A 57,671-nucleotide genomic window follows, 5' to 3' on the forward strand; every position below is an offset into this window, starting at 1 on the left:
CACTCGACCTCCAGGAAGCCTCACTCCAGGCGCAGATCGATACCAACATCCTCCAGATCGATACCGATCGCTTCAATCTCGCCGGCAACCTCTTCGGCGATCAATCCCTACAACTAGCCAGCCTCGGGCAGATCTTCGAAACGCAGATCGTCCAGTCCAACAACGTCCTCGCCGGCACAGTCACCGCCTATCGCGACCGCCTCAAGACCAGCCAGGACGAACTCGATGCCCTCCAGGCACAGCTCGACGCACTCGAAACCCAGCAGGCCAACATCGAGCAGCAACTAAACGCAGCACGTACCGCATCTGGCGGAACCACACGCATCGCCATCGATGCCGGACAGCTCTTCAGCGAAGTCAACCTAGAGACCTTCAACCTCGAACTCACCGATGGAACCGACTTCGATCAGGAAGAAACCCAGACCAAAGGCGATCCCATCGTCCGTGAAGCCAACTCCGGCTACCAGGTCTACCGTAACACCGTCACCAACGAGCTCTACTACCGCGCCGCCGACGACGTCGAAGCCGGCGACACCGACGACCGCTCGAACGACCGCTTCTACCTCTGGCAGGACACCGTCTTCGTCAACCCCGAACTCGAAGAGACCTTCTACATCGATCGCCAAACCGACGACGCCTACAGATGGCAGAACAATGTCATCAACGACTTCTACGCCTATAACTTCGCCTACTCGATCTCACAACTAACAGGCACCACCACCGAGACACGCACCGAAACGCGCCCAGACGACGGAACCACCTACCAGACCCAGATCACCAACCCGATCTTCGACGTCACCGACCAGTACGGTCGCCTGCTCCTCGATACCGACGACCCCATCGCCTTCCTCCAAGGCCAGCCAGACGGACAGACCGCCGCACAGCAGATGTTCACAACCATCGGTGACACCCCCGCAACAGCCGAGGTCGTCTCACTCGCCGAAGCACTAAGCCAACTCAACACCGGCAACGCCAACGTCTACGTCTTGCTCGAAGGCGAAACAACACCCGAACTCGCCCAAGGCGACATCGTCGTCCGACTCCTCGAGTTCAACCCGGTCTTCCGGGAAGTCCCCGCCAACGCAATCAGCTACGTCGACCCAACCACCTACACCGATCAGGTCGTCGAAGTGCTCCCCGATGAATACAACGAGTACGAACACAACGGCCAGGTCCTCAAGCCCGTACTCATCGAGCAGACCGGCGTCCTTGGCATCGTCGCCGAAGGCTACGCAGCCAGCGACTTCATCGACTTCTCAGGCTTCCGCATCGACGGCCTCAACGACAACCTACGCCTCATCGCCCCCGATGTCCGCCTAACCAGCCTGGAGACCATCAGCTCCACCGGCGAGATGATCGCTTCCAACGAGATCACACTCACCTCCGAACTTGGCATCGAACTGCTAGGCGGCTCCGTCTTCGGACAAAACGTCAACCTCTTCGCCAACTTCGGCCAGATCGTCGGCACCTCAGGTATCGTCCAAGCCCAGAGCATCCTGGCCAACGCCTACGGCGGTATCAACATCATCACCGACGCCCAAGCCATCACCGCCAACGACTTCGGCTCCGGCGACATCACCATTTTCGACATCGGCAACGCCAACAAACAGGTCGATGTCGCCACCCAAGCCGGCGGCACCGTCAACCTCACCACCCAAGGCGATCTCTTACTCAGCGACATCGAAGGCCTCACGGTCGATGCAACAAGCCTCCTCGGCGACGTCCTCGTTTCCGGCATCAACACGGCCAATACCGTCACGATCAACGCGGCCCGTGATATCGCCGAAGCCATCACAGGCAGCAACATCAATACCCAGACCATCCAGGCCTTCGCCGGACTCAACCTCACCGCAGAAACCTCCAACTGGCTCGGCGAGCTCGTCACACAAACCAACAGCAACCTGCTCGTCACGCAGGAGATGCTCGACAACAACGAGATCACCGAATTCATCACCGACGGCATGATTTTCATCGATAGCCCACTCACAACCACCGCCGACCTCGTCTTCAGCGGGCTCGACGTGATCTTCGGCAACAACGCCTCCCTCGCCACGACCGGCCAACTCGATATCAACGCAGAGCAGTCCATCCAGCTGCCCGCAGCCCTATCCAACCCCATCTTCCCCAACGCCGATCAAACCAACGCCTCAGCAGTAAACGGCCAGCCCGCCATAAGCGCCTTCGAGCTGCTACTCAACGCCCCGTCCATCATCAACAGCGACAACACCCTGCTGACCGCCGACCTCCTGACTCTCCAGACCTTCAACGGCGTCAACCTCAACACCAAAGCCCGACAGATCAACGCATCGATCAACGGCACCGGCAGCCTCGATATCAACAACGTCGGCTCCGTAGAACTAAAGAACGTTCTACTCGCCAATGGCGGCCTCAACGTTAAGGCAACCGGTAATATCGTCGCCCGCAACCTCGAACTACAAAGCAACCGCTACGACGCAGGCGTCAACCTCGACAGCACGGGCACCCTACTCCTCGATCAGCTCGTCGTCGGCGTCTGGAGCCCGCTCAACCTCTCCGGAAACCTCGCATCACAAAACCTCAAGCCGCAACTCGATATCGTCGTCGGTAACAACCCACAAGGCCTCACACCAAACACCAACTTCGATCTCGACATCACCGCCATCGACACCACGCGCACATTCACCGGTGACGCTGGCAATCTCATCCTCGAAGTCGACTTCGGCGACGGCACCGTTGAGCAGTTCAACCTCGCTCAGAACCCGCAAAGCCTCGACAGCCTGAGCCCCGATAGATCCATCACCCCAACCACACCCAACGACCAATTCGCTAAGTCGATCGCGACAGGCGACGTCAATGGCGACGGCTTCGACGACCTCATCGTCGGCTTCAGCCTCACGCCAGGCGTCACCGACGCATCCGCCGGCTTCTCCATCTACTTAGGCAGCGCTGAAGGCCTCGCAACACGCCCATCACAGACCTTCCTCAGCTTCAACGGCGACGCCGGCTTCGCATCATCCATTGCCGTACTCGATGTCGATGGCGACAACATCGACGATGTCGTCGTCACCGAACCCGGAGCATCCGGCCTCGTCTTCGATCAGACCGTCAACCCAGACGGAACCGTCACCATCACCTCACGCTCGGTCTTCGGGGCCATCCACATCTACACCGGCTCTGGTAATGGCTTGGTCAACTTCGAAGACCAGCAGATCGTTGAAAACATCATCGAAGTCCAAGACGCCGGCGACAGCAATGCCGATGGCTTCGATGACCTCATCACCATCACACAAGAAATCACCCAAGGCAGGTTCGGCACGCAAGCCCTACCGCCAGTTGTCTCACTCCAACTCGGCACCGCAAACGGTCTCTCGAGTGAATCAACCTGGTCAATCGATATCGCCGACCTAGGCGACTTCACCAACGTCAATGTCGATGCCGGCAACGACTTCAACGCAGACAGCTACGCAGACATCGCCATCAGTCTCGCAACGAACGCGCCCAACGAAAGCTATATCTACCTTGGCGGGCCCACCGGTCCATCCACACAACCCATCATTGTCACCAACCAGGAAACCGCCGGCTTCGAAACCGGCGTCAACGCAGCCTTTGCTGGAGACATGAACGCCGACGGCATCGATGACCTCGCCGTCGCTAGCTACTCCGAACGTGGCGGCCGCATCGATATCTTCCTGGGAACCAACAACGGGTCGATCAACGAGCAGCCCGCCTTCTCGTTCGACGCCCCGGAGACCGTCACGAACTTCGGCTTCGACATCCAACGCGCTGGCGATGTCAATGCCGACGGCTTTGCAGACCTGCTCGTACAGTCCAATACCTCTGACGGCAGAACACGCACCTACCTCGCACTAGGCGGCAACAAGCCAAGCAGTCAGAAACTGATCGAAGTCCTTGCCGCTCCCACCAGCATCCCCGAGCTCGCAAGCCTGCCGCTATCAGCCAACGCAGACTTCAACAACGACGGTCAAACCGATTTCGCCATCGCATCCGCCACGCCAAGCAGCAACAACTTCGGCCAGGCACAGGTCTTCTTCGGCGACACCATCACTCGAACAGCCCAAGCACTCGGTAGCGCTCGAATCACATACGCTTACCAGACACCCGGCAACTACACCGTCTCCCTAAGCCTGATCGATGGCGATCAACGCGTCGCTGCACGCACACAACCACTCGCCGTCGTCAGCCCAACCGAGGCCCCAACCGCCACACTCGTCCAGCCAACCAACGGCGCTTTACAAACAACCGACCCAGGCTTCGTGGATGTCCGCTGGGACGCCATCGAAGGCATCAACCCGGCATCGATCGGCATCGACGACATAACCATCACCGGAGCCACCATCGATCGAGTGCAGGCACTCGGCAACAACGTCTACCGCTACCACTACGCCGATGACAGCGACCAACTCAGCCCCGGCAACATCCGTGTCTTCCAAACCGCCAACGCCGTAACCAGCAACACCGGAACCGGCGCGCAGGCAGCCACCATCGGTTCATTCGATCTGGGAGGCCTCACCGTCTCCATCTCCGGATGCACCGGCACCGAACAAGGCAGCACCGCCAGCTTCATCGCGAACATCACCGACACAACAGCGGCAGGCGGGTACACCTACGCCTGGGACTTCGGCGACGGAAACGGCACAACGGGCCAGCCCAACACCAGCCACACCTTCAACAACCTCGGCCAATTCACGGTGACACTGACCATCACCAATGCACTCGGCCTAACCGCCACGGCAACGCGCGATGTCACCGTAACCAACGCCCCACCCGTCATCACCGCTCTCGCCGGCAACACCACCGGACAGGAAGGCCAGCCGTTCACCTTCTCCGCCGCCGCCGAAGACACCCAACAAACACCGCTGACCTACGCCTGGAACTTTGGCGACAACACCATCATTGAAGGCCAGAATCTCACGTCCCCAACACACACCTTTGCAACCAACGGCAACTACACCGTCACGCTGACCGTCACCGATGACCAAGGCGAATCCACTACACAGACCCTTCAGGTCACCGTCAGCAACGTCGTGCCAACCATCACCGACCTCGATGTCCCAACCTCAGCCACGCAAGGTATTCCGCAGTCCTTCTCTGCAGCAGCCAACGATCCGGGTGACAACGCTCTAACCTTCACCTGGGACTTCGGCGACGGCACCATCATCACCGATACCGCCTTGACGGATGTGCAACATACCTACAAGGAAGCAGGCCAATTCAACGTCACACTCACCGTGACAGACGCTAACAACGCAACCAGCACGCAAACGGCTTCCATCACAGTCAACAACGTCGCTCCTAAGATCCTCAGCCTCACGGGTGACACCTCGGGCTCATCGCAGCAGACACTCGCCTTCGCCGCCTCCGCGACCGACCCCGGCGACACCCCGCTCACCTACAACTGGAATTTCGGCGACGGCACAAGCCAGTCGGGCACCGATCTAACGAACGTATCCCACGCCTTCGACATCGCAGGTGTCTACGCCGTCTCCGTCAGTGTCATCGATGCCGACGGCGCTACCACCACACGAACCCTGATGGTCGCGGTCTCAGCAGGCCAGGCGCCCGCCGTCAACAACGTGATCATCAACAACGGCGATCCACAGCGATCATCCATCGAGCAGATCACCGTCGCCTTCTCACAACCGGTCAACCTCGGCCTCAACGCCATCCGCCTGCTCGATGACAACGCGAACGCCGTCGATGTCACAATCACGCTGTCCCCAGACCGCACGACCGCAATGCTAACCCCCGACGAAGCGCTCGCCGATGGCGAGTACCTCTTCGTGATCAACCCGGCCACCGTCACCAACGACGAAGGCGCCCGGCTCGACGATGGAATCAGCCAGACCATCAACAAACGCACCGGCGACTTCAACGGATCCGGCTCGCTCACAGCTGAAGACCTCGCCATCCTCGAAACACGCATCGGAGCGACCGATCCCGCCTACGACCTCAACAACGACGGCGCGGTCTCTAGCCTCGATGTCCGAACCTGGGTCGAAGAGATCTACGGCACCCGCCTTGGCGACTTCAACCTCGACTTCCGCATCGATCTCATCGACCTCAGCGTCCTCGCCCTCTCCTTCGGAGACCCAGGCTCCTACGCCTCTGGCGACGCCACCAGCGACGGCCAGATTAATCTCGCCGACCTCAGCTTCCTCGCCACCAACTTCGGCTTCGACGGGGTGCCCGTACCACCACCAGCCCTGCCCTCAGGGAATCAAAGCCAAGGCGTCTCCAGGACGGCCACCACAACCAGCCTCCGCATCAACGTCAGAGAGGGTGCATCACAGCAATCCGATACCTCACTCGCTCAGCGGCAACGCACCCCACAGCAAAGCCAACAACCCCAGACACAGACGTGCCAGCAACAAGCGCGCCTGCAACAACGCGCTCAATGGAACTGGCTCAACAGCCAGGACAATAGCGACGACGATGTCTTCCCCGCTCAACACAATCAGGACCCCGAAGAAGCACAAGCAGAGGTCGTCTTCGGTCTATTCGAGTAGGCCGAGAACATACCAGGCACCTACCACCCCACACGCGTGATCCCTTGCAAGAGCAGCAGGTGACCTGCCCCCGGTCTCACGCGGCCGTTCTTGGCGTAGTAGGTCTGGGCGAAACGCAGGTAGGCCAGCACGAGTTCGCAGATGGCCAGCTCCTGAGCTGCCGCCTTGCGGGTCGGACTCGGCGTGTGGCGGTGGCCGGCCAACCATCCGGCGACCACCGGTCGTAAGCCCGGCGGCTCGCGTCGCTGCCGTACAGGCCCAGAAAATAGTCCTTGCCGTTGATCCGAACAACCGCCTGGCTGCTGGGTTTGTGCAGGCGATAGCTCGGGACACGAAGGGTCGGAAAGTCAGATTGAACAGAATTCGTAGATGCTGATCGGGTCCCGTTCGGTCTCCATAGCCAAAGTGGTAACTACTACTTTTTTTAAGGCTTGCAGAGCCGCTCCACTCGACGAGAGCAAGTTCGCTAACTAGCGATCGGTACGTGATTTGTCTTCCAAAGCGGGTGACCGGACTCGAACCGGCGACATTCAGCTTGGGAAGCTGACGTTCTACCACTGAACTACACCCGCAGACAAATTCACAGCTTATCACGCCCCCTCCAACTACTCCAGAACCCACAGGCCCTCGCCGTGGACACGCACGCCCTCGTCCAGCACGATCCTCGGCGTCCCGTAGATACGGCTGCCCTGCAGGAACCGCTCGTGACCACCCGCGTAACGATCCACCTGTGTAAAGAAGATCTGCTGTCGCTCCGGATGCAGATACGCCCGCGTGTGCTGTGAGCCGTCCGAATAGAAGGTCAAAGCTGCACCGTCCTTCTCGTGATGCAGACCGCTCCTGCGCACATGCGTCTTCGTCGATCGGAAGTCACGCGTTCCAAACTCGTTCGCTTCCAGGTGCCAGGGCAACCGTGCATAGGGACCGCTATGACCCGGCAGCCGAACATGCTCCGCCGTCGCTTCACCCGTATGACGAGCGATATGATCCTCCGGGTACCAGGTCCAATACCCTTCACGCACCCACCGCAACCGATTCATACGTGGAGACAGAGCGAAACTGATCCCGACCTCACGCATCTCCTGACTGTCGGGGGGCGTGTGCCAGGGACGGGTTGCAGGTCCATTCTTCACGAGCCAATTGAAGTCATAGCCAACGCGCAGCTGACCGTCACGCGTGAAGGTGTAGGTGTACCCACCCTCCGCCTCGTCATACCGGCCACGGACCCGTACGACTAGCCCCTCATCACCAACCTCATAGGTAACCTCTTCCAGCGTCCAGTTCGTGGCCAGGGTTGAACCACGCGTGTGCTGCCGTGTCGCGGTCAGATATGGACCCGACTCAAGCACGTCGATCCCGTCGACCGAACCCGAGATGAAAAGACCCGTCGCGAGATCGATCTGCCAGAAACGATCGCCACTCCTCACCACCAACCGGCCATCGACTTCACGATGCTCCAAGACCGCAAACGCTGCAGGCGCCTCGATCTCCAAAGGACCACGGACCGCGTACCGATCAACCAGCCGGCCCTCCGCCGAGATCACGTCCAACAACAACTCATCACCAGGCTGCATCGCCCGATGAAGCGCAAGCTCAACCGTCCCTACCTCGAACGGTGCGATCTCAGGCACAGGCACTTCCATCGGCTGTCCATTCAGCGTCGCCTTCCACGTGTAGCCGGTGGTCGGCATAAACCGCGAGAAATTCTTCAGCGTGAACGACGCTGTCTCACGATCCTCCGACAGGCCAGCTGACTGAAGCCGCAAGGGCGAGTTCGCCTTCTTGACATTCCAGAACTCCGGCTTGGCCCTGCGGTACCGATCCAGAATACCCCAGTCCCGCTGAAGCCCGCCCCAGTGGTTCTTCATGCGGATCGTGAACGAAACGCCATAGAACAGGTGGCCGCCAAGCACCTTGTCGAAGGCATGCATGTAATCAATGTGCGCCTCGTAATCGTGGATCCACTGATCCAGCACCGCGGGGTCGGTGTTGAAATCACCCTTCGCGTACTCGTGCACGTGCGCCCACTCGCCATAGAAAATCGGCCGCTTGTCGGGCATGCCCTTGTTCACAAAGTTCGGGTAGTGATAGTTGTCCACGTTCGTCTGCGGGAGATTCTTACCCATCTCCTCACTCTCGTGAGCCTCGGCCCAGACGATCCGGGTCGGATCAAGCTCCTGCACCATGAACCCGCCATCCACAAATGGCTTCATCGTGAAAAGCGATTCGTTCGCCAGGTTCCAGGCAACGACCGAGGTGTGATTCCGAAACACCTCAACCAGCTGCGCCAGCATCTGCATGTACTCATCGTAGAAAACCTGCGTCTCACCGAGTTCCTTCGACCACGGCATCCAGGTCATGCCGACCGCATTGATGGTGTTCTCCACCGCGGTCATCAAGCCGATCTCATCGCAGATCTCGATGAGGTCCGGATACGGCGCCGCTCGGACCATGACGAAGTTCGCATACTTCATCAGCTCCATGTCCTTGCGCAGCTCCTCCCGAGTCACCGCATGCAGATTCTTGTAACTCGGAACATGGTGGTACCCAACCGAGAGGATCTTCAGCACCTCACCATTCAGCAGCACATGATCATCGGTGATCTCGATCTCTCGAAACCCAACCCGATTCCGCGTGCTCGAAGGGACCGGGCCATCGCCAACCAGCTCGGTCGTAAGCGTGTAGAGACTGGGCGTCTCGGGCGTCCACTTGGCCGGCGACGCGATCGTCTGATTAAGCACGACCTCCGCCGTCGCGCCCGCATCCAGCGCAGGAACACCCACCGTCGTCTGCGTCAGAGTCACGTCCTCGTCTTCCGGATCCTCAAGCGACACAACAATCTCACCCGCCTCACGCCGCACATCACTCCGATTCGTCACCACCCAGCGAAGCTGCAACTCCGCGTCCTGGTAAGCCTCATCCAGATCCGTATTGATGTGGAAGGAAGACACATAAACAGACGGGACCGCAATCAACTCCGGCTCGAAGGCGATCCCCAGAAAACCGCGATGCGAAAGCCGAACGGTCTCGTTCGACGAGATGTGCACCGCGATCGTGTTCACCTCACCAGCACGTGCGGCCTCGGTGATGTCAAACTCGAACGGGATCCACGGCCCCACGAACCTGCCGACAAAGGTGCCGTTGACGTACACCATCGCCACGCCCTCAACCGAACGGAAACGCAGCTTGATCCGCTGGCCAGCCCATTCGGAAGGCAGGCGAATGTCTCGCGAGAAACCCGTCGTCTCAAGCTCTCCGCGAACCAGGTCGGGATAGGTCGATTCGATCTCGCTCGGAACAGGTATCTGCAGCTGATCAGCAATGTTCTCATCGAGTCGCTCGTAGAAATCGCCCGGAGCGTTCGGGAAGAACTGCCACGTTCCCTTCAGCGAGATACGCGAAGTCACATCACTCACTGGCGTAAACACGCCCTTCGGAGGAGCATCCGCCACCGCAGCAGGCGCCAGAGACAACCCGAGCAGCAGGCCAGCAAGAACGCAACATAAACGCCGGAAAATCACTGAAAGCATGGACAAACTCCAGGTCTGTGAACCATCAGGTGGATATCGAGGTCCGTTCGGGAGGCTCAGGGAGATGCGATCCTACGCCATCCTGCGTCGGACGCGCCGAAAGCAAACGCACGGCCATCCCATCCGAGACAGAAACGTTTCTCGCATAAGCAGGATCGAGCCGGTCAATCTCACGCTGAAGCTGCTCGCTGTCCTGAAACAGCAACGCCTCATCAGCCTTGAGACGAAGATCCTTAGGCTCGTATCGCCGCATCTCACCACGCGAAACCGCCAGAGCATCGCCCGCAAGCGTGTGGCGATCCACGAGCCCCTGCCTAAGCGTCGACACACGCACCGAAGACGCGGGGTCGTCGATCGCATTCCTGCTCTCTCGAGGATCACTCTCAAAGTTCAGGTAATAGGCCTTGTCATCAGGCGCAGAGTATATGTACTTGTCATCCCGCGAAGCCGCCATGTAGAGGCCGTACTCCCCCTGCTGGAACTGCGAGTAGACCACCTCACGATCCGACTTGCCCGCCGCCAGCTGGATCAGACTCTCACCCTCATCCGTGTCACGCGAATCCTTGATCCCCGCTACATCCATGAACGTCGGAAACAGATCAAGCAGACTCGCCGGATCATCCACCGTGTGATCGGCAGGCAGACCACCGGGCCAACGGACAATCAATGGGATCCGCGCCGCCGAATCAAGCATGCTCCGCTTCCCGTAGCAACCGTAATCCCCCAGCAGCTCGCCATGATCGGCGCAGAAAATCACCAGCGTATTATCCAGGTCGTCACCCAACCCCTTCAGCAATCGGCCCAGTTGGTAATCAATAAAACTGATACACCCGTAGTACGCCGCTCGACGCAATCTGGCGAGGTAATGGTCCTCACCCCCGTCCGTGTACTTGTAACGATTCTGCACCAGGTTCCAGTAAGTCCAGAGCTCGCGGCTCTCCTCAGGCACAAACGGCAACGACATCTCGGGCACCCGATACAGACGGCTCCACGGCTCCGGGCTCTCAAAAGGCGGATGCGGCTTGATGAAACTCGTCATCAGCATGAACGGCCGATCACGATCCCGACGCTCCAGAAACTCCAGACTCCGATCAACCACCCAGTGACTGTGGTGATGCTTGGCCGGAAGCTGGGAAGGCTGCGGGATATAGTAAAACTCACTCCGTATCCCATGCGGCTCCATCACATGCCAATAACCCGCCGAGGCAAGGTACTGACGGTAATCGTCCTGATCCCCCGCCTGCTCCTCTTCCTCCGAGACATCACGGCCCTCGAAACCCCAGGACCGCAGCGGATCGGGCGTGAAATGCATCTTCCCCGCCGCATGCGTCTGATACCCGGCATCCGAAAGATGCTCCGCAAAACTCGACGCATCCGACGTCAAAGGCAGATTGTCCACACAACCCGTCACATGAGGCGGCAAACCCGTCATCGCCGCACAACGCGCAGGCACACAGACCGGCGAAGGCGTGTACGCCCGCCTGAATGTCGTCCCCTCCTGAGCCAGCCGGTCCAGCACAGGCGTCCGAATCATCGCATTGCCTAACGCACCCACCGTGTCATGACGCTGCTGGTCCGTCATCAACAGCAGAATGTTCGGTCGGTCACGTAAGGACATCGAAGAGACTCACAACAGGGAACAAGAAACAAGGACTCACCAGCCAAAGCCCCATAGCAATAGCACCGCCCCGCTCCGAAGAAAAGCACAATCCACAAAGCCGTTGCAAACTGTCCCTAGTCATCACAAAGTGGCATGATAAAGCCAGCCTACAACTCGGTTGAACGAGCCCGGTACTCGCTGGGCGTCATCCCGGTCGCCTGACGAAACACCCGATAGAACGTCCGATGCGTAAAACCAAGCGTCCGAATCACCGACTTGATCGGCGTCCGTGTGTGACGCAGCAAACGACCCGCCTCCCGAACCTTCATCTCCAGCATGTACTGATGAGGCGGCATCCCGTACTCCTGCGTGAAGATACGCGTCAGATGCTCACGCGATAACCCATGGATCTCCGACAGTTCATCCACCGAAAAATTCCGCTCCAGCTGATCCACGATCGTCCGCTCAACCGACTGCGCCACCTTCAACCGCGTCGTCGTCACCGTGTCCCGCTCCGCATGACGTACCAGCGTCGCCAGAACCTCGTTGATCAGATGCATCCCCTCCGAAGCACTCATCTCCAGCGAGTGATTCGGCTGATCGCACAACGCCAGCAACCGCCGCATCACAGGACTTTCTAGAGGAAAATCACTCACATACCCATACCGACCGACAAACCCCCGCACCGTCGAAATCGCCGCATCCCCACGAAAGATCAAACCCAGGAACGACCACTCGCCCCGATAGGTCGGGTCATACCCGTCGTTCGCTTCCATCTCTCCAACAGCACGGATCGTCGCCTGCCCCGCGCTCAGCCGACGCTGCCTCTGATCCCGATACCGGATCAGCCCGCCGTCCGACAGCGAGATCTTGATCACCGCATATCCCGGCATCGGCCGGTGCTTCTCCGATCGGTAGTCCTCCCGAAACGCCACCCCCCTGCCTACGTAATAAGGCGTCGGCAGCGACGGAATCTGACCCGAAATCCGAAACCACGCATACCCCTCCATCCGAAAAGGCGCATCAGGCGAAAACTCATCGCTCCGACCCGACAGCGACACGCGGCTCGGTTGTTCCGGCAATTGAGACATTGAATAGTTCCCAGTCACACCCCACAAGCCGACCCCCAAAACGTATCACAAGTTGGCGGCTTGCCAAACACAGCCCACCACCGACCAACCCAACCCACCCTCGCATCGCCACAGAGACACCACTGCCGCACCCCTCCAACACCCCCGCAAACAGCGCCCAGATTCACCCGAAACCGCACCCTGACGCATAATCCTCACGAATCCCCCATGGTTTCATCACAGAATGGCATACTTCTTGACAAAATGCCCATAGAAGCAGGCCTGGACCCGCTGCATAATCACGTCAACGAGTCAGGAATCGTCTTAAACAACGCATCGACATTCTCCCGCAATCAGCAAGCTTCAGACTTAAAACAGCCCAACCGGGCTCCAGTCACCCCAGGAACCCAGAACACGACGCATCGACAAACCCGTGAAGCAGTAGCCCATATCAGATTTCGGCACTTCACGATCACTCACCCCAGGAAGAGGAGATTCAGACTCATGAAAGCAACCAACCCCGCAACCCAGGCACTCGCAGCGGCCGCCATCGCTCTCGTCGCCGCACCCGCCACCCACGGCCAGGTCGTCCTCTCGGACAGCTTCGACCGCACGACGGGCATCCTTGATACCGCCGCAAACGGGGGCTTCTCCGACTGGGGCACCCCCGACAACGCAGCCGGCGGCTCGGCCTCGGGCAACTACCTGCTCGTGAGCGACCCCAACAACGACACCATGGAAGTCACCGATGGCGACGACGCCATCCTGAACTTCGGCCGCGTCATCCTCGACTACAACCTAGCCACCAACGCTGACATCCTTGGCATGGGCGCCGTCGAAGTCCAGGTCGACTTCAATCCCGGCAACACCGGCGGGCCCTCGTTCAACGGCCGCGACTGGCTCGGCGTCTTCCTCGGCGACTCCAACCAGCTCAACGGCAGCATCGGCGCCCAGTTCGCCCTCACCGGCGGCAACCCCGACGCCCGCGTCGGCGCCGGCCCCCGCAACTCCGGCTCCACCATCAGCCGCCTCGGCCCGGCCAACATCCGTGCCGCAGGCAACCCCTCCGCCGGCAACTTCAACGAGCCCACCTACGACCAGGCCACTCTTGATGATTACGTCGCCTGGCAGGCCGGTGGCGACGGCACACCCGCCGGCGACCCCGTCGAAGCCTTCGACAACGACCGCTGGTACACCATGAAGCTCACGGTCGCCCCGGCCCCCGGCTTCTCACTCTTCGAAGCCAACGCCCCCCACCTCGCCGAACTGTATATCGGCCTCCAGGGTGGCTCGCTCGACCGCGTCGACTTCATCCCCCAGACGCCCCAGATCGAGGAGCAGTTCAACTGGGGCGACAACAACACCCTAAGCGCCTCCAACGGCACCGACACCACCCCGGGCGTCAACGACGCCTACCTCGTGTTCGTCTCCAACGGCGGCGACCACCGCTTTGACAACCTCGTGATCTCTGCCGTCCCCGAGCCCGCCTCCGTGGCCCTGCTCGGTCTCGGCACCGCCGCCCTCTTCCGTCGGCGTGCATAAAACCTCCTGCGGCTCAGCCCGGTTAACGCCGGGTCCGAGCCCTTCAACGACGGCCCGTGCCGTCGCCAACGAACACGGCGTCAAACGCCCCTACGCATGGAGGCCCTATGTCCCCACTGTCACGCTATCGTGCCTTCACACTCATTGAACTCCTGGTCGTCATCTCCATCATCGCCCTCCTCATCGGCATACTCCTCCCCGCTCTGGGCGCCGCCCGTGAAACAGCGCGATCTGTCGCCTGTTTGAGTTCTCTGCGGCAAGTCGGAACAGCCTTTGCAGCCTGGCAAGTCGACAGCAACTACGGCCCGATGCCCTCTTGGCACCCCGTTGTCCTTGGAGAAGGTGGCTACCTGGACCTTGGCGAAAACGACGAAGGCATCCAGATCTGCCCCGCTACAGAAATCGTCGATCAAGCTCCACAAGACATGGCACGCGGAGCCGCATGGTACGGCGACGCATCGACTGGATGGTTTAAGCCGCAGTTCCCAGGGGACACCTTCCGCAGCGACGGCAGCTACCAGTACAACGCTTGGCTGATGACACGAGCAGCCTCAGTAATGGCACAGATGGCTCCGAGGGTCGATAGCCCCGAGCTCGACCTCAATCTCTTCGAAGGCTCAGACAACGCACGCAACGCTAGTAACACGCCCTTGGTTGGTGATGGCAGTTGGGTCGTAGGCTCGCCCAGAGAATATTTCTATGAATCCCAACTCGGCGACCTGAGCGATCACTCCACCACACGACCAGTCACTAGCAATGGCGCTTCTGACGAAACCGGCGAAAGCGTCGCCTGGGGCCAGCCAGTCCACATCATGGGACACTACCTCGAGCGCCACGGCAACAACGTCAACTTCGCTTTCATCGATGGCAGCGGACGCCCTGTCACAAGAACGCAGATCTTCGAGTTGATCTGGCACGCAAACTATGACCTCGAAAACTGGTCAATCCCAACCGGCATTCGTTAACCCTCGCCCAGCACCCCTATTAAGCATTTGCAGCAACCGAACGAGAGTCCAAGGAGAAACAGATCATGTGCCTGCAGACAAACACAATCACGACCGCTTCTTTAGTCGCCATCAGTCTGGCAACCACGGGCTACGGTCAAACCCTGATCACCGATACTTTCGAACGCAACCTCGGTCTCATCGATGGCGACCTGCCACCGTTCAACGACTCCAACTGGGGAACAGCAGACAATGGTTTAGTCGATGGTAAGACCGGCACCATCTCAAATGCCGATTACTTGACCACCCTTAGCGGCAACGGCAACGAACAAACCGTCGGCCTGACCGCTGAGCCAGGCGAAGACCGCAACGGTGAACTCCGCTATGGCCGCACCATCCTCGACGTCAACCTCGCCGCCATCCCCGAAATCCAGCAGGCCGGCGGCTTCGCCATCGAGTTCGACATCAACCCAGCCGACCTCGGGCCGGGCGGCGGCAACGGCCGAGACTGGGGCGGCTTCGTCCTCAGCGACACCAACGACCTCGCCGTCATCGCCGGCCCCCTCGCCATCGCCAACCTCAACAACCAGAGTGTTCGCTTCGGGGCTGCACCTCGTAACTCTGGCTCGCTCCTGCTTCGCCCCAGCCAGAATCAACTCTTTGGCGACGGCAACCCTTTCGATGGCTCCATCGGCGAGTACGTCTTCGACCAGCCCGTCTTCGACGATTACTCAAGCAACTACAACCCGAGTGCTGACCCGCTCGAAGACTTCGTCAACCCCAAGACCTACCGCGTCCGCGCAGAGATCACCTCCGACTTCTCCGAAGGCGGGGCCTCAAACGCACGACTCTTCATCGGCGAAGTCGGCCAGCCCCTCGTCGAAGCCGACCTCGACCAGAACCGCAACAACGGCATCAATAGCTCTGACTTTACATGGGGTGCCGCAGGTTCCGCTTACATCGCTTTTGTTGGCAACACCGCCACCCACCTCTTCGACAACCTCCTCATCGAAGCCCTCGCCGATGACCCCGGCATCCCCGGCGACTTCAACGACGACACCGTCGTCGACGCCGCCGACATTGACCTCCTGACCGAAGCCATCCGCAACGGCTCCACCGACGCCGCCTTCGACCTCGACGGCCAGAACGGCGTCGACGCCGGCGACGTCGACGAACTCGTCACCGGCATCATCGGCAGCCTCTTTGGCGACGCCAACCTCGATAACACCGTCGACCTCATCGACCTCTCGGCCCTCGCCACCAACTTCAACAGTACCGCCGGCTGGGCAGGCGGCAACTTCAACACCGATACCGTCGTCGACCTCATCGACCTCTCACTCCTCGCCACCAACTTCGGCGGTTCCACCACGATCCCCGAACCCGCGAGCCTCACACTCCTCGCACTCGGAGCCCTCGCCGCCCGACGCAGAAGCTAACCCTCTTCGCCCCGACGCGCACACCGCGCGTCGGGGTCTTTCCCCCCAGCGACGCCCGGGTGACTGCAACCCATGGCAGCTGAATGAAGTGAGCGCAAGCCATGACCACCATCGCTATCAGTACGCCCAGACTAAGCCAAAGGCCCCAGGTTCACCCCGAACCAGTGATCAATTGGACCGCCTCGTGGATCGGCCTGCTTCAGGATCCCACCCCCACCCCCGCCAACACCTGGCTCGCCTTCCGAAGAACCATCAACCTCCAGAACCGCCCCCGCCGAACCGTCGCACGCATCGCCACCGATTCCAAATACTGGCTCTACATCAACGGCCAGCTCAGCGTCTTCGAAGGCGCCCTCAAACGCGGTCCCACCCCAACCGGAACCTGGTACGACACCGTCGACCTCACCGATCAACTCCGCGAAGGCGACAACACCATCGCCATCCTCGTCTGGCACTTCGGCAAGGAAGGCTACTGCCACGTCAACAGCGGCAAAGCCGCTCTGCTCTTCGAACTCGACGCCGACGCCCAGGGCGCAGCCGTCCGCTCCGACAGCAACTGGCGTGTCAGCAACCACCCCGCCTACCAGAACACCGACAGCCCACACCCCAATTACCGACTCCCCGAATCCAACATCCGCTTCGACGCCCGCCACGACCTCATCGGCTGGGAACAACCCGGCTTCGACGACAGCGCCTGGCCGCAAGCCCAAACCCTGGCCAGACCACCCCACGGCCCCTGGGGCAAACTCTACGAACGCACCATCCCCCAATGGCTCGACCGCGGCATCGAAGATTTCACCCACATCGAATGCCAACCCCTGCCCGATGGCTCCCAGCTCTACATCGGCACCCTGCCCTACAACGCCCAGGTCACCCCCTGCCTCGATGTCACCGGACCCGCCGGCAAACACATCGATCTGCGCATGGATAACTACATAGGCGGCAGCGAACCCAACATCCGCGCCGAGTACATCACCCGCGAAGGCCGACAAACCCACGAATCCCTCGGCTGGATGAACGGTCACGCCGTCCACGCCCTCATCCCCGCCGGCATCGAAGTCCACCGCTTCGCCTACCGTGAAACCGGCTACGCCACCGAACAAACCGGATTCTTCCACTGCGACGACGACCGCCTCAACCAGCTCTGGCAGAAATCCGCCCGAACCCTATACGTCAACATCCGCGACACCATGTTCGACTCGCCCGACCGCGAACGCGCGCAATGGTGGGGCGACACCGTCCTCGAAATGACACAGGGCTTCTACGGCTTCGACCGCCGCATCGACAAGCTCTCCCAAAAAGCCATCCTCGAACTCGCCGCCTGGCAACGCGACGACAACGTCCTCTTCTCTCCCATCCCCGCAGGCAACTACCGCGACGAACTGCCCCAGCAAATGCTCGCCAGCGTCGGCTGGTACGGCTTCTGGTCCTACTACTGGTTCACCGCCGACGCCGAAACCATCGCTCCTGTCTACCCCGCCGTCGCCAGCTACATGCAACTCTGGTCGCTCGACCACAACGGACTCGCCGAACACCGCGAAGGCGATTGGGACTGGGCCGACTGGGGCGACAACATCGACGCACCCCTCCTCGACCAGGCCTGGTACGCCCTCGCCCTCCATGGCCAGGCCAACATGGCCAAACTCATCGGCAAGCACGAAGACCTCCCGCTCATCGAGCACCGCCTCAAGAGCCTCAAGGACAACTTCGCTCGTGTCTACTGGGATGGCGAAGGCTTCCGATCACCCGAGCACCAGAACGAGCCCCACGACGACCGCGGGCAGGCACTCGCCTACCTCGCCGGCCTGACAAGCCCCGAGCACCAACAGGCCATCCACCACATCCTCACCACCCACAACGACGCCAGCCCCTACATGGAGAAGTACGTCCTCGAAGCCCTCTTCAGAATGGGAGCCACCGACGACGCCCTACACCGCATGAACCGCCGCTACCGGGAAATGGTCGAGAGCCCCATCACCACCCTCTGGGAAGGCTGGGAACTCAACACCGAGAAATATGGCGGCGGCACCTACAACCACGCCTGGTCAGGCGGACCCCTCGAACTCCTCAGCCGCTTCGTCGCCGGCCTCGAACCCACCGAACCCGCCTGGAAAACCTTCACATTCCGACCCCAGCTCGGCTCCCTCAACCACGTGACCGCCACCATCCCCATCGAACCCGAACCCATCCGAACAACCATCACCCGCGACCGCAAAAACCTCTCCGCCACACTCCTGATCCCCGATGGACACGTCGCAACCATCAACCCCACGCACCCGCTCGGAGAAACCAGCCTAACAGCCGGCCGCTGGCAACTGACCACCCAGACCAACGACGACCACACCTCCGAGCCCGTCTGGACAGCACACAGAGAAAATTCATAAGCCGCCGCGACAGGCAATCGCAGAGACGCAGCAGGCTGTGAATCTGGCTAAGCTGGTGCACGCTTGCACCACGCTCCCAGTTCACCCTAATAAGCCTCTGCGACCCATGATTAACGCTTCACACCTGACCTGCGGATGGATCGCCCTGATCCTCCTGGCCGTATCCGGCTGCTCCCGAGACACACCCGAACCCCAGGCACCCCCGCCCCGCGAGGTCGAGGCCGTCCAGATCCGCCCCGCCGACCTCCCCGTCTCCGTCGAGTTCGTCGGCCGCACCGCCAGCTCACAACGCGTCGAAATCCGCTCCCGCGTCAACGGATTCCTCGACAGCATCGAATACACCGAAGGCACCGTCGTCGAGGAAGGCCAGATCCTCTTCCAGATCGACCCCCTGCCCTTCGAAGCTCAGGTACGAGCAGCCAAGGCCGAACTCGCCCTGCAGACCGCACGCATGGAGAACGCCAAAGCCTTCCTCGCCCGCGTCGAACCGCTTGCGGAAATCGAAGCCGTCGCACAAAAGGAACTCGACGACGCCCGCAGCCAGGTCAACGAAACCTCCGCCGCCGTCGAAGCCGCACAGGCCAGCCTCTTCGCCGCTGAACTCGACCTCGGCTACGCCACCATCAAAGCCCCACTCTCAGGCATCACCGGACAGGCCAACCAACGCGAAGGCAGCTACCTCGGCCTGGGCAGCCAGCCACTCACCTACGTCGCACGCATCGACCCTATCTGGGTCGAGTTCAGCGTCTCCGAAACCCAGGCCCTCCGCTCCAGAAGAGCCGCCCGCGACGGCGAAGTCGTCTATCCCGAAAACGATGAATTCGAGGTGGAAATCGTCATGGCCGACGGCACCCTACACCCAGAGGTCGGCCAACTCTCCTTCGCAGACGCCTCCATCGACGAACAAACCGGCACCTTCCTCGTCCGAGCCGTCATCCCCAACACCGACCAGAGCCTGCGCCCCGGCCAATACGTCCGCGCCATCATCAAAGGCGCCTTCCGCCCAGATGCCCTCGTGGTCCCCAAACAGGCCGTCCAGCAAAGCCCCAAAGGCCCCTTCCTCTGGCTCGTTACCAACGACAACAAAGCCGAACAGCGACCCATCGACACCGGCCCCTGGGTCGGCGACAACTGGGTCATCAACAGCGGGGTCAACCCTGGCGACCGCGTCATCGTCGCCGGCACCGTCGGACTCACACCCGGCGCCCCCGTATCGGTCGTCAGCCTCACCAGCACCTCAGACAACCTGACCAGCAGAGACTGAGGACGACACGATGATCACCACCCTCTTTGTCCAGCGACCCATCCTCGCCTCCGTACTCTCCATCATCATCGTGATCGCCGGAACCATGGCCGGCCTCGCACTGCCCATCAACCAATACCCCGAAATCACACCCGTCCAGGTCACCGTCACAGCCAGCTACCCCGGTGCCGACGCCCAGACAGTCGCCGACGCCGTCGCAGCACCGATCGAAACCCAGGTCAACGGCGCCGACGGCCTCCTCTACATGCGCTCCACCAGCGCCGCCAACGGGCAGATGTCCCTTACCGCCTATTTCCAACTCGGCACCGACCCCGACACCGCCGAAGTCCAGGTCCAGAACCGCGTCAACCTCGCCCTGCCCAACATCCCCGAAGCCGTCCGCGGCACAGGCGTCAAAGTCCAGAAACGCTCCTCCAACATCCTCATGCTCATCGCCGTCTTCTCACCCGACGACAGCTTCGATGAGCAGTACATCGGCAACTACACCAACCTCTACATCCTCGACGCCCTTAAACGCGTCCCCGGCGCCAACCAGGCCGAGATCCTAGGCGTCCCCGACCAGGCCATGCGCATCTGGCTCGACCCCCAGCGAATGGCCAGCCTCGGCATCACCACCACCGACGTCAGCCAGGCCATCAGCCGCCAGAACCAGCAGTTCGGGGCAGGCATCATCGCCCAGGCACCCACCCAAACAAGGGTCCCACTCACCGTCCCCGTCGTCACCGAAGGCCGCTACGCCGAACCCGAAGAGTTCGAAAGCATCATCGTCCGCGCCGAAGAAGACGGCTCCGCCGTTGTCCGCGTCGCCGACGTAGGCCGAGCCGAAGTAGGGACCCAGCTCTACCTCCTCCGATCCGCCTTCAACGACCAGCCCGCCAGCTTCATCGCCGTCTACCAGCAACCCGGCTCCAACGCCCTCGCCGTTGCCGACAGCGTCCGCACCATGATGGACGAACTCAAGCTCGCCTTCCCCTCAGGACTCGACTACCAGGTCTCCTACGACACCACCAAAGTCGTCCAGGCCTCCATCGAGGAAGTCCTCGTCACCCTCGTCATCGCCATCGTCCTCGTCGTCCTCGTTACCTACATCTTCCTCCAGAGCGTCCGCGCCACCCTCATCCCAACCGCCGCCATCCTGGTCTCCATCATCGGCACCTTCATCGGCATGCTGCTATTGGGCTTCAGCCTCAACCTCCTCACCCTCTTCGGACTCGTCCTCGCCATCGGCATCGTCTGCGACGACGCCATCGTCGTCGTCGAAAATGTCGAGCGCAACATCGCCGAGTTCGGCCTCAGCGCCAAAGAAGCCACCATCCGAGCCATGGGCGAAGTCATCGGTCCCGTCATCGCCACCACGCTCGTCCTGATCGCCGTCTTCGTCCCCATCGCCTTCCTGGGCGGGACCACCGGCGTCCTCTACCAACAGTTCGCCGTCACCATCGCCGTCTCCGTCTCTATCTCCAGCTTCGTCGCACTCACCCTCACCCCCGCGCTCTGCGGAATCCTCCTCAAAGCCCGAGGCGAAATCCCCTCACTCTTCAAGATCTTCAATGCCTTCATCGACCGACTCACAGACATCTACGCCGTAGGCGTCCGCCTCGCCCTCAGAACCTGGGCCATCGGAATCGCCCTCGTCGCCGCCATGTTCATCGGCATCTATCTCCTCTTCCAGACCGTCCCCGCCAGCTTCGTACCTGCCGAAGACCAGGGCTTCTTCCTCACGGCCATCATCATGCCCGACGGCGCCAGCCTCGACCGCACTCAGGACATGACCACCCGGGCCGCCGACATCCTCCTCGAACACCCCGCCGTCGCCCGCGCATCCGCCCTCTCCGGCTACAGTATCCTCGACGGCCAGCTCAAGACCAACGCCGGCACCGTCTTCGTCGAACTCCTCGACTTCGACCAGCGCACCGAACCCGGCCTCTCCGTCAACGACGTCTTCGCCGACACCGCCCCCAAACTCAACCAGCTCCGAGACGGACTCGTCGTCAACATCAACCCACCCTCCATCCCCGGGCTCGGCACCCAAGGCGGGTTCGAGTTCTGGGTCCAAAACCGCGGACCCGACAACCCGCTCCTCCTCGCTCAGGCCGTCCAGCAACTCAAAGCCGCCGCCGCCGAACGGGGCGACCTCACACCCCTCAGCTCAACCTTTAACCCCTCCACCCGACAACTCGAAGTCTTCGTCGACCGCGCCCGAGCCGAAACCCTCGGCATGCCCGTCGACGGCATCTACGAGGCCCTCCAGACCCTCTTCGGCTCCGTCTACGTCAGCCAGTACAACAAAGCCGGCCGCGTCTGGAACGTCATCCTCCAGGCCGACGCCCAGTACCGCGACGACCCCGCCGACATCGAACAGATCTTTGTTCGCCAACGCGAAGGCGCGATGCTCCCCCTCTCCTCCGTCGTCACCGCCGACTACCGAACCGGCCCCGACCTCGTCTCGCGCTTCAACGGCTTCCCCGCCGCCAAAATCACCGGCGACGCCGCCCCCGGCTTCAGCTCCGGACAGGCCATCCAGGCCATGGAAACCCTCTCACGCCAAACCCTCCCCGCCAGCATGAGCTACGGCTGGTCCGGACAGGCCTTCGAAGAAAAACAGGCCGGCTCCACCTCCGCGGTCGCCTTCATCTTCGGCATCGTCATGGTCTTCCTCATCCTCGCCGGACAGTACGAACGCTGGACCCTCCCCATCGCCATCATCACCGCCGTCCCCTTCGGCATCTTCGGAGCCCTCATCGCCGTCTGGCTACGAGGCATGGAAAACGACATTTACTTCCAGGTCGGACTCGTCACACTCATCGGACTCTCCGCCAAGAACGCCATCCTCATCGTCGAGTTCGCCCAGGCCAAACTCCACGAAGGTCTCAAACCCTTCGACGCCGCCATCGAAGCCGCCCGACTCCGACTCCGCCCCATCCTCATGACCTCCCTCTCCTTCATCCTCGGAACCCTCCCCCTCGTCCTCGCCTCCGGTGCCGGTGCCGCCTCCCGACACTCCATCGGCACCGGCGTCCTGGGCGGCATGATCGCCGCCACCAGCCTTGCCCTCTTCTTCGTCCCCATGTTCTTCTACCTCATCGTCCGCCTCGCCAACTCCGACAAACAAACCGCCCCCGAAACCACGCCCGCCAAACCAGAAGGAGCCCAGCCATGACCCGGCTCCTCATCATCCTGACCCTCACACTCACCCTCTCAGCCTGCACCGTCGGGCCCGACTACGAACGCCCCGAAACCACCACCCCAGACCAATACCGCTTCACCATCGAAGCCAACCCCGAGCACAACGACATCCTCTGGTGGCAGCAGTTCAACGACCCCCGCCTCAACCAGCTCATCGAAGAAGCCCTCGTCAACAACCTCGACACCCGCATCGCCGCGCAACGCGTCGAAGTCTTCGCCGCCCAACTCGGCATCACCCGCGCCGAAGCCTTCCCCCAGGTCGGCTACGCAGCCAACGCCGGCTACGACCAGATCTCCACCGAAATCGGTGCCGGCAAAACCCCAGGCGTCGACCGCCGCTCCGCCTTCTACAACGCCTCCCTTCAGGCCTCATGGGAAATCGACCTCTGGGGACGCATCCGCCGAGCCACCGAGGCCGCCCAGGCCGACCTCCTCGCCGCTGAAGAAAACCGCCGGGCCATCATCCTCTCTCTCGTCGCCTCCGTCGCACGAACCTACATCAACCTCCGGGCACTCGACGAACAACTCGAAATCGCCCGCAACAGCCTCACCCTCCGCGCCGATTCCCTCAAACTCTTCGAACGACAGCAGGCCGAAGGCATCATCTCCAAACTCGAAGTCGCCCAGCTCCGCTCCGAGTTCGAACGCACCGCCGCCACCATCCCCGCCATCGAACGCAACATCGCCCAACTCGAAAACGCCCTCTCCGTCCTCCTCGGCCGCCAACCCGGACCCATCACCCGCGGCGCCCCCCTCGAACAACTCGCCCCCCCCCTCCTCCCCGCCAACCTCCCCGCCGACCTCCTCGAACAACGCCCCGACCTCCGCGCCGCCGAGCAGAACGCCATCGCCGCCAACGCCCGTATCGGCGTCGCCAAAGCCGCCTACTACCCACGCATCTCCCTAACCGGCGCACTGGGCGTAGCCAGCGACCAACTCGAAAACCTCCCCACCTCCGGAGCCGTCCTCTACCAGATCGCCGCCGGACTAACCGGCCCCATTTTCACCGCAGGCGCTATCGAAGCAGGCGTCGACGCCGCCGAAGCCGAACAACAGATAGCCATCCAGACCTACTTCCAGACCCTCCTCATCGCGCTCCAGGAAGCCGAAGACGCCCTGGTCACCCACACCACCACCCAGCAGGAAGCCCAGAGCCTCACCCGACAGGTCGCCGCCCTCGAAAACTACGCCAACCTCGCCAGCAAACGCTACGACAACGGCTACGCCAGCTACATCGAAGTCCTAGACGCCGAAAGAGACCTCTTCGACGCCCGACTCCGACTCACCGAACTCAACGCCAACCAACTCACCACCATCATCAACATCTACCAGGCCTTCGGCGGCAGCTGGCTCCAAACCGCCACTAAACTCGCCGAACAAGACTAACCACAACCACTTGCTTCTGGAGGGGTGCCACACCTTGTCCCGACGACAGTCGGAGCAAGGTGTGCCAACCACCAACAACCACGGGTGGCTGTGGTCCCGCCGCGGCGGACCCACAGAACCAAGAATCCATAACCCGGTCGCGACGCGGCCGGCCAACACCAAATAATCACTATCTTTTCGCAGGCGACCCATACGCCGCCTCAAACCGCCCAAAAACCCTCTCCAGCTTCTTCTCAGTTGTCAGCTCATCCAGATGCTCAAGCAGCACCGTCAGCAAGTAGTTGTTGCCATATCCATACGCCTCGTTGAGCAACCGAAGACGCCCGTAAGCCTCCTCCGACAACGCAGCCGAAAACCGCTTCGGCAACACCTTTCGCTTCGCAGTCATCACAGCCTCACTTGCTTGCAGGATGATTTATCGTAAACTTGCTCACATGCTCGCCCAACTCCACTCCTTCGTCCTCCAAGGCATCGACCCCCTACCCTGTGAAGTCGAGGTCGACATCGCCGACGAAGGACTGCCCAAGACCATCATCGTCGGACTCCCCGACGCCGCCGTCAAGGAATCCCTCGAACGCGTCCGAGCCGCCATCGCCAACTCCGGCTACCCCTTCCCCGTCGCCAGACTCCTCGTCAACCTCGCCCCCGCCGACATCCGCAAGGAAGGCCCCGCCTACGACCTCCCCATGGCCCTCGGACTCCTCCTCGCCGCAGGCGTCATCCAGACCGACCGCCACAAAGACTTCCTCGTCGCCGGCGAACTCGCCCTCGACGGCCGCGTCCGACGCATCACCGGAGCCATCAACCTCGCCATCCTCGCCGAGAAGCTCGGGATGCAAGGCGTCATCGTCCCCCAGGCCAACGCCCGCGAAGCCGCCGCCGCCGGTGGCGTCCCCGTCTACCCCGCCGACTCCCTCGCCGCCGTCGTCTCCTTCCTCAACGGCCTCCACGACATCGAACCCGAACCCCGCGTCGACATCGACGCCCTCCTCGGCCAGGCCACGCCCGCCGTCGACTTCGGCGAAATCCGCGGACAACAAGCCGCCAAACGCGCCCTCACCGTCGCCGCCGCAGGCGGGCACAACCTCCTCATGCTCGGACCCGCCGGCACCGGCAAATCCATGATGTCAAAAGCCCTCCCCGGCATCCTCCCACCCCTCACCCGCGAAGAAGCCCTCGAAGTCACCCGCATCTACTCCGCCGTCGGCCAGATCCCACCCGGCCAGTCCCTCGTCACACGACGCCCCGTCCGCACCCCCCACCACACCGCATCCGCCGTCGCCGTCGTCGGCGGCGGAACCGTCCCCCGACCCGGCGAGATCTCCCTCGCCCACCACGGCGTCCTCTTCCTCGACGAAGCCGCCGAGTTCCCAAGACCCGTCCTCGAAACCCTCCGCCAACCCCTCGAAGACGGCGACGTCACCATCACCCGCGTCAACGCCTCCATCCGCTTCCCCGCACGCTTCATGCTCCTCGCCGCCATGAACCCCACACCAGCCGGCGGAACCCCAGACTCCACCTCAGGCGAAAAAGCCATGGCCCGCTACCTCGGCCGCCTCTCAGGACCCCTCATGGATCGTGTCGACCTCCACGTCGAAGTCCCGCCCGTCCCCTTCAACGAACTCACCGGCAAAGCCAAAGGCACCAACACCGCTGCCATGCGCGCCGAAGTCCTAAACGCCCGGCAGACCCAAGCCCAACGCAACGGCAGCGCCCTCAAACCCAACGCACGACTCTCTGGCAAAGAACTCGACCAGCACGCCAACCTCGCCGGCGAACCCCTCTTCCTCCTCAAAGAAGCCATGACCGAACTCGGCCTATCCGCCCGAGCCTACGACCGCATCCGCCGCGTCGCCCGAACCGTCGCCGACCTCGAACAAGCCACCGACATCGAATCCCACCACATCGCCGAAGCCATCCAATACCGACTCCTCGACCGAAAAGGCCTTGTCCACGCCGGAAGGTGATGCATGGATGTAAACGACCTGCTAGCCTTCGATGTAATGCCCGGAACTAATGACTACCCACTTTTTCAAGCATTTCCGCGAACTTCACCACCTCCTGATTTTCTACCTGAGATTCTCGATGTTTTTTCTAGGGTACGAGCAACAATTGATACTCACGAATTGGAGAAAGGCTTAAAGAGCGATGACGTTTTAGCCATTCTTCGTCCAGACCTAGTACGTCTAGGTTTTGAAGTTGAGGCTAGCAAATCAGCCAAGGAGAAGATTGCGAGACCCGTCTTCTTCGGACCTTTAGGAGTTCCGACCCTTAGGTACGAAATAGATGCATATTCGTCGAAGTATCGATGTGGTCTCGAAGTAGAGGCTGGTCGAGCTTGGATGGGAAATGCCGTTTACAGAGATCTAATCCAGGCCATGGTTATGACAGATGTGGATTATCTGCTTCTAGCCGTGCCAATGTCGTACAAATACAAGTCCAACGAGCGGTCAACAGAGAGCAAAGATTTTCAGAATACTTGTATGGTCGCAGAAGCCTTGTTTGGTCATTCACGCCTCACGATGCCATATCGGCTTGTGGTCATTGGATACTGACTCACCACCACCGAATCATCTGCATCCCATCCGTCGCCTTCCCAGGCATCGACCGCTTCCGAAGCGTGTACACCGGCAACTGAGGCGGGCAGAACACCCGAAGCGGCAACGCAATCTCGCCCAGCCCCCGCGAAATCACAATCTGCGTCCCCCGATGACGCAATAGCCCCGACGTCAACCGCCTAGGCAGATCACACGAGTTCGCCAAAGCCACCCCCGGATGCGGACGGCACTGCCCGCCATGCGTGTGCCCGCAAAACACCACATCCACACCCAGGTCCGCCGCCGCCGGAGCATGCGAAGGGTTGTGCACCAGCGCCAACCGCACGCCAGGCTCCAGCCCCGAATCACGCTCGAGCACTACCGCCGTCGGATCCACCCCCGCCGCCGTGATCCCGTCCAGCCCCACCAACTCCACCCCCACCTCCGCCACCAACACCGACCGATTCCGCAGCCACTCAATAGGCAACCCCTCCAACCGCCGAGCCAGCTCCTCCGTGTCGTGATTCCCATACACCCCAAACTGCCCGTACCTAGGCCGCAGCGCCCCGCTCAGCTCCGTCATGACAGCTTCCGCCGCTGGCTCATCCCCCGCATGCGACATCATGTCCCCCGTGTAAACCACAAAATCCAGCCGCATCCGGCTCAGCCGATCCTTGATCTGCCGATACCGCTCCCGCCGACGACGGATGTGTAGATCGGTCAGGTGCGCAATCCGCAGCCCGTCCAACGCCTCAGGAAGCGTCGGAATCGCCAATTCCACAGGATCAATCCAGCCAGGCTTCGCCGCCAATCCAACGAGCTCCCGTAAGCACCCCAACACTATCACATCGGCACAATCCCCCAACGCGCCTCAGGCATCATCGCCTGTTGTGGACCGGGGTGGCAACACTTATCCTAATAGGGTCTGACAGGTTAGGAATCCCACTGGAGGTCGCCCTCGCATGGCCAAGATGTTCTACACGCTCGAAGAGGCAGCCGAAAAACTCAAGGTCGACGAAGACCGCATCAAAGAGCTCGCCGGCTCCGGACAGCTCCAGCAGTTCCGCGACGGCACCAAGCTCATGTTCAAGCGCGATCAGGTCGACGCCATGGCCAACGAAACCGACCTCGACGAGGGCACCGACGCCTCAGGCGGTCCCATCGCCCTCGCCGACTCCTCCGCCGGGGCCATCGATCTCGACGACACCGGCACGCCCCCAGCCATGAACGACCCGGGTGCCTCCGACTCTGGTATCAGCGTCTTCGAAGGCGGCGAAGTCAACGAAGCCGACCCCCTCGCCCAGACCCAGGTCTCGGGCTCCGACCTCGACGACGACGACCTCCACCTCGAACCCGCCGGCTCCTCCGCCGGCTCCGGACTCCTCGACCTCACCAACGAAAGCGACGACACCTCCCTCGGTGCCGAACTCCTCGACGAGATCTACCCCGGCACCGGCCCAGGCGACACCTCCATCCAGACCACCGCCGACAGCGGCATCTTCGGATCCTCAGCCAGCGGCTCCGGCTCCGCCATCGGACCCGCCGAGTCAGGCGGCTTCGGCGACCTCGGCGAAGTCTCCGCCGTCGAAGCAACCCCACTCGAAACCCTCCAGCCCGTCGCCGACACCTCATCAGGCGGAGGCTTCTCCACCGGACTGCTCTGCGGAACCCTCATCACGCTCGCCGTTGCACTGCTCGTCGTCGTCCCAAGCTGGGCCGGCTACACCAGCCCCGTCACGGCCTCCATGACCTCCGACGCCATGTTCTACGGCATCTGGCTTGGAGCCCTCGCGGTCATCACGATCATCCTTGGCGTCATCGGAATGGTCCTCGGCAACCGCTGACCCAAACACCCGCAGCCACAACCAGCCCCGGTCAGGATGACCCCCGATGCTCTGTGCACACGCACGGCGAGAATGGCTCACGCTCGCCACCGCCACCCTCCTCCTCACTGCCGCCGCCGCCATCATGACCTGGTGGATCACCGCCGCGCTCATCCTCCTGATCGGCCTCGCCGGCGTCCTAAGCTTCCGCGACCCCGACCGCCAGCCTCCCTCACAAAGAGGCGTCGTTGTCGCCCCCGCCGACGGACGCATCGCCTCCATCCACGAAGCCCCCGACCTCGACACCTTCGACACCCCCACCCTCTGCATCCGCACCTTCCTCTCCCTCTTCAACGTCCACGTCGTCCGCATGCCCTGCTACGGCCGCATCGCAGCCATCCACCACCGCGACGGCAAGCACCTCTCCGCCCTCAACCCCGCCTCCGCCGAAGAAAACCAGGCCATCACTCTGATCCTCAACCACCCCACCCGCGACGAACCCGTCGCCGCCGTCCGACTCATCGCCGGCCAGTTCGCCCGCACCATCCGACTCTTCGTCACCGAAGGCCAGACACTCCAGCGCGGGCAACGCCTCGGCATCATCCTCCTCGGCTCCACCGCCGAGTGCTACCTCCCCAACCCCGACCAGGTCCGCCCCCTCCTCGAAACCGGCGCCAAAGTCCGTGCCGCCGAATCCATCATCGCCGAACCCATCCGCTCCCCTCACCCAGCAACCACCTCAACACCAACAGAACCCGCCAGCAAACCTGCCGAACCCACCGCCCCGCCGCCCGAACCGCAGCCCATCGAAGCGTCATGACGGCCACCCCCACCGAAACCGACATCCAGATGATGCACCGCGCGCTCGAAGCCGCCGACCGCGCCGCCGACATGGGCGAGGTCCCCATCGGTGCCGTTGTCTACCGAAACGAAGAAATCCTCGCCACCGCCCACAACCTCCGCGAAACCAACAACGACCCCACCGCCCACGCCGAAATCATCGCCCTCCAACTGGCCGCCCAAAAAATCGGCCACTGGCGACTCATCGACTGCTCCATCGCCGTCACCCTCGAACCCTGCCCCATGTGCGCCGGCGCCCTCGTCAACGCCCGCGTCGCACGCCTCGTCTACGGCGCCGACGACCCCAAAATGGGATGCGTCCGCACCCTCGCCAACCTCTGCGAAGAACCCCGCTTCAACCACCGCCTCGAAGTCATCCCCAACGTCCTCGCCCAACCCGCCATCGACAAACTCCAGGCCTTCTTCCGCGCCCGACGCTAACCCCCATCACCCCCGCGACAACATCCGCAGCACCGCCGGCACTACCACAAAACAAGCCACCAGCGTCAATCCCAAGCCAAGCGTCATCACCAACCCCAAACCCACCATCCCCCGATGGCTTGCGATCAATAACGACCCGAAACCAATCAAAGTCAGCAACCCCGTCACCCCGATCGACCACCCCGTCCCGTCCGTCAACCCCGGGTACCGTGCATGCGGCCGCAGCTTGTACCGATGCAACAAGTGCACACCCGAGTCCACACCCACCCCAAACAAAAGCGGCAAACCGATCACACTCGCAGGCGTCAACGGGACATCAAACACCACCAGCACCGCCCCACCCACCAGCGCACCGAACATCACCGGCAGCATCGCCAACAACCCATAAACCAGCGACCGCAGATCAAGCACCACCACCACAAACACCGCCACCAGCGAAACCAACCCCGCCCACACATAAGCCCGCTGAATCAAACGCCCCGACTCATACACCTGCACAATCACACCCGTCGCCGACGGGTCAACACCCCGCACCGCCCCAATGAACCCAGGCAGAAACCCAGGATCCAACGCGTTCGTCACCCCCTCCGGCAACCTCGGATACACCTCGATCGCATACCCGCTCCCATCCAAAGCCACCGCCCGATCCCGCAACACCGCCGGCAATTCCTCCACCCCCAGGGGCCTCGGGCTCGTCGCCCGCTCAATCTCACGAGCAATCCGCCCCCGCCAATCGTTCAGATCACGACCCAACGCCAGCGTCCGCACCGCACGCTCATCCGTATCAAGCCCACCCGTCACCTCCGACCACCTCCCCGCCGCCGACAGCACCGCACGCCCCCACACCGAATCACCATCGAACGAAGCCAGCGTCGCCACCGTCGCCACCCACTGATCCACCTCCGCAAAACCAGCCTCCGGATCCTCCGAGATCAACGGCCCCGGCTCACCCAACCCATCCAGCACCACCCGCCGCGCCAGCAGCTGCGCCTTCCGCCGATCCGCGTCCTCCCGAAACAGCACCCCCACCCCGCCAAGCTCACCCACCTCTGCCACTCCCCGAAGCGCCCGCACCCGAGCCCCTGCCTCCTCCACCGACCCGACCCGCGACACCGCATACCAGACCGTCCGCTCACCATCCCGGATGATCCGACGCTGCCAATCCACCGACTCCACCTCGGCCGGCAGCAGCTTCAGCAGGTCATAGTCAAAGCGAAGCCCCGAGGAAGCCACATACGCCGACCCCACCACAACCACCCCGCCCAAAAAAGCCACCACCCCAGCCACCCTCGAAAGCCCGCGCTGCCCCTCCCGAATCGACCCCGACCGATGCCGCGACAACCCCGCCAGATGATGACGCGACCACCACAACATCCCTGGCAGCAAAACCAGCGTCGCCACCAACGCCAGCAGAACACCCGAGCACGCGATCAAACCCATCTCCGCCACACCCGTGAAATCCGTCAGCGCCGTCGTCGCAAAAGCCAGCGAGGTCGTCAGCCCACCCGTCACCAGCCCCGGACCCGCCGACCGAAAAGCCGACACCAGCGCCCGCTCAAAACGCTTCTCCCCAATCGCCTGATCCCCGGGCAGCCGACGCGCCAGCGACGACATCAGATGAACCCCGAAATCAGCACCCAGCCCCAGCAGAATCGCCGCAAAGACCACGCTGATCACCTGCAGATGACCGATCGCCACCGTCGTAAACCCGAACGACCACGCCATCGTCACGCCAAGCGTGACCAGCAGCGCACCCGGCAGCACCACACCCCGATAAGCCACCACCAACACAACCACCACCAGCACCGCCGCCAACACACTCGACCGCGTCGCATCCGCCACCGCCGCGTCCGTCTCGTCTGACTCAATCGCCTCGATCCCCGTCAGCCCCATCTGCACCCCAGGCAGCGCCGCCCGCACCGCCTCGATCTCCGATCGAATCAAACCGATCGCCTTCTCGTACGGCGCTAAAGAGCCCGCCTCCGCCAACGGACGCACCGCCATCAACAGCAAACGACCATTCTCCGTCGCAAAGTACCCTCCATCCGCCGAAGCCAACCGCTCAAACAACCCAAGCGACCGATCCGCCGCCATCACATACCGATCCGCCAGCGCCTCCACCAGCCGCGCCAGTTGCAACCCCTCAGCCTCTCCCACACCACCACCCACCCCATCCCCAAGCAGCAAGAGCCCTTGCAACGACCCAGCCCTCAGCACCCCCAACCCGACATCCAGACCAGCAAGCCCCTCCTCCCACGCCTCCTCTCCCGCGATCCGTAGCAACCGCGGATCCGCCTCCCCCGCACGCACCCGCCACTGCGCCGAGGCCGTCAATGGATCATCCAGCAGCCGATACCCCAGCAGATCAATCGCCGCCCGCGCCATCGACGCCGAAGCCGACGTCACCCGCCCATCCGCATCAGCCGTATCCACCACCACCAGCAGATCACCCCCCTGCCCGAACGCCTCCCGCCAAGCCAGAAACCGCTGATTCCAGTCCAGCTCCGGATTCAACAGCGCATTGCGATCCGGCTGAAACCCGAGCCCCGACACCGCCACCACCACACACACCACCGCCAGCAACACGCAAACAACCAGGTTCACCACCCGATGCCGAAACGACCACCGCGCCAACGCCCCCAACAACCGATCACGCCACAACTCATGCATCCCCGGATCCTAGCCGACATGCCAGCACCACCCCGCTAACCGACATCAATCAACTCGATCGCATCCCCCATCTGCTGCTTCAACACCTTCCGAAGCATCGCATGCTCAGGCAGACGCAGACTCGGATCCGCCGCGATCATCGCCTTCGCATCCCGAGCCGTCAGCCGAAGCAACGGCTCATCCTCTGGCAGCCGTGCCACCCGCAGCGGGGACGCCCCCGCCTGTCGCGTGCCATAAAACTCACCCATCCCCCGAATCGCCAGATCACGCTCCGCTATCTCAAACCCGTCCGTCGTCGCCACCATCGCCGCCATACGCTCCGCCGACGACTCCGTCCCCGTCGTCGCCACCAGATGACACACGCAGGCCGTCTCCCCACGCTTCCGCCCGATCCGACCCCGCAGCTGATGCAGCTGCGCCAACCCAAAACGCTCCGCCTGCTCGATCACCATCCAACCCGCATCCGGCACATCCACCCCCACCTCGATCACCGTCGTCGCCACCAGCACCCGACTCTTGCCCCCAACAAACCGCTCCATCGCCGAACGCCGCTGCTCCGTACTCATCCGACCATGCGCCACCTCCACGCCATACGCCCCCAACGGCCCGTTCATCAATTGCCGCGCCCGCGCCTCCACCCCCTTCACATCCGCCTGACCCTCACCCCCCTCCCGATCATCAATCGTCGGCAGCACCACAAACCCCGGCTCGCCGCCCTCCACCCGAGCCAGCACATCCGCCAGCACCGCCCCTATCTGATCAGGCGAGCTCAACCGCGTCTCCACCGGCCGCCGCCCCGCCGGCCGTTCAGCAATCGTCGACACCTCCAGATCACCAAATAGCGTCAACGCCAGCGTCCTCGGAATAGGCGTCGCCGTCATCACCAGCTGATGAGGCACATGCAGCTTCTTCAGCACCCCGCCCTTCGACGCCCCAGAGGCCACCCGCCGAAGATGCCCACGCTGCTTCACCCCAAACCGGTGCTGCTCATCAATCACCACTAGCGCCATCCGATCCGTCAGACCCTCACGGTTCAACAGCGCCTGCGTCCCCACCAGCAACCGCGGACGATCCTCCGTCAACACAGGCGTCTCCGCCCCCGCCATCACCAGGTCCACCGGCAGATCAGCGTCCCTCAGCAGCTCGCACAAATGCCCGTAGTGCTGCGTCGCCAGCACCTCCGTCGGCGCCATCAACGCCGACGACCACCCACCCGAAGCCGCCAGCAACATCGCGTACACCGCCACCAGCGTCTTACCCGCCCCCACGTCTCCCTGCAGCAACCGATTCATCGGCACCCCACGCCCCATGTCCGCCGCCAACGCCGACACCGCCTCATCCTGAGCAGCCGTCAACGTAAACGGCAGCCGCGCCCGAATCCGCCCATCCACCCGCTCCGACATCGCCAGCACCGGAGCCTCATGGTGCTCCCGCACATAAGCCTTCTTGAGCTGAATCCCCAGCTGCAACAGCAGCAACTCGTTGTATGCCAGCCGCCGCCTCGCCGACAGCTGCTCATCCTCCGAGGCCGGCAGATGAATCATCCGAAACGCCTCCGCCAGGCCCGACAGCGCCTGACGCTTCCGCAACTCCTCGGGCAGCGGGTCCTCCAGCTGCTCCGCCGCCCACCCAAGCGTCCGCCGCACATGACCCCAGATCCGATCCGAGCTCAACCCCTCCGTCGTCGGATAGATCGACCGCCAAAGCGGGCCCGTCGCCTCATCCCCACCACTCCTTTCATCCTCAGCCAATACCTTCCAGCGCGGGTTCACCATCTCCATCATCCCATCCACCCGCCGAACCTTCCCCGAGACCGACACCCGAACACCAGGCGGCATCCGATCCCTCAGAAAAGGGCTGTTGAACCAGATCACCCGCATCACCCCCGTCTCATCCTCCAGCACCGCCTCAAACCGCCCCTTGCTCCGCCCCCAGCCCCCACTCACCCACCGCGACCTCGCCACCATCCCCGCCGTCGAACACGCCTGACCCGGCACCAACCCCTCAATAGACGCATCATCAGGCCGCTTCTCATACCGACTCGGATAATGCCGCAGCAGATCCGCCACCGACCGGATCCCCAGCCGCTCATACCCCGCCGCCAACGTCGCATTCATGTACGGCGCATCACCAATCGCCATCGACAACCGCGGCCCCGTCGCCGTCCGAGATGCTGAACCCGTACTCACCCACGCATCATAAGTCACTTACCCGCAAGGCAAGCCCGAGGCGACCCATCCCATGCAGTAACTCGCCGAGCCGAGACGTGTCGGCTCGGGCATAGATCAACAACCATCAGACAAAAACAAAACCCACCCATAAAACAAGCCCGCGACCAGGGGTCACGGGCTTGCGAGAGACAAACTTGAGTCGGCCGTCAGGCCGAAGGCATTTAGCCGCGGCGGCGAGCGAGGCCAGCCAGGCCGAGAGCCAGAAGAGCGGCAGAAGCGGGCTCAGGAACGAGCGTCACTTCAATCTCAGCCTGCTTCTTCTTGATGATCGCCGAGGCACCAGCACCGCTGGCAGCCGAGAGCGTGTTGTCAAAGGTGATGTCAACGCCCGTCACGTTGCCGGTGATGCCGTTGTCGGCAGCCAGCTGGGCGATATCAACCGTCAGATTGCCGGTCCAGACCACACCGATCGACAGGCCGTCGGTACCGAGGTCATAGACGCCGGAGCCGGGAGCAATGAACAGGTCGGTGATCAGCTCAGGACCATCAACCGCCACACCATCAACCTCGATGATATCGATGAAGACGGGAGCCGAGACGCTCGCCAGTGCGAAGGCACCGGGAACACCGATGAGGGTGTAGTCACCGGCCTCGTTGATGGTGATCGTGTCAATGCCAATACCGGCATTGCTGGTCACCTGCGTACGAAGCTGGGCATCAACGATGTCCGACGAGGGAACGCCGTTGTTGGCTTCAGCACCAAAGGTGATCGGGGTGAAGATCAAAGCGTCGTCGGCCGTGGTCGGGGCACCCAGCAGGGGCAGCGGGCTCGAGGACGATTCGGTGACCTGCTCAAAGGTCACGTTCGTGCTGACGAAGTCGCCGTAATTCAGCGAAGCAGCGTCAACGGCGGCCACCGCAAAGGTGGTCGTCAGAAGTCCAGCGGTCAGGGTCTTGAAATTCATCATGACTGTCTCTCCTCCTCGCCAGTTGGCGAAGAATTAATGGTTCATCTAAACAACCAGCCCATCCATCGCTGGTCGCAGACATATCCAAGTATACGGCTAGTCCGAGTTCGTGCAACGTCCACAAGCCAAGTCTTGCGATTTTCTCACGAAGTTCACCAGAATCACCGAGGGACACCCCTAACCAATCCTTATATTTTATCTAAATTAACAACCGTAGCTGTCACGCGAGACCATCGACGGCACAAAAAAAGCGTCCCGCCGGAGCAGGACGCTTCTCAAAATCAATAACCTCGAGCCGAAGCCCGGAGAGGTGTCGTTCAGGCCTTCCGGCGAAGAACCGCCGCCAGACCCAGGCCCAGCAGAGCCGCCGAAGCCGGCTCAGGAATGTCACCCTCGTCGATCGTGGTCACTTCGATCACCACGCCGTCGGCGTCCTTCTTCTTGATGAAGGACGACGCACCCTGCGAGGTCGTCGCCAGCGTGTTGTTCAACGTGATGTAAGCCGCCGTCACAGCCTGGCCCTCAAACTCGGTACCCGTCAGCAGACCAAGCAGATCGATCTGGATCGAACCCGTAAAAATACCGTTCACAACGCCACCGGCAGCCGGAAGCAGGAACTCGCCGCCACTGGGCGTAAATACGAGGCTGTCCTGGCCGCTAGGGCCATCAACCGCTACGCCACCCACCTCGGTGATCTGGTAGTAAATCGGAGCCGCAACCGCCGCGTAAGCAAACGAGCCGGGAGCACCGATCAGCGTGTAGTCACCAGCCTCCGTCAGCTCAAACGTGCTCAGGCTCTGGGTCGGATCATTCACCGTCAGCGTGAACGCCAGCTGCGAGTCCGTAATGTCCGAGAGCGTCGAAGCACCGTCGGTAGACGACTCAAACGAATTCGGGCTGAAATTAAGCGAATTGCCCAGAACCGTCGGGGCATCAAACAGCGCCAGCGGGTCGGTGTCCGAACCCTCGGTCACGTCGTGATAGGTCACGTCCGTGCCCACAAAGGTGCCGTAGTTCTGAGTGGCAGCCGAAGCCGTGGCAGCCGTGCCAAAGCCGAGGGCCAGGGTGAAAAGCAAGCTGGACTTCTTCATCTCGTGCATCTCCCGCGCCTGTAAAGGTGCTAAAGCGGTTTCTCCGAACACTCCCTCCCAGACTAGGACAAGATACGCCACGTATCCGCCCTATGCAAGGATATCGAACCATAGATCGTACGGAATTTAGAATAAACAGGGACTTTGGGCCCCCGTTTGGGCCTTTTGACCAACTTCAAACACAAAAAAATCAGCGAACGGGGCTCATTTTCCGTTGACCGTCAGCCGAACCTCCGACATCTGAACCGGACTCGCCGCCAGCCAACCCGGATCCAGATGCAGCACCTCACCCTGCCGATCCACCTGGCCAAAACTCAACACCCCCGTCGGACACGACTGCACACACGCCGAACAACGCACGCACTCCACGTCCTGCATCGGACGCCCCTTGTTCGCGAAATTCATGATGTCGATGCCCTGATGGCACACAGAGGTACACACGTTGCACGAAATACACTTCTTCTTATGGGACACGATCGCGAACCGGCTGAACTTCGCATAAACATGCATCAACGCCGCTAGCGGGCACGCAAACCGGCACCACACACGCCCCGAAAAGTGAAAATACAGCCCGAAACCCAGAATCCCCGCCCAGAGCAGGTCCACAAACCACGCGTAATTCAGCCCCGGCAACGCCGAGCTGTACGCCGATGGCCCCAGCAAAAAGGCATACCACGCCCCCGCCCAGGAAGCACCCGTCGCCCACTCAACCACCCGCAGACCCAGAATCAGCAGCGCCACCACCAGGAACACCTGCCCGATCATGTTCATCTTGTTCCAGAACGGGCCGTGCGGCATCTTGTGACGGTGCGTATCGCCTAGCGTCTCAGCCATCGCCCCGCACGAACACACCCACCCGCAGTAAACACCCTTCCCATAGAAATAGATCGCCACCGGGATCAGCACGAACGTCTGCACCAGACTGATGACCAGCCAGCCCCATAAAGGCTGCTCAGTAAACACATTCCAGATGAAAAGCGGCCACGCCAGAATCAGCCCGAACGCCCGCCAGTACTCCCGACCATGCGGGTCATAAGCCACCTCCGGGAACAACTGGTCCGCAAACCACTTCCCGAACCCGCCGTCATACCAACCCAGGTGCCCCAGCCACGGAAAGATCAGATAAGGCAGCAAAAACAGCGGAACACACTGAATCAGCATCAGACTCGTCGTCTGAACCGTGATGTAAGGCGTCTTCCGACGACCAATCCGGCGTAGCCCGAAAATCACGATCAGCGTGCAGTAAAGCAGCGAATACCAGAAACCCGGTGCCGAACCCGTAGCCCCCTCAACCCCCGCCGCCGAAAGCTTCAACGTCCCCAGCAACGTCGTCGGATCCGAAAACACCTCCGACCACGACACCAGCCAAGGCCCCAGGTTGTGCGGGAACCACCCGTTCTTCTCAAAAGACTCCGCCAACGGCAGCCACGTCCCCGGCTTCTTCCACTGATAGAAGAACGTGAACAACCCCAGCATCAACAACAGACTCACCCACCACCACGCCCCCCGATCCCCCGCCACCTTCACACCCGACTTCCTGAAGAAATCCAGCGGCGGCTCTCGCCCAATCATCGGGAACACCGCATCGTTGTCGATCGTCCGATCCTGACCCTCAGAGTCCGTAATCACCACCGCATCGTCAGCAATCTCTTTCACCCGGCTGCCCATCAGAAGCGTGACCGAGCCCTTGGCCCCCTCCGGCCGCATCGTGTGATCCGCCGCCGTCGTCACCCGCTCCGAACTCGGATGATCCACCCCCACCGCCGCCTCCGGGTTCTCCGCCAACGCCTGCAATTTCTCGATGTTCTCAGGCTTCGGCCGCGAAAACTCGGGCTTCCGATAGCTAAGCGTCACATCCGCCCCGCAAGCCCCCAACGCAATCGCCGCCTCCATCGCCGAATCCCCACCACCCACAATGAGCACCTTCTGCCCACAAAAATCCTTCGGGTCGTGCAGCCGATTGTAAACCTTGTCCTTCTTCTCGCCCGGCACCCCCAGCTTGCGGAAGTTCCCCGACCGCCCGATACCCACGATCACCCGATGCGCCCGCACCCCATCTTGGCCCGGAATCACCAGCTCGAACCCCTTGCCCTTCCGCTTCACATACTCAATCCGCGCCTTGATCGGCTCCACCCCGTCACCCAGCGTCTGCTCATGCAGATCCTCCAGCAGCCCCTCCTTCACCTCCGACTTCTCGTGAAACTGCAGGTCCCCAGCCGGCGTCATCTCCGTCGGGTACGTGAAGATCGGCTTGCCCTTCGGAAAGTTCACGATCGTCGAATACGGCTCCGACGCCTCAAACAGCTTGAAACTCAGACCCAGCTTCCGAGCCTCCAACGCCGCCGCGAACCCCGACACCCCCCCACCGATGATCGCCACATCCACCACCTCCGGATCACTCAGATCACGGCCCTTGAACCCGCTCTCCTCAGCGATCGTCCGCACCGCCCGCGTCCCCGTATCCGCCGAGAACTTCAGAAGCGGGATCCCCGTCAGATCGCCCACCACATACAACCCCGCCACGTTCGTCGAGCCGTCAGGCTGCACCACCGGCAGCTTCTCAACCGTCCCCGCGGGCCACATCCCATGAAGCCAGTGGTAATACCCTGAAACCAGTCCAACCATCCGATCCAACCCTTCACGCACCAACGTGCGAAAACCAAACCACAGGCAGCACACCCCCGCTCGACAACCCCCAGTTCAGCCTTCCCGCCTCAAAAAACCCCGAAAATCACTCCTGAGCGTTCAACGCCCAGCTGTAGTCCACATAATCCACCCGAGGCCGCCGGCCCGCCTCCAACGCCCGCTTCAAATCAGGCATGTACCTCGCCGCATAAGCCTCCACAGACCCCGCCTCCGCCACAAAATCCTCGCCATACCACTCGTACAGCTTCGTCAGCGTCAAGCGACGCCGACGATCATCATACTTGGCCCACCTCTGATCGGAATGACTCAAACGGGTCGCCAGCTCCATCTGCTCATCCAACGCCTCCCCCGTATACGCAAACCGCCGCAGGAGCGGGCAGCTCTCCGCCGCACACACCAGCACAAAGTGAATCCGCGCATCATTAAACACCGGCCGGATCAGCTCATGCTCGATCTGATTCAGGCTATACGTCCCCCCAGCCACCACCCAGCGCTCATGATCCCACCGCCGCCCCTCCGGAATCTCCATGATCGAGCCCAACTCACCACCCCGGTAATGCTCCGTGATCAGCTTCAGCGTGAACGCGTTGTAAGCATTAATAAGTAGCGCCAGGTGCTCCGCCTCCGACAGCCGCTCCACATCCACCCGCCCAAGCATCCTGATGTAAGCATCCAGCCCACCCACATCCCGAGCCAGTCCCCCGTAATCCACCAGCCCCTCCTTATCAACATACGCCTTCAGAATCGCATCAAACGCCGAGTGATCCACCGCCGTCCCCCCAGCCTCCGACGCCAAACCCCGCGCCGCCCCCAGCGGACTCCCGCCAGCCACCCCCCAAACCCCCACCAGCACCAAGCAAACCGCCAACCACACAACACCAAACCGCAGCTCTCGCATCACAAACACTCACCCAGGCGGCATGGCCTGTTAAGAAGAGAATAACACCCCCAATTCCGATCCCATTCCCATCCGCCCCGAAAAATCTCGCCCGTAGCCAACACCCCCACGCGCTAAGATGGGCCCATGCGCGAACAACCGTTCCAACTCGTCTCCGAATTCCAACCCATGGGCGACCAGCCCGCCGCCATCGACGCCCTCACCGCCGGCGTCGAAGCCGGCGAGCCCTACCAGACCCTCCTCGGCGCCACCGGAACCGGCAAAACCTTCACGATGGCCAACGTCATCGCCCGAACCAACAAACCCACCCTCATCATCTCCCATAACAAAACCCTCGCCGCCCAGCTCTACGAAGAGATGAAGGAACTCTTCCCCAACAACGCCGTCTCCTACTTCGTCTCCTACTACGACTACTACCAGCCCGAAGCCTACATCCCCCAACGCGACATCTATATAGAAAAAGACTCCTCCCGAAACGACGACCTCGACCGCCTCCGCATGGCCGCCTCCTCCAACCTCGTCTCACGATCCGACGCCATCGTCGTCGCCTCCGTCTCTTGCATCTTCGGACTCGGCTCACCCGACGCCTTCAAGAACGCCGTCGTCAGCCTCTCCGTCGGACAGATGCTCCCCCGCCAGGACTTCCTCCGCGCCCTCACCGACCTCCAGTACACCCGCTCCGAATACGAACTCAAGCGTGGCGGATTCCGCGTCCGAGGCGACGTCATCGAACTCATCCCCGCCTCCGAAGAATTCGCCTACCGCATCGAGCTCTTCGGCGACGAAATCGAATCACTCGCCCTCATCCACCCCACCTCAGGCGAACTCCTCGCCGAAGAACAACACCTCCACGTCTTCCCCGCCGTCAACTACGTCATGCCCGAGGAAAAACTCGCCTCCGCCCTCGACGCCATCAAGGAAGAACTCGACCGCCGCGTCATGCAGCTCCGCTCCGAAGGCAAACTCCTCGAAGCCCAAAGACTCCTCGCTCGTACCAAGTACGACCTCGAGATGATGGAGGAAGTCGGCTACTGCTCAGGCGTCGAAAACTACTCCCGACACCTCGACGGACGACCCGCAGGCACCAAACCCTACACCCTCCTCGACTACTTCCCACCCGACGACTGGCTCATGGTCATCGACGAGTCCCACGTCACCCTCCCGCAGATGCAGGCCATGTACAACGGCGACCAGGCCCGCAAGCGCGTCCTCGTCGACCACGGCTTCCGACTCCCCTCCGCCCTCGACAACCGACCCCTCAAATTCGAAGAGATCGAAAAAACCTGGAACCAGGTCCTCTTCGTCTCCGCCACACCCGGACCCTACGAACTCGACAAAACCCAGGGCCAGGTCGTCGAACAGATCATCCGACCCACCGGACTCGTCGACCCCGTCATCGAAGTCCGACCCGCCGCCGGACAGGTCCCCGACCTCCTCGAGATGGTCCAGCAGCGCAAAGCCGCCGGCGAGAGAGTCATCGTCACCACCCTCACCAAACGACTCGCCGAAGACCTCGCCTCCTTCCTCGCCGGACAGGACATCAACTGCCGATACCTCCACTCCGAAATCGACACCCTCGATCGCGTCGTCATCCTCCGCGAACTCCGCGAAGGCGAGTTCGACGTCCTCGTCGGCGTCAACCTCCTCCGCGAAGGACTCGACCTCCCCGAAGTCTCACTCGTCGCCATCATGGACGCCGACAAAACCGGCTTCCTCCGATCACCCACCAGCCTCATCCAGCAGATCGGCCGAGCCGCCCGAAACGAAAACGCCTTCGTCGTCCTCTACGGCGACGAAGTCACCCCCGCCATGCAGGAAGCCATCGACGAAACCGAACGACGACGAGCCAAGCAACTCGCCTACAACCAGCAACACAACATCACCCCCAGAACCATCAGGAAAGCCATCCGCAAAGGGATCGAAGTCGAACTCCGCGCCCGCCGAACCGCCCGCCAACTCATGGCCGATGGCGGCGAAGAAAAAGAAATCGACCGCGAAGAACTCCTCGCCGACCTACAGAAACAGATGTACACCGCCGCCGAATCCCTCGAATTCGAAAAAGCCGCCAACATCCGCGACAAAATCAAACAAATCAAAGAAACCCCCAACCTCACCCGCCTCCCCGCCGACGAAAAAACCCCAAGAAAAGCCAAACCCGGCACCCCCGGCACCAGAGTCCTCAAACGCGGCAAAAAGAAGAAGACCTCGTTCTAAAAGTTAATACAAATATACCGTTCAATACGCCTCAAGATGAGTTATATAGATCAGGTCCGGACGACGACCATCAAAATAGATCGTGAATCACTTACCGCCATCATGCCAACTACGTAGATATTTAAACATGCGACGCTCCAGAATTAGTCTGGCCAATTGAATCAACGAGTTGATGAAACTGAAACTAGCCAAACACTTGATTCAACTGGCAACCGTGCTTGCGATTCTAACGCCTCTGACCTTTAGTCACTATGAAGGGCACCTCCGTGTAGGAGATAGGACTTTCCGCATCACGTACATCGTCGATCTCGAGAGATCCCCTGCGTGGTTAGCCGCACCCCAAGCAAGCTATGAAGTAATTCGCAACACGTTTGAAGATTTGCCTCTGGTACAACCCTCAACATACGAGATAAAACAGGTCCATAGGTGGGATCGGACATTTCTAGATGTCGCACCCTTGATGATTCCGATTGGCTTAGCTGCAGCTACCGTTCATTTCACGACGAAATCGCATTTGCGCAGTAGCTTTATGCATTTCATCGCCTGGGTTGGCTTAGGGCTGACTGCGAGTGCAAGCCTATGCGTGGTCACATACTTGGTGGTTGGTGGATGGGGACCACCATTGCCAGTAGCGTTTGCTCTCTTAGGCATAGCCATAGGCACAACCACAGCTTTAGCGACCTGGCGACGCCGCACAATGATGTGCAAGACAACGAAAGGCCAACCAATGTCTGACCAGACCAAAGAAATCAAAGACCGCGTAGACGCCAAACGCAAGCGCGTCGAAGCCAAAATCCACGAACTAAAAGCCGACGGCCGCGAAGAAAACCGCAAGCAGGCCGACCAACTGCAAAAACAGCTCAACGACGCGATGCAAGCCGTCCAGAACGGCTACGACAACCTCAAGGAAGACACCGCAGCAGCACTCAACAACTGGCTAAAAGACTGAGCCCCCGCAGGACCACGTACTGGACAGACGCGCGTAGGACAATGTCGATTCAGACACTGACGAACACCCCTCCGCGACGCCACCAGAATAGACGCCTTCTACAGTATCGTCACCCGGCTTTACGTCCCTATCCTCATCCTCCTCCGAAGAAACTGCGACATCCCAATCCTCAAACCAAACCCTTGACCCAATCAAACAATGAGATAAACTCAGTAGCAGTACCAACATGCGGGCAACCCGCCCGCGCACTGAGGAAGGGAAAAGAGATGTCAACCCGCCGTATCCCCGCCGTCGCCGCCCTCCTGGCAGCCACCACCCTCTCAGCCGCCCACGCCAACCTCGTCCAGTTCGACGACTTCGCCGACACCACCGGCCTCACCCTCAACGGCAGCGCCACCACCACCAACACCGCCGACGGCACCGTCCTCCGTCTCACACCCGCCGCCTCAGGACGAGGCGGGTCCGTCTTCAGCTCAACCACCGTCGACGCCGATGAGTTTGCCACCTTCTTCAAGTTCCGCATCACAGAGCCGGGCGGCGCCACCTTCGACAACAACAACGAACCCGGAGCCGACGGCATCGTTTTCGTCGTCCAGTCCATCAGCAACTCACAGGGCAGCTCAGGCGGCGGCATCGGTTACGCCGGCATCGGCCAGTCCGTAGGCGTCGAGTTCGACACCTGGGGCAACAACAGCCTCAACGACCCCAGCCAATCCCACGCCGGCATCATCACCAACGGTGACGTCAACCACGGCCCCGGCTCACCCTTCACCGTCAGCCAGTCCTCCCCCGAATGGGACGACGGCGACATCTTCAACGTCTGGATCGACTACGACGGCGACGACCTCAAAGTCAACTGGTCCACCAACAACATCCCCAGACCCGCCACCCCCCAACTCGCCCGCGCCATCGACATCCCCGCCCTCCTCGGCCAACAAACCGGCTTCGTCGGCTTCACCGCCGGCACCGGCTCCGCCTGGGCCAACCACGACATCCTCGAGTGGCGCTACACCCCCACCATCCCCGAACCCACCACCGCCGCCCTACTCCTGACCGCCGCAGCCCTCACATTATCTCGGCGTCGATAAACCAAGCACTCTGTCGCAGAATTGGCTCGCCCCAACCCCAAAACGCAGGGGCGGACCGATCCGCCATCTGGCGGCAATCACCATACTCATCAGGTTGATCACTGCCGCTATGCTCACAAGCCCGCTCCCTCCAGGGAGCACGCCTGCATGCAACAGCCGATTAAACCTTGAACCGCTCCGCGATCTCTCGCAGGCCCTCAGCATTGCGTGACAACTCCGTCGCCGCACCTGCCGCCTGCTGTGCACCCGCCGCCGCTTCATCCGAAGAGGCACTCACATGACTGATACTTGTCGCGATCTGCTGACTCGCGGCCGCCTGCTCTTCCGCCGCTGCCGCAATGCTGGTCACGTCGGATGTCACCTGCTCGGTACCACCAACAATGCTCGTCAACGCCTGCCCGGCTCCCGTCGCCGATTCCACACTCTCCTCAAGCTGCGTACGGCTCTTGTCCATCAGCTTCACCGTCTCCGACGTACCTTCTTGGATCTGTCGGATCGAATCCGTCACTTCCTGTGTCGAAACAGTCGTACGCTCAGCCAGCTTCCGAACCTCATCCGCAACCACCGCGAATCCACGGCCGTGCTCACCGGCACGTGCCGCTTCGATCGCGGCATTCAGAGCCAGAAGATTGGTCTGATCCGCGATGTCATCAATCACCTCAATCACCGTGCCAATCTGCTCAGCCTGCTGTCCCAGCGCCGAGACCGCGGAGCCGGTCTGATCCATCGTCTCCGACAACGCACGGATCTGCTCGACGGTCTGACTCACAACAGCACCACCCTCCTCCGCCTGGCTGCCAGAACGCTTCGCCTGATCAGCCGAACGGTTCGCGTTCTCCGCCACCTCCGTCACCGAAGAAGACAACTCCTCCACCGCCGCAGAAACCTGCGTCACCTGAGACTTCTGCTCCTCCACCGTCCGCGACATCTCTTCACTCAGGCTCGCCACCTCCGTCGAGGCAGAAGCCACCTCCGTCGAGGAACTCTGAAGCCGCCCCACCATGTCACGCAGCGACACAACCATCTCATTCAAGGCCCCGGTCATCTCAGCAACCTCGTCCGTACCCTTCACCGCCAGCGGATCGCCGGTCAGATCACCCTTCGACACGGCCGAAACCCGCTTCGAGACACGAGCAATCGCACCCACCAGCGGGTTCACAATCAGTAGCGACAGAACAATACCCGCAGCCACACCAATACCGGTCGACGCCATCACAAGGGTCGAAGCCAGATAGAACGTGCTGTCACTCTCAGCCTTGTCGGCCTCCATCCCCTCACCACTACGCACCACGATCTCATCAAGCGCCGCAGCCGCCGAGTCGTAAGCCAGCCGGCCCTCGTTCGATGAGAGCTGACGCGCCCGCGTATTCGATGCCTGACGCGACAACGCCCGAACGCGCTCGTTAACCGAGACCCACGCCTCAAATTCCTCGCTCGCAGCATCCAGTGCCAGTTGGCCTTCTGCGGTAGCAATCGCACGCAGCCCCCGGTACCCCTCACGCACCGTCTCGATCAACGCCTCGATCGTGGCCGCGTAAGCATCCATCTCGGCATCGGTCCGTGCCAGGATCAGATTCTTCTCCGCTCGCTGCAAGGCAATCAGATCCTGCAACAGACGCGCTGCCGACAACGCCCGCTCCGAAGCAAGGCCAAGCTCGTCAACATCCGCGGCATCCCGCCCACTCAGCCGGCTTTCAAGCGCCGACTGCAAAGCCTCAACCTCTCCCTCGTTGTTCTGAGCCACCTGGCGAAGTGAAGCCTCCACGAGATCGAAAGCCTCTCGCCCCTTCTCACTCGACAACTCGAACGCCTGCTGGTTGGTGTTCTGCCGGCTGAACACACGCACCTGCTCCGACAGATCGGAGAACCGAGCGAACGAAGCACGGAAACGAGCCAGATCCTCCTTGCCCTGCTCCGTCGAGATCGCCTCCAACGCCGTGAGGTCCTCCTCCAGCTTCGAACGATTCTCCGCGATCGATGCCGCAAACTCGTCCATCGCCGCGTCCGTCTCCGCCAGAATCAGATTCTTCTCCGCCCGGTGAATCGCCAACAGGTGATACTGCGCCTGAGAAGCCAGCCGCACACGCTCCGCCGAGACATCCACGATGCTGTTGAGACGATCGTTCATCCCGTACATCTTCGAGAGCGCCAAACCACCAACCCCGATGGCCGTAAAAGCCAACAAGATCACGACGAACATAAGCTTGTTACGAACCGAGCCAGTGATGAGTCCGAGCATGACAGTCTCCTGTAGGCAGAAACTAAAGCGTCCAGATCATCCATGTCGTGCAGCACACTCCACCCCTTGATAGGGCACTTACCTAGCCCATAAAATCATGCCCAAGACTGCTGGTGAGCAGACCATCCGCCCTTACTTGGCAAGACCAAGTCACTCAGCGTTCAAACCATGACAAAACATCCAACAAGGGCATCGATAAACATGAACAAATTCGTCTGCATCATTAGCGTCATCCTCCTAACCGCCTGCACCACCACCCCCCAGCCACAACCCCCTACCTCCCTCAAAGACCGCGTCCTCCACCACTACAGCTACGACAACTGGCACCAGGTCACCGGCCTCGCCTTCGACTTCAACGTCGCCCTCCCCAACGGCCGCGAAGTCTCACGCGCCTGGGTCTGGCACGTCGACGAACAGATCGCCATCCTCAACCCCGCCGACCCCGACGCCATCACCATCGACCTCACCCAAGCCGAATTCGACGAAGACACCCGCCGCGCCCACGGCCGCTTCATCAACGACACCTACTGGCTGCTCTACCCCTTCTACCTCGAATGGGGCCAGCCCCAGATCACCGAGCAACCCGCCAATCTCGATGACCCCAACACCCCCAACCGCCTCATCGCCACCCACACCACAGGCGGCTACACGCCAGGCGACACCTACGAGCTCGACCTCAACCCCGAAGGCCAGATCACCGCCTGGACCTTCGTCAGAAACGACAACCGCCGACCCGCCACCTGGGAACACCACATCGACGCCGGCCCCATCCGCCTCGCCCTCGACCACCACGGCCCCAACAACTTCCGCCTCCACTTCACCAACGTCCGCATCCGCCTCCAAGGCGAACAGGACTGGCACTTCCTCCCCGACCCCGAATAGATCCCGCCAGCAACCCATCAGACCCGCTGACGGCGCCCAACTATCCGCTATCGATAATGATTTGTCATTAGCGTATACTCTCCGGGATCACCCGCACCCACACGGAAGCGATCCCATGGTCTCCAAACCAACACAAAAACTCCCCGTCACCGTCCTCTCCGGATTCCTCGGAGCAGGCAAAACCACCCTCCTCAACCACGTCCTCAACAACCGCGAAGGCCTACGCGTCGCCGTCATCGTCAACGACATGTCCGAGGTCAACATCGACGCCTCCCTCGTCCGCGATGGCGGGGCCTCCCTCTCACGCACCGAAGAAAAAATGGTCGAGATGACCAACGGCTGCATCTGCTGCACCCTCCGCGAAGACCTCATGGTCGAAGTCCGCAAACTCGCCGAGGAAAACCGCTTCGACCACCTGCTCATCGAATCCACCGGCATCGGCGAGCCCATGCCCGTCGCCGCCACCTTCTCTTTCCGAGACGAAGACGACCAGTCCCTCAGCGACGTTACGACCGTCGACACCATGGTCACCCTCGTCGACGCCAAGAACTTCCTCCACGACTTCGACAGCCACCAAAGCCTGAGCGACCGCAACATGGGCATGAGCGACAAGGACGAACGAACCATCGTCGACCTCCTCACCGATCAGATCGAGTTCGCCAACGTCATCGTCATCAACAAATGCGACCTCGTCGAACAACACGACATCGAACGCCTCGAAGGCATCCTCCACCACATGAACCCCGATGCCAAAATCATCCGCTCCGAACGCGGACGCATCGAAATCAACCAGATCATCGGCACCGGCCTCTACAACGAAGAAGCCGCCTCGATGATGCCCGGCTGGATCAAGGAACTCAACGGCGAACACACCCCCGAAACCGAAGAGTACGGCATCGCCAGCTTCGTCTACCGAAGAAGAAAACCCTTCCACCCCCAACGCCTGATGGACGCCATCCAGAACGGCATCACAGGCGCCGTCCGATCCAAAGGCTACCTCTGGGTCGCCACCCGCTCCCACCACTGCGGGGTCTGGTCCCAGGCCGGCTCCTCACTACAGATCAACACCGCCGGCTACTGGTTCGCCGCCATCGGCAAAGAAAACTGGCCCGAAGACCCCGAAACCCGCCAGTGGATCGAAGACAACTGGGACGACGAAACAGGCGACTGCCGACAGGAAATCGTCTTCATAGGCGTCCAGATGAACCGCCAACAGATCGAAGCCCAGCTCGACACCGCCCTCCTCACCGACGAGGAAATGGCCCAGGGCCCCGAACACTGGCGAACCTTCGAAGACCCCCTCCCAAGCTGGGACGCCCCAACACCCGAAGAGGTCCAGGCATCATGACAACCGCACCCATCGGAACGATCCCCAACAACCCCGATCTGCCAGCCGCAGCGCCACAGCTACCACGCTCTGCCAATCTGGATCGCCTCGGCATCGTCGCCTCAGCCGCCTGCGCAATCCACTGCCTCGCAGCACCCTTCCTCTTCATGCTCCTGCCCGCCGTCGGCTCCGTCTGGTCACACCCCTCGGTCCACTGGATCCTCGCCGCCCTCGTCCTGCCCCTGGCCCTCTTCGTCGTGCTCCGCGGCTACCGCCTCCACCGACGCCGATCAGCACCCATCGCCCTGGTGCTAGGAGTAACCCTCATCCTCGCCGGTCTAGCCTTGCCCTCACTCGCCGCCGGCAGCCCACCGCCCACCGGCGAACCCCTAGCAATGGCCGCCAACGGAGAAGAATCCGGCCTCGCCGCCTCCGCATGCACCGAAAGCTGCTGCCCCACGGTCACCCAGGACGCAGAAACCGGAACCATCGCCGTCGACGTCCCTCCTGCCAGCATCGTCACCCTCATCGGCAGCCTGTTCCTCGTCCTCGCCCACGCCATCAATCTGCACGGCTGCTACTGCTTCAACCGAACACCCGAAGCCCAAGCCACACAATGCGGCTGCCCAACCGGCTGCGGCAACGACTGAACAACCCAACACGCCGCATCCCCAACAAAACCCGCCGCCTGAGAAGGAATCCGGGATGACAACACATCGAAACACAGTCAGATATCTCATCGCCACAATCCTCGCCGTGAGCCTTCTCACCCTCACAGGCTGCAGCAGCGAGGACACCAGCGGCACCGCAACCACCATCAACATCTGCGTCACGGCCACAGACGCCGCCGAACTCGTGAAAGCCGTCGGCGGAAACCAGATCAGCCTCACCACCTTCGTCCGAGGCGGAGACGATCCCCACATCGTCAACGCAACACCCGCCATGATCACAGCGCTGGCCAACGCCGATCTCCTAGTCGTCGTCGGCCTCGCTCTCGAAGAAGCCTATCTGCCGTCCATGCTCGCGCAGGCCGGCAACGACAACGTCATGCCCGGCCAGCCCGGCCACCTAGATCTCTCTGTCAACATGCGCACCATCGTCGGCCCCGAAGGCCGAGGCGTCCCCGGCTCCTTCCACCCCGAAGACAACCCCCACTACCTCGCCGATCCCGTCGAAGGCGTCAAAGCCGCAAAAGCCATCGCCGAGAAACTCAGCGAAATCCGCCCCGACCTCGCCTCCGAATTCAACGCCAACGCCGAAGCCTTCGCCAACAGCATCATCGTCGCCATGGTCGGAGAACACGTTGCTGAACACACCGACCCCGCCAACTTCGAAGAACTCGCCATCGCCATCGAAACCAACGACTTCACCAACTTCCCACATCTCCAGGAAGACCCAAGCCTCCTCGCCGGATGGCTCGGTGCACTCCGGCCCTACACCGACATCCCCTTCGTCGGCGACCACGACCTCTGGCCCTACTTCGCCCGACGCTACGGCATCAGAGCCATCAACTACCTCGAACCCGAGCCCGGCGTCCCGCCAACCGCACCACATCTCCAGCAGGTCATCCTGGACATGCGCGAGGCCGACGCACGCATCATCCTGAGCATCGTCTACTTCGACCCCCAGCACGCCGCCTTTGTAGCCAACGCCGTCGACGGCATCGCCGCACCCATGGCACACCAGCCAGGCGGTCGCCCCGGCGTCGAGACCTACCTCGATTTCGTCAACTACAACGCTCAACAACTCCTCACAGCCATCCAGACAAAAGTCGGCGACCCGCCAGTGCAGCAGTAGCGCCACGTAGCCATCACTCTTCCTCAAGCCCTGACGATCATTCCCAATATGACCACTGCCGATACCCAGACCCCAGCCAAACCCGAGGTCGTCGCTCCGGAGCCGCTGATTACGCCCGTCGTCGAACTCTTCTCGGTCGACCTCGGCTACGGCAGCATCCCCGTCCTCTCCGACGTCTCCATGTGCATCGAAGAAGGCCAGTTCTGGTGCTTCCTCGGGCCCAACGGCGAAGGCAAAACCACCCTCATCAAAGGCATCCTCGGAGCCCTCCGTCCCAAACGCGGAAAAATCCTCCGCGACAAGGAAGTCTTCGACAAAGGACGCGTCAGCTACGTCCCCCAACGACTCGAACTCAACCCCGTCCTCCCAACCTCCGTCCGCGAGTTCATCCTCTCAGGACTCGCAGGCGTGCCCACCCACGCCGGTCAACGACAGAAACGACTCAACCGCGTCCTCGAAGTCGTCGGGCTCGGAGCCTCCAGAAACCGCAATTACTGGACACTCTCAGGCGGACAGAAACAGCGCGCTCTGCTCGCACGAGCCCTTATCCGCGATCCCCAGGTCCTCATCGTCGACGAACCCACCGCAGGCCTCGACCTCGCCGCGGCCGCTGCCGTCCTCGACGTCCTCGCAGACATGCGGACAACCTATGGCGTCACCATCGTCTTTGTCACACACGACCTCCACATCGTCACCGAACACGCCACACACGCAGCCCTCTTCAGGAAAGGCGAAGTCCAAAGCGGCACCCTCAGCGAGGTCCTGAACACCGAAGCCCTCAGCCAAACCTTCGGCGTCCCCGTACCCGTTGAGACAGACAGCAACGGCAAACGCAGGATTCAGGTTCACCATTCATGATCGACTTCCTCGAATCCTGGCCCCTCTTCTTCCGACCCTACACCCTCACGCTCCTCGCAAGCGCCGTGCTGGCCGTCATCGGCGTCGTCGCCACCGCCCGACGACAGCTCTTCATGGCCGCAGCCGTCGCGCAAACGTCTCTCATGGGCTACGCCATCATGGCCTTTGTCTTCGGCGCCCACATCGATGGCACCCTCGAAGCCAGCCTCCGCGACACCGTCGTGATCCTCGCAGCCGTTCTCGCCGCCATGATCACCATGCTCGGCAGCCGCGACAGCCAGTCCGCACAAGGCGGCAGCCTCGACGGCGACGAACGCACCGCATGGGTCTACGTCACCGCAGGATCACTCGGCGTTCTCTTCCTCGCCCATGCCCCCGCTGGCATGGAGCAGGTCCGCCGCCTCCAGGTTTCCTCCGTCATCGGCGCCACCTGGATCGACCTCGCCACCTTCGCGCTGCTCTTCCTCGGTATCGCCCTGCTGATGATCTGGCTGATGCGCCCCCTCATCCTCCTCCTGTCAGACCCGGTCATGGCCGCCGCCATCGGCATGAAGGTCACCCGCTGGAACGTCATCCTCGCTATCCTCGCCGGCCTCTCGGTCGGGCTCGCCGTCCGCTCAACCGGCGTCCTCTTCGCCTTCGGCGCTCTCGCCATCCCCGTCATGATCGCCAAGCAGATCGCCGGCGAAGTCCGAAGCCTGTTCCTCCTCGCCCCCCTGCTCGCGATCATGCTCAGCTTCACGGGCCTCTGGCTCGGTCACCTCTGGGACTTCCCACCCGGCCAGGCCGCCGTCAGCGTCATGTGCCTCGCCCTTCTCATCACCCACCTCGCCCGACTGGCCTGGAACCGCATCGGCATCCCCTGACCAGGACGGCGTCAACCGCCGCGGGTTGCGGGAACGATCACGATTCGATTGGGTCGTGAACGGCCCCAGTGGCTTTTCTGTAACTACACAGCAACCCGAGCAGTAACAGCATCGAGACCGGCTCGGGGATCGGATTCAGATCCGCTCCGAAGTTGGTTGCGAGGAGGGAGAGGTCGATCAGGTCGATGGCGTCGTCGAAGGTGGCGTTGCCGAAGGTGTACAGGCCCGACCCGCCGAAGTTGGTGGCGAGGATCGACAGGTCGATCAGGTCGACCCGGCGGTCGAGGTTGAAGTCGCCGGGCAGGGTGCCGTAGAGCTCCGTGAGCCAGTGCTGGGCGTCCAGCACATCGACCACCAGATCGGCGTTGACATTCGTAATCAACAGCGGGTTGGTGCTGCCGATGGCGTTCTCGATGGTCCGCAGGTCGCCGGCGTTGAGCACGCCGTTGCCGTCCATATCCCCGCCAAGGATCAGCTGCCAGGCCGCCTGCCCGAAGTGCGCGTGCGCCCTTGCCGTCGGATGGACGCCATCGAAGAACACATAGCTGTTCGGATCACCGACCGGGTTCGACAAGTAAGCATCGGTGGTATTCGTGAACCCGAAGCGGCCGGGATCATCCACCCAGGTGTTGCCGATCTCGAACACATCCAGCGGATAAATCGTCGCGGGGCTGCCGGTGTTGAAGCCGTCCAGGAGGTCAGTCAGTTGGGTGTTGTAGCTCTCGACAAAGGTATCGATGAGCTGCGTGCCGCCGCCGAAGTCGGGCGTCTGTCCCAGGGCCGGGAGGTTCGGGACCACGATGTGCCGAGCCCCGGCGTTGATGAGACGGTTGAGGCTTGTCGTCGTGTTGGCCAGCATCTCGTCGACTCTGGCTGCCCCCTGGCTGCCCAGCGAGCCGGAGATATTGAAGAGATCATTGGCCCCGGCCCAGAGCGTCACCAGATCGTCCGGCTGGATGGCTGGCGCGTCGTCCAGGAACTCGATGATCTGCCGTCCGGCGTTCGGGAAGTCGAGCCTGAAGAAGAGGACGGAGACAGAGAAGAAGTCGTCGGCTGTCGTGGTTCCGCCGTGGGCGTAGTTATTCCCCCCAGCGCGGCTGTGGGTGGTGGCGGGGATACCCGTCCGGTTGGCGAGGGCTTCTACCCAAACGGGTCCATTGGAGAAGCGGCCGTTGAAGTAGCTGCCGCCTGGCTGGATGCCGAGGGTGGCGCTGGAGATGTTGCCGACGTCGGAAAGCGAGTCGCCGAAGGAAATCACGCGGTTGAAGGTGATGGCGTGGGCTTCGGAGGCCAGGAGGCAGGTTGCTAAAATCAGTATTGACAGTGTTTTGTGGTGGCGCATGGGGTGTCCGGTGCGGGTCTGGGGCTTGCGGAAGCATGGATCATGGTTGGGCGAAAGTCTTAGGATTTCGGCGGATTTTCGCTGATTTTGGTTCAAAGTGGCTCGAAACGGGCTGTTTTCTGGCGGGTTATTTCGTGTGTGAACGGGTCCTGTGTTTCGCCATATCCTGTTTTAAGTTCATCATTCATATTGTTTTGCACGTCTGATCAGGTGTCTGGTCTCGCTCTGGTTGCCTCTCGGTGTTGCGAGCGGCTTGTTGCTAGTGTGGCGCTGGTCTTAGATGTGGGTTGTGGCTCTTTTACTACCGTTGGCAGATCATTTGAGGGTACGGGCATGATGGATTCGGCGGCCTTGGATGCGGTGCTTGATGAGCCTTACGCGTTGACGGCGGAGCAGATCGAGCGGTTCGAGCGATTCGGGTACGCGAAGCTCTCGGGGGTGCTGCCTGCGGAGACGCTGGCTCGGTATCGCGAGCCGATTCGCGAGACAACGATGGCGAACGATCCGAAGGCGGATATTCCGTTGGAGGAGAAGGACACGTATGGCAAGGCGTTTATTCAGGTCTGCAATCTGTGGCGGATGAATGAGGCGGTGAAGCGGTTTGTGATGAGCCGGCGGCTGGGGCGGATTGCGGCCGAGTTGCTGGGGGTTTCGGGGGTGCGGCTGTATCACGATCAGGCGCTTTTCAAGGAGGCGACGGGCGGGATCACGCCCTGGCATGTGGATCAGTTTTACTGGCCGCTGGCAACGGACCGGACGGTGACGGCGTGGATTCCGTTGGTGGAGGTGCCGATTGAGATGGGCCCGCTTAGTTTTGCGGCGGGGAGTCACAAGCTGGGGCTGGGTCGTGATCTGGGGATTTCGGATGACAGCGAGCGAGAGCTAAGAGAGTCGATCGAGGCGGCGGCTTGCCCGCTAGAGGCTTCGGCTTATGCGCTCGGGGATGTGTCGTTTCATCTGGGTTGGACGGCGCATCGTGCGGGACCGAATCAGGGGGATCGGGCGCGTGAGGTGATGACGGTGATTTATATGGATGAGGCGATGAGGCTTAAGTCGCCTGAGCATGATTTTCAGAAGGCGGATCGGGAGGCGTTCTGTCCCGGGGTTGGTGTGGGTGAGGTGGTGGCGAGTGAGATGAATCCGGTGGTTTACTCGAGGGGGTAGTGTTGTCCGGGAGACCGCGGTCGCATCGCGACCGGGCTCAGAGCTGGCGTGGTTGCTGGGGGTAGGGCACGGCTTATTTTCGTGCGTTCCTCCCGCGGTAGATAAACACCGAAACCGTGGCAGCCGGAGTTGTTGGATCTGTGGGCACGCGGCCCGCCTTCGGCGGATCTACGACGTGCCCACAGCCACCCGTGGGTTTTGGTGCACGAACACACCTTGCCCTTCAGGACAAGGTGTGGCACCCGGCGTTTGTTTTTGGGGGTGTCAGAACTTGTAGAGGTTTGGGAGGTTGAGGATTCGGGAGAGTTGGTCGAGGGCGTCTTTGGAGGTGCGGATGAGTTGGGGGTCGGCGAGGTCGTTGGGGGTGAGTTGGTCGGAGTAGTGGTGGTTGATCCAGTGGGTGAGTTGTTCGTGGAGGGTGGGTGTGAGGTAGAGGGAATGGGGGATGGCGTTTTGTTGTTCGGGGGTGAGGGTGATGCGGAGTCGGAGGCAGGCGGGTCCGCCGCCGTTGCTCATGGATTGGTGGAGGTCGAAGAAGAGGACCTCGTCGAAGGTGCCGTTTTGCTGCCAGGTGTTGAGGAGGTTGGCGACGGCGGGTGTTTGTCGGCAGTGGTCGGGGCAGACGATGAGGCGTTTGCCATCGGGGGTGCGGAGGAGTTGGCTGTTGAAGAGGTAGGCATCGACGGCTTGTTTGAGTGAGACCTGGTCTTCGCGGATGATGATGATGGTAAGGGTGTCGTTGGTGAGGTTCTGGTAGGCGGTGGCGATCTGGTCGGTGGCGTCTTGCTGGTTGAGGAAGGCTTTTTCATGGAGGAGGAGGAGGTTGGTGTCGCCTACGGCGATGACGTCGTTGTGGAAGACGCCGGCGTCGATGGCTTCGGGATGCTGCTGGATGAAGAGGGCGTGGTCGGGGTTGAGCTGGTGGAGGCGGGCGATGGCCTGCGAGCTGGCGAGGTGTTGTCGGGCGGAGAAGCGTTTGGGTTCGATCTGGTTTGGGAGGGTCCCGCGTGGGGCCTGGCTGCCGTAGACGAAGAGTTCGAGGGCGGGCTGATCGTGGGTGGGGCTGAGGCGGGTGTGGTTGGCGGCGCCTTCGTCGGGGAGGGAAGCGGGGAGCGGGTCGTGGATGGCGAAGTGGCTGTCGTCGGTGAAGATCTGTTTGAGCAGGTGGGTGGTGAAAGGTGCTTCGATGGAGCGGTGGAGGGCGGAGGTGAGGTTGGCGGGGGTGAGGTGGAGGCGGTTGTCGGCGGTGTCGGGTGAGGGGCTGATGGTGGCTGCGTTGGCTGTCCACATGGGGGAGGCGCTAGAGGCTGCGGCGAGGAGGTCGGGGGCGTGGCGGTGGGCGGTGGCGAGGATGTTGGCGTCGTCGCCTGTGAACCCGAGTCGTCGGAGGAGGCTGAGGTTCGGGCGTGGGTGGGGTGGGAGGATGGCCTGGGGGATGCCGAGGTCGGCGAGGGCCTTGGCTTTGGCGAGGCCCTGGAGTGCGGCGATTTTGGGGGAGGAGGTGAGGCCCTGGTGGGATTGGGAGGCGAGGTTGCCGGGTGCGAGGCCGGCGTAGTTGTGGGTAGGTCCGACGAGACCGTCGAACTGAACTTCGGTGGTTTGTTTGGTGGCGGCGATCATGCTGAGGCTTTGATTCCGGGCATGGGTTGGGTGACGGGCTGGAGGGGGGCGGCCTGCATGGAGGCGACGGGGAAGGCGCAGTAGGCGGCGGCGGCTGCGGCGGAGGGTCGATGGTTCCCGCTTCGGCCGATGCCGCCGAAGGGCATCTTGCCGGAGGCGCCGACGGTGGGTCCATTAAGGTTGATGACGCCGGCGCGGACGGTGTGGACGAAGGTGTTGAAGTCTTCGACATTGTCGGTGAGGAGTGAGGCGGCGAGGCCGTAGCGGGTCTGGTTGGCGAGCGTCATGGCGTGGTCGAGGTTGTCGGCGTCGAGGACGCGGAGGAGCGGGCCGAAGTGTTCTTCATCGGGGAGGTCGTCGATGTTGGCGGCATCGATGATGCCTGGGCGGAG

The 57,671-nt window shown here is 61.8% G+C and carries 38 protein-coding genes and 1 tRNA gene (2 of these 39 cut by a window edge); 23 read left to right on the forward strand and 16 right to left on the reverse strand.

The genetic code is table 11. The annotated features are described in order from the left end of the window. Window positions 1-6,506, forward strand: partial view of a PKD domain-containing protein gene (locus ACQZAB_RS00465; protein WP_428386217.1) — the final stretch only. 36,562 nt of this gene lie to the left of the window's left edge; 6,506 of the gene's 43,068 nt are visible here — the last part of the coding sequence; its start codon lies off the left edge, out of view; the stop codon is at window positions 6,504-6,506. Between the two features lie 500 nt (window positions 6,507-7,006). Here the strand turns inward: ACQZAB_RS00465 and ACQZAB_RS00470 are convergent. The 4 genes from ACQZAB_RS00470 to ACQZAB_RS00485 form a co-directional block, all read right to left on the reverse strand. Beyond that, window positions 7,007-7,078 (reverse strand) — tRNA-Gly (locus ACQZAB_RS00470). 33 nt (window positions 7,079-7,111) lie between these two features. Beyond that, window positions 7,112-10,036, reverse strand: a complete 2,925-nt coding sequence (locus ACQZAB_RS00475; RefSeq protein WP_428386218.1) for a glycoside hydrolase family 2 TIM barrel-domain containing protein — start codon at window positions 10,034-10,036, stop codon at window positions 7,112-7,114. A 25-nt stretch (window positions 10,037-10,061) separates the two neighbouring features. After that, window positions 10,062-11,654, reverse strand: a complete 1,593-nt coding sequence (locus tag ACQZAB_RS00480) for a sulfatase family protein (protein WP_428386219.1) — start codon at window positions 11,652-11,654, stop codon at window positions 10,062-10,064. A gap of 149 nt (window positions 11,655-11,803) precedes the next feature. Further along, the gene (locus ACQZAB_RS00485) at window positions 11,804-12,727 is read right to left on the reverse strand and encodes a helix-turn-helix transcriptional regulator (RefSeq protein ID WP_428386220.1); all 924 of its coding nucleotides are present in this window, start codon (window positions 12,725-12,727) and stop codon (window positions 11,804-11,806) included. A gap of 483 nt (window positions 12,728-13,210) precedes the next feature. Between ACQZAB_RS00485 and ACQZAB_RS00490 the strand changes: the two genes are divergently transcribed. The 7 genes from ACQZAB_RS00490 to ACQZAB_RS00520 all read left to right on the forward strand — a co-directional run bounded on the left by ACQZAB_RS00490 (window position 13,211) and on the right by ACQZAB_RS00520 (window position 24,848). Then, window positions 13,211-14,248 carry a PEP-CTERM sorting domain-containing protein gene (locus tag ACQZAB_RS00490; protein ID WP_428386221.1) on the forward strand — a complete coding sequence of 346 codons (1,038 nt, stop codon included), beginning with the start codon at window positions 13,211-13,213 and terminating at the stop codon, window positions 14,246-14,248. A gap of 107 nt (window positions 14,249-14,355) precedes the next feature. Continuing rightward, window positions 14,356-15,213 carry a type II secretion system protein gene (locus tag ACQZAB_RS00495; protein ID WP_428386222.1) on the forward strand — a complete coding sequence of 286 codons (858 nt, stop codon included), beginning with the start codon at window positions 14,356-14,358 and terminating at the stop codon, window positions 15,211-15,213. Between the two features lie 65 nt (window positions 15,214-15,278). Beyond that, window positions 15,279-16,628 carry a PEP-CTERM sorting domain-containing protein gene (locus ACQZAB_RS00500; RefSeq protein WP_428386223.1) on the forward strand — a complete coding sequence of 450 codons (1,350 nt, stop codon included), beginning with the start codon at window positions 15,279-15,281 and terminating at the stop codon, window positions 16,626-16,628. A gap of 164 nt (window positions 16,629-16,792) precedes the next feature. Next, on the forward strand, window positions 16,793-19,012 hold the full coding sequence (locus tag ACQZAB_RS00505; RefSeq protein ID WP_428386224.1) for an alpha-L-rhamnosidase N-terminal domain-containing protein: 2,220 nt from the start codon (window positions 16,793-16,795) through the stop codon (window positions 19,010-19,012). A gap of 106 nt (window positions 19,013-19,118) precedes the next feature. Next, complete coding sequence (locus ACQZAB_RS00510; protein WP_428386225.1) at window positions 19,119-20,276, forward strand: efflux RND transporter periplasmic adaptor subunit; 1,158 nt, start codon at window positions 19,119-19,121, stop codon at window positions 20,274-20,276. A 10-nt stretch (window positions 20,277-20,286) separates the two neighbouring features. After that, window positions 20,287-23,436, forward strand: coding sequence for an efflux RND transporter permease subunit (locus ACQZAB_RS00515; protein WP_428386226.1), 3,150 nt, complete (start codon window positions 20,287-20,289; stop codon window positions 23,434-23,436). Continuing rightward, the gene (locus ACQZAB_RS00520; RefSeq protein WP_428386227.1) at window positions 23,433-24,848 is read left to right on the forward strand and encodes an efflux transporter outer membrane subunit; all 1,416 of its coding nucleotides are present in this window, start codon (window positions 23,433-23,435) and stop codon (window positions 24,846-24,848) included. The genes ACQZAB_RS00515 and ACQZAB_RS00520 overlap by 4 nt, the downstream gene beginning before the upstream one ends. Window positions 24,849-25,017: 169 nt before the next feature. Here ACQZAB_RS00520 and ACQZAB_RS00525 read toward each other — a convergent pair whose 3' ends face one another. After that, window positions 25,018-25,236, reverse strand: a complete 219-nt coding sequence (locus tag ACQZAB_RS00525) for a hypothetical protein (RefSeq protein ID WP_428386228.1) — start codon at window positions 25,234-25,236, stop codon at window positions 25,018-25,020. Window positions 25,237-25,282: 46 nt separating this feature from the next. On the opposite strand from ACQZAB_RS00525, the gene ACQZAB_RS00530 reads away from it, so the two are divergent. Together ACQZAB_RS00530 and ACQZAB_RS00535 are read left to right on the forward strand one after the other, a co-directional pair. Continuing rightward, on the forward strand, window positions 25,283-26,815 hold the full coding sequence (locus ACQZAB_RS00530; protein ID WP_428386229.1) for a YifB family Mg chelatase-like AAA ATPase: 1,533 nt from the start codon (window positions 25,283-25,285) through the stop codon (window positions 26,813-26,815). Window positions 26,816-26,818: 3 nt separating this feature from the next. Continuing rightward, the gene (locus ACQZAB_RS00535) at window positions 26,819-27,403 is read left to right on the forward strand and encodes a hypothetical protein (RefSeq protein ID WP_428386230.1); all 585 of its coding nucleotides are present in this window, start codon (window positions 26,819-26,821) and stop codon (window positions 27,401-27,403) included. 1 nt (window position 27,404) lies between these two features. On the opposite strand, the gene ACQZAB_RS00540 is transcribed toward ACQZAB_RS00535, so the two are convergent. Further along, window positions 27,405-28,196 carry a metallophosphoesterase gene (locus ACQZAB_RS00540; RefSeq protein WP_428386231.1) on the reverse strand — a complete coding sequence of 264 codons (792 nt, stop codon included), beginning with the start codon at window positions 28,194-28,196 and terminating at the stop codon, window positions 27,405-27,407. A 151-nt stretch (window positions 28,197-28,347) separates the two neighbouring features. Between ACQZAB_RS00540 and ACQZAB_RS00545 the strand changes: the two genes are divergently transcribed. Genes ACQZAB_RS00545 through tadA form a run of 3 tightly spaced genes read left to right on the forward strand, consistent with a single transcriptional unit; the run spans window position 28,348 to window position 30,489 of the window. Next, window positions 28,348-29,229 (forward strand): helix-turn-helix domain-containing protein, encoded by an 882-nt coding sequence (locus tag ACQZAB_RS00545; RefSeq protein ID WP_428386232.1) that lies wholly within the window; start codon window positions 28,348-28,350, stop codon window positions 29,227-29,229. A gap of 46 nt (window positions 29,230-29,275) precedes the next feature. After that, complete coding sequence (locus ACQZAB_RS00550) at window positions 29,276-30,028, forward strand: phosphatidylserine decarboxylase (protein ID WP_428386233.1); 753 nt, start codon at window positions 29,276-29,278, stop codon at window positions 30,026-30,028. Beyond that, complete coding sequence (tadA, locus tag ACQZAB_RS00555; protein WP_428386234.1) at window positions 30,025-30,489, forward strand: tRNA adenosine(34) deaminase TadA; 465 nt, start codon at window positions 30,025-30,027, stop codon at window positions 30,487-30,489. Before ACQZAB_RS00550 ends, tadA begins: the two co-directional genes overlap by 4 nt. A 6-nt stretch (window positions 30,490-30,495) precedes the next feature. Here tadA and ACQZAB_RS00560 read toward each other — a convergent pair whose 3' ends face one another. The 6 genes from ACQZAB_RS00560 to ACQZAB_RS00585 form a co-directional block, all read right to left on the reverse strand. Continuing rightward, a complete protein-coding gene (locus ACQZAB_RS00560; RefSeq protein ID WP_428386235.1) occupies window positions 30,496-33,159 on the reverse strand; it encodes an MMPL family transporter in 2,664 nt (887 codons plus the stop codon). A gap of 35 nt (window positions 33,160-33,194) precedes the next feature. Next, the gene (locus ACQZAB_RS00565; protein ID WP_428386236.1) at window positions 33,195-35,348 is read right to left on the reverse strand and encodes an ATP-dependent DNA helicase RecG; all 2,154 of its coding nucleotides are present in this window, start codon (window positions 35,346-35,348) and stop codon (window positions 33,195-33,197) included. A 203-nt stretch (window positions 35,349-35,551) separates the two neighbouring features. Continuing rightward, window positions 35,552-36,298 carry a PEP-CTERM sorting domain-containing protein gene (locus ACQZAB_RS00570; protein ID WP_428386237.1) on the reverse strand — a complete coding sequence of 249 codons (747 nt, stop codon included), beginning with the start codon at window positions 36,296-36,298 and terminating at the stop codon, window positions 35,552-35,554. Between the two features lie 317 nt (window positions 36,299-36,615). Beyond that, entirely contained in the window at window positions 36,616-37,389 is a 774-nt protein-coding gene (locus ACQZAB_RS00575) for a PEP-CTERM sorting domain-containing protein (protein ID WP_428386238.1), read from the reverse strand. A gap of 204 nt (window positions 37,390-37,593) precedes the next feature. Next, a complete protein-coding gene (locus ACQZAB_RS00580) occupies window positions 37,594-40,014 on the reverse strand; it encodes an NAD(P)-binding domain-containing protein (protein ID WP_428386239.1) in 2,421 nt (806 codons plus the stop codon). A gap of 106 nt (window positions 40,015-40,120) precedes the next feature. Then, entirely contained in the window at window positions 40,121-40,933 is an 813-nt protein-coding gene (locus ACQZAB_RS00585; RefSeq protein WP_428390117.1) for a DUF547 domain-containing protein, read from the reverse strand. A 126-nt stretch (window positions 40,934-41,059) separates the two neighbouring features. Here ACQZAB_RS00585 and uvrB point away from each other — a divergent pair, with 126 nt between their 5' ends. The 3 genes from uvrB to ACQZAB_RS00600 all read left to right on the forward strand — a co-directional run bounded on the left by uvrB (window position 41,060) and on the right by ACQZAB_RS00600 (window position 45,184). Further along, entirely contained in the window at window positions 41,060-43,147 is a 2,088-nt protein-coding gene (gene uvrB, locus ACQZAB_RS00590; RefSeq protein ID WP_428386240.1) for an excinuclease ABC subunit UvrB, read from the forward strand. Between the two features lie 172 nt (window positions 43,148-43,319). Beyond that, window positions 43,320-44,096, forward strand: a complete 777-nt coding sequence (locus ACQZAB_RS00595; RefSeq protein ID WP_428386241.1) for a hypothetical protein — start codon at window positions 43,320-43,322, stop codon at window positions 44,094-44,096. Between the two features lie 266 nt (window positions 44,097-44,362). Then, window positions 44,363-45,184, forward strand: a complete 822-nt coding sequence (locus tag ACQZAB_RS00600; protein WP_428386242.1) for an L-type lectin-domain containing protein — start codon at window positions 44,363-44,365, stop codon at window positions 45,182-45,184. A gap of 160 nt (window positions 45,185-45,344) precedes the next feature. Here ACQZAB_RS00600 and ACQZAB_RS00605 read toward each other — a convergent pair whose 3' ends face one another. After that, window positions 45,345-47,423, reverse strand: a complete 2,079-nt coding sequence (locus tag ACQZAB_RS00605) for a HAMP domain-containing methyl-accepting chemotaxis protein (RefSeq protein ID WP_428386243.1) — start codon at window positions 47,421-47,423, stop codon at window positions 45,345-45,347. 201 nt (window positions 47,424-47,624) lie between these two features. Here ACQZAB_RS00605 and ACQZAB_RS00610 point away from each other — a divergent pair, with 201 nt between their 5' ends. The 6 genes from ACQZAB_RS00610 to ACQZAB_RS00635 all read left to right on the forward strand — a co-directional run bounded on the left by ACQZAB_RS00610 (window position 47,625) and on the right by ACQZAB_RS00635 (window position 53,153). Continuing rightward, window positions 47,625-48,305, forward strand: coding sequence for a hypothetical protein (locus ACQZAB_RS00610; RefSeq protein ID WP_428386244.1), 681 nt, complete (start codon window positions 47,625-47,627; stop codon window positions 48,303-48,305). A 115-nt stretch (window positions 48,306-48,420) separates the two neighbouring features. Then, window positions 48,421-49,653 carry a zinc metallochaperone GTPase ZigA gene (gene zigA / locus ACQZAB_RS00615; protein ID WP_428386245.1) on the forward strand — a complete coding sequence of 411 codons (1,233 nt, stop codon included), beginning with the start codon at window positions 48,421-48,423 and terminating at the stop codon, window positions 49,651-49,653. Beyond that, window positions 49,650-50,282, forward strand: a complete 633-nt coding sequence (locus tag ACQZAB_RS00620) for a MerC domain-containing protein (RefSeq protein WP_428386246.1) — start codon at window positions 49,650-49,652, stop codon at window positions 50,280-50,282. Before zigA ends, ACQZAB_RS00620 begins: the two co-directional genes overlap by 4 nt. A gap of 55 nt (window positions 50,283-50,337) precedes the next feature. Further along, window positions 50,338-51,429 (forward strand): metal ABC transporter substrate-binding protein, encoded by a 1,092-nt coding sequence (locus ACQZAB_RS00625; protein WP_428386247.1) that lies wholly within the window; start codon window positions 50,338-50,340, stop codon window positions 51,427-51,429. Window positions 51,430-51,477: 48 nt separating this feature from the next. Beyond that, window positions 51,478-52,287: a metal ABC transporter ATP-binding protein gene (locus ACQZAB_RS00630; RefSeq protein WP_428386248.1), complete on the forward strand. Its 810-nt coding sequence runs from the start codon at window positions 51,478-51,480 to the stop codon at window positions 52,285-52,287. Then, complete coding sequence (locus ACQZAB_RS00635) at window positions 52,284-53,153, forward strand: metal ABC transporter permease (RefSeq protein WP_428386249.1); 870 nt, start codon at window positions 52,284-52,286, stop codon at window positions 53,151-53,153. The genes ACQZAB_RS00630 and ACQZAB_RS00635 overlap by 4 nt, the downstream gene beginning before the upstream one ends. A gap of 37 nt (window positions 53,154-53,190) precedes the next feature. On the opposite strand, the gene ACQZAB_RS00640 is transcribed toward ACQZAB_RS00635, so the two are convergent. Beyond that, window positions 53,191-54,495: an SGNH/GDSL hydrolase family protein gene (locus tag ACQZAB_RS00640; protein WP_428386250.1), complete on the reverse strand. Its 1,305-nt coding sequence runs from the start codon at window positions 54,493-54,495 to the stop codon at window positions 53,191-53,193. Between the two features lie 333 nt (window positions 54,496-54,828). Here ACQZAB_RS00640 and ACQZAB_RS00645 point away from each other — a divergent pair, with 333 nt between their 5' ends. Continuing rightward, the gene (locus ACQZAB_RS00645; protein WP_428386251.1) at window positions 54,829-55,659 is read left to right on the forward strand and encodes a phytanoyl-CoA dioxygenase family protein; all 831 of its coding nucleotides are present in this window, start codon (window positions 54,829-54,831) and stop codon (window positions 55,657-55,659) included. A gap of 264 nt (window positions 55,660-55,923) precedes the next feature. On the opposite strand, the gene astB is transcribed toward ACQZAB_RS00645, so the two are convergent. After that, complete coding sequence (gene astB, locus ACQZAB_RS00650) at window positions 55,924-57,279, reverse strand: N-succinylarginine dihydrolase (protein WP_428386252.1); 1,356 nt, start codon at window positions 57,277-57,279, stop codon at window positions 55,924-55,926. Next, on the reverse strand, window positions 57,276-57,671 hold the 3' end of the coding sequence (astD, locus tag ACQZAB_RS00655) for a succinylglutamate-semialdehyde dehydrogenase (RefSeq protein WP_428386253.1). It continues 1,083 nt past the right edge of the window; only the last 396 of its 1,479 coding nucleotides appear in the window; its start codon lies beyond the right edge, outside the window; its stop codon occupies window positions 57,276-57,278. Before astD ends, astB begins: the two co-directional genes overlap by 4 nt.

This window comes from Mucisphaera sp. (assembly GCF_965279675.1).
GTDB lineage: Bacteria > Planctomycetota > Phycisphaerae > Phycisphaerales > Phycisphaeraceae > Mucisphaera.

Bases quoted from the DNA above. Each gene is read 5' to 3' on its own strand.
- ACQZAB_RS00475 (WP_428386218.1), bottom strand. From the start codon at position 10,036: ATGCTTTCAGTGATTTTCCGGCGTTTATGTTGCGTTCTTGCTGGCCTG.
- ACQZAB_RS00480 (WP_428386219.1), bottom strand. From the start codon at position 11,654: ATGTCCTTACGTGACCGACCGAACATTCTGCTGTTGATGACGGACCAG.
- ACQZAB_RS00485 (WP_428386220.1), bottom strand. From the start codon at position 12,727: ATGTCTCAATTGCCGGAACAACCGAGCCGCGTGTCGCTGTCGGGTCGG.
- ACQZAB_RS00490 (WP_428386221.1), top strand. From the start codon at position 13,211: ATGAAAGCAACCAACCCCGCAACCCAGGCACTCGCAGCGGCCGCCATC.
- ACQZAB_RS00495 (WP_428386222.1), top strand. From the start codon at position 14,356: ATGTCCCCACTGTCACGCTATCGTGCCTTCACACTCATTGAACTCCTG.
- ACQZAB_RS00500 (WP_428386223.1), top strand. From the start codon at position 15,279: ATGTGCCTGCAGACAAACACAATCACGACCGCTTCTTTAGTCGCCATC.
- ACQZAB_RS00510 (WP_428386225.1), top strand. From the start codon at position 19,119: ATGATTAACGCTTCACACCTGACCTGCGGATGGATCGCCCTGATCCTC.
- ACQZAB_RS00515 (WP_428386226.1), top strand. From the start codon at position 20,287: ATGATCACCACCCTCTTTGTCCAGCGACCCATCCTCGCCTCCGTACTC.
- ACQZAB_RS00520 (WP_428386227.1), top strand. From the start codon at position 23,433: ATGACCCGGCTCCTCATCATCCTGACCCTCACACTCACCCTCTCAGCC.
- ACQZAB_RS00525 (WP_428386228.1), bottom strand. From the start codon at position 25,236: ATGACTGCGAAGCGAAAGGTGTTGCCGAAGCGGTTTTCGGCTGCGTTG.
- ACQZAB_RS00530 (WP_428386229.1), top strand. From the start codon at position 25,283: ATGCTCGCCCAACTCCACTCCTTCGTCCTCCAAGGCATCGACCCCCTA.
- ACQZAB_RS00535 (WP_428386230.1), top strand. From the start codon at position 26,819: ATGGATGTAAACGACCTGCTAGCCTTCGATGTAATGCCCGGAACTAAT.
- ACQZAB_RS00545 (WP_428386232.1), top strand. From the start codon at position 28,348: ATGGCCAAGATGTTCTACACGCTCGAAGAGGCAGCCGAAAAACTCAAG.
- ACQZAB_RS00550 (WP_428386233.1), top strand. From the start codon at position 29,276: ATGCTCTGTGCACACGCACGGCGAGAATGGCTCACGCTCGCCACCGCC.
- tadA (WP_428386234.1), top strand. From the start codon at position 30,025: ATGACGGCCACCCCCACCGAAACCGACATCCAGATGATGCACCGCGCG.
- ACQZAB_RS00560 (WP_428386235.1), bottom strand. From the start codon at position 33,159: ATGCATGAGTTGTGGCGTGATCGGTTGTTGGGGGCGTTGGCGCGGTGG.
- ACQZAB_RS00570 (WP_428386237.1), bottom strand. From the start codon at position 36,298: ATGATGAATTTCAAGACCCTGACCGCTGGACTTCTGACGACCACCTTT.
- ACQZAB_RS00575 (WP_428386238.1), bottom strand. From the start codon at position 37,389: ATGAAGAAGTCCAGCTTGCTTTTCACCCTGGCCCTCGGCTTTGGCACG.
- ACQZAB_RS00580 (WP_428386239.1), bottom strand. From the start codon at position 40,014: ATGGTTGGACTGGTTTCAGGGTATTACCACTGGCTTCATGGGATGTGG.
- ACQZAB_RS00585 (WP_428390117.1), bottom strand. From the start codon at position 40,933: ATGCGAGAGCTGCGGTTTGGTGTTGTGTGGTTGGCGGTTTGCTTGGTG.
- uvrB (WP_428386240.1), top strand. From the start codon at position 41,060: ATGCGCGAACAACCGTTCCAACTCGTCTCCGAATTCCAACCCATGGGC.
- ACQZAB_RS00595 (WP_428386241.1), top strand. From the start codon at position 43,320: ATGAAACTGAAACTAGCCAAACACTTGATTCAACTGGCAACCGTGCTT.
- ACQZAB_RS00600 (WP_428386242.1), top strand. From the start codon at position 44,363: ATGTCAACCCGCCGTATCCCCGCCGTCGCCGCCCTCCTGGCAGCCACC.
- ACQZAB_RS00605 (WP_428386243.1), bottom strand. From the start codon at position 47,423: ATGCTCGGACTCATCACTGGCTCGGTTCGTAACAAGCTTATGTTCGTC.
- ACQZAB_RS00610 (WP_428386244.1), top strand. From the start codon at position 47,625: ATGAACAAATTCGTCTGCATCATTAGCGTCATCCTCCTAACCGCCTGC.
- zigA (WP_428386245.1), top strand. From the start codon at position 48,421: ATGGTCTCCAAACCAACACAAAAACTCCCCGTCACCGTCCTCTCCGGA.
- ACQZAB_RS00620 (WP_428386246.1), top strand. From the start codon at position 49,650: ATGACAACCGCACCCATCGGAACGATCCCCAACAACCCCGATCTGCCA.
- ACQZAB_RS00625 (WP_428386247.1), top strand. From the start codon at position 50,338: ATGACAACACATCGAAACACAGTCAGATATCTCATCGCCACAATCCTC.
- ACQZAB_RS00630 (WP_428386248.1), top strand. From the start codon at position 51,478: ATGACCACTGCCGATACCCAGACCCCAGCCAAACCCGAGGTCGTCGCT.
- ACQZAB_RS00635 (WP_428386249.1), top strand. From the start codon at position 52,284: ATGATCGACTTCCTCGAATCCTGGCCCCTCTTCTTCCGACCCTACACC.
- ACQZAB_RS00640 (WP_428386250.1), bottom strand. From the start codon at position 54,495: ATGCGCCACCACAAAACACTGTCAATACTGATTTTAGCAACCTGCCTC.
- ACQZAB_RS00645 (WP_428386251.1), top strand. From the start codon at position 54,829: ATGATGGATTCGGCGGCCTTGGATGCGGTGCTTGATGAGCCTTACGCG.
- astB (WP_428386252.1), bottom strand. From the start codon at position 57,279: ATGATCGCCGCCACCAAACAAACCACCGAAGTTCAGTTCGACGGTCTC.